The 56,919-nt window shown below is 50.8% G+C and carries 56 protein-coding genes and 2 pseudogenes (2 of these 58 running past the window's edge); 11 read left to right on the top strand and 47 right to left on the bottom strand.

Going from position 1 to position 56,919, the window contains the following annotated elements:
• Both ACI1P2_RS10595 and ACI1P2_RS10590 read right to left on the bottom strand, forming a co-directional pair.
• Positions 1–928, bottom strand: the 5' portion of a protein-coding gene (locus ACI1P2_RS10595) for a Gfo/Idh/MocA family protein (protein WP_355319476.1). Its footprint begins 5 nt before the window's first position; the window shows 928 of its 933 coding nt (coding positions 1–928); the start codon lies at positions 926–928; the stop codon falls past the left edge of the window.
• Positions 929–1,115: 187 nt separating this feature from the next.
• The gene (locus ACI1P2_RS10590; protein ID WP_355319475.1) at positions 1,116–1,817 is read right to left on the bottom strand and encodes a TerC family protein; all 702 of its coding nucleotides are present in this window, start codon (positions 1,815–1,817) and stop codon (positions 1,116–1,118) included.
• 376 nt (positions 1,818–2,193) lie between these two features.
• On the opposite strand from ACI1P2_RS10590, the gene ACI1P2_RS10585 reads away from it, so the two are divergent.
• Positions 2,194–2,802: a TVP38/TMEM64 family protein gene (locus ACI1P2_RS10585; protein ID WP_355319473.1), complete on the top strand. Its 609-nt coding sequence runs from the start codon at positions 2,194–2,196 to the stop codon at positions 2,800–2,802.
• Positions 2,803–2,936: 134 nt separating this feature from the next.
• Positions 2,937–3,926 (top strand): peptide-methionine (S)-S-oxide reductase MsrA, encoded by a 990-nt coding sequence (msrA, locus tag ACI1P2_RS10580; RefSeq protein WP_355319472.1) that lies wholly within the window; start codon positions 2,937–2,939, stop codon positions 3,924–3,926.
• Between the two features lie 106 nt (positions 3,927–4,032).
• Here the strand turns inward: msrA and ACI1P2_RS10575 are convergent, their stop codons facing one another.
• On the bottom strand, positions 4,033–4,821 hold the full coding sequence (locus tag ACI1P2_RS10575; protein WP_355319470.1) for a lipid II flippase Amj family protein: 789 nt from the start codon (positions 4,819–4,821) through the stop codon (positions 4,033–4,035).
• 222 nt (positions 4,822–5,043) lie between these two features.
• Between ACI1P2_RS10575 and ACI1P2_RS10570 the strand changes: the two genes are divergently transcribed.
• The gene (locus ACI1P2_RS10570) at positions 5,044–5,253 is read left to right on the top strand and encodes a DUF2188 domain-containing protein (RefSeq protein WP_355319468.1); all 210 of its coding nucleotides are present in this window, start codon (positions 5,044–5,046) and stop codon (positions 5,251–5,253) included.
• A gap of 58 nt (positions 5,254–5,311) precedes the next feature.
• Here ACI1P2_RS10570 and ACI1P2_RS10565 read toward each other — a convergent pair whose 3' ends face one another.
• Entirely contained in the window at positions 5,312–6,022 is a 711-nt protein-coding gene (locus ACI1P2_RS10565; protein ID WP_355319466.1) for a YitT family protein, read from the bottom strand.
• Between the two features lie 373 nt (positions 6,023–6,395).
• A complete protein-coding gene (locus ACI1P2_RS10560) occupies positions 6,396–7,310 on the bottom strand; it encodes a DMT family transporter (protein WP_355319464.1) in 915 nt (304 codons plus the stop codon).
• 266 nt (positions 7,311–7,576) lie between these two features.
• Between ACI1P2_RS10560 and ACI1P2_RS10555 the strand changes: the two genes are divergently transcribed.
• Positions 7,577–7,963: a hypothetical protein gene (locus tag ACI1P2_RS10555; protein WP_355319462.1), complete on the top strand. Its 387-nt coding sequence runs from the start codon at positions 7,577–7,579 to the stop codon at positions 7,961–7,963.
• Here the strand turns inward: ACI1P2_RS10555 and ACI1P2_RS10550 are convergent.
• The 7 genes from ACI1P2_RS10550 to ACI1P2_RS10520 form a co-directional block, all read right to left on the bottom strand.
• Positions 7,928–9,316, bottom strand: a complete 1,389-nt coding sequence (locus ACI1P2_RS10550) for an amidohydrolase (protein ID WP_355319460.1) — start codon at positions 9,314–9,316, stop codon at positions 7,928–7,930. The genes ACI1P2_RS10555 and ACI1P2_RS10550 overlap by 36 nt on opposite strands.
• A 60-nt stretch (positions 9,317–9,376) precedes the next feature.
• Entirely contained in the window at positions 9,377–10,477 is a 1,101-nt protein-coding gene (locus ACI1P2_RS10545) for a MerR family transcriptional regulator (RefSeq protein WP_355319458.1), read from the bottom strand.
• 213 nt (positions 10,478–10,690) lie between these two features.
• Positions 10,691–11,209 carry an NAD(P)H-dependent oxidoreductase gene (locus tag ACI1P2_RS10540; protein ID WP_355319456.1) on the bottom strand — a complete coding sequence of 173 codons (519 nt, stop codon included), beginning with the start codon at positions 11,207–11,209 and terminating at the stop codon, positions 10,691–10,693.
• Positions 11,210–11,323: 114 nt separating this feature from the next.
• A complete protein-coding gene (gene arsC / locus ACI1P2_RS10535) occupies positions 11,324–11,743 on the bottom strand; it encodes an arsenate reductase (thioredoxin) (RefSeq protein ID WP_355319455.1) in 420 nt (139 codons plus the stop codon).
• Between the two features lie 26 nt (positions 11,744–11,769).
• Positions 11,770–13,077 (bottom strand): arsenic transporter, encoded by a 1,308-nt coding sequence (locus ACI1P2_RS10530; protein ID WP_355319453.1) that lies wholly within the window; start codon positions 13,075–13,077, stop codon positions 11,770–11,772.
• A gap of 87 nt (positions 13,078–13,164) precedes the next feature.
• Positions 13,165–13,491 (bottom strand): ArsR/SmtB family transcription factor, encoded by a 327-nt coding sequence (locus ACI1P2_RS10525; protein ID WP_355319452.1) that lies wholly within the window; start codon positions 13,489–13,491, stop codon positions 13,165–13,167.
• Between the two features lie 292 nt (positions 13,492–13,783).
• Positions 13,784–14,188: a VOC family protein gene (locus ACI1P2_RS10520; RefSeq protein WP_355319450.1), complete on the bottom strand. Its 405-nt coding sequence runs from the start codon at positions 14,186–14,188 to the stop codon at positions 13,784–13,786.
• 376 nt (positions 14,189–14,564) lie between these two features.
• On the opposite strand from ACI1P2_RS10520, the gene ACI1P2_RS10515 reads away from it, so the two are divergent.
• Positions 14,565–15,836 (top strand): DNA polymerase IV, encoded by a 1,272-nt coding sequence (locus ACI1P2_RS10515; RefSeq protein ID WP_355319447.1) that lies wholly within the window; start codon positions 14,565–14,567, stop codon positions 15,834–15,836.
• 26 nt (positions 15,837–15,862) lie between these two features.
• On the opposite strand, the gene ACI1P2_RS10510 is transcribed toward ACI1P2_RS10515, so the two are convergent.
• The 5 genes from ACI1P2_RS10510 to ACI1P2_RS10490 all read right to left on the bottom strand — a co-directional run bounded on the left by ACI1P2_RS10510 (position 15,863) and on the right by ACI1P2_RS10490 (position 20,557).
• Positions 15,863–16,561: a YheC/YheD family protein gene (locus ACI1P2_RS10510; RefSeq protein WP_355319445.1), complete on the bottom strand. Its 699-nt coding sequence runs from the start codon at positions 16,559–16,561 to the stop codon at positions 15,863–15,865.
• A 68-nt stretch (positions 16,562–16,629) separates the two neighbouring features.
• Positions 16,630–17,730, bottom strand: a complete 1,101-nt coding sequence (locus tag ACI1P2_RS10505) for a 2-aminoethylphosphonate aminotransferase (protein ID WP_355319443.1) — start codon at positions 17,728–17,730, stop codon at positions 16,630–16,632.
• Positions 17,731–17,752: 22 nt separating this feature from the next.
• The gene (gene aepY / locus ACI1P2_RS10500; protein ID WP_355319441.1) at positions 17,753–18,889 is read right to left on the bottom strand and encodes a phosphonopyruvate decarboxylase; all 1,137 of its coding nucleotides are present in this window, start codon (positions 18,887–18,889) and stop codon (positions 17,753–17,755) included.
• Positions 18,889–19,791: a phosphoenolpyruvate mutase gene (aepX, locus tag ACI1P2_RS10495; protein WP_355319439.1), complete on the bottom strand. Its 903-nt coding sequence runs from the start codon at positions 19,789–19,791 to the stop codon at positions 18,889–18,891. The genes aepY and aepX overlap by 1 nt, the downstream gene beginning before the upstream one ends.
• Positions 19,792–19,819: 28 nt before the next feature.
• The gene (locus tag ACI1P2_RS10490) at positions 19,820–20,557 is read right to left on the bottom strand and encodes a YheC/YheD family protein (protein ID WP_355319437.1); all 738 of its coding nucleotides are present in this window, start codon (positions 20,555–20,557) and stop codon (positions 19,820–19,822) included.
• Between the two features lie 225 nt (positions 20,558–20,782).
• Here ACI1P2_RS10490 and ACI1P2_RS10485 point away from each other — a divergent pair, with 225 nt between their 5' ends.
• The 3 genes from ACI1P2_RS10485 to ACI1P2_RS10475 are packed head-to-tail and all read left to right on the top strand — an operon-like array spanning position 20,783 to position 23,186.
• The gene (locus ACI1P2_RS10485; RefSeq protein ID WP_355319435.1) at positions 20,783–21,355 is read left to right on the top strand and encodes a class I SAM-dependent methyltransferase; all 573 of its coding nucleotides are present in this window, start codon (positions 20,783–20,785) and stop codon (positions 21,353–21,355) included.
• Positions 21,356–21,379: 24 nt separating this feature from the next.
• Positions 21,380–22,060 carry a response regulator transcription factor gene (locus ACI1P2_RS10480; RefSeq protein ID WP_355319433.1) on the top strand — a complete coding sequence of 227 codons (681 nt, stop codon included), beginning with the start codon at positions 21,380–21,382 and terminating at the stop codon, positions 22,058–22,060.
• Positions 22,053–23,186, top strand: a complete 1,134-nt coding sequence (locus ACI1P2_RS10475; protein ID WP_355319431.1) for a sensor histidine kinase — start codon at positions 22,053–22,055, stop codon at positions 23,184–23,186. The genes ACI1P2_RS10480 and ACI1P2_RS10475 overlap by 8 nt, the downstream gene beginning before the upstream one ends.
• A gap of 101 nt (positions 23,187–23,287) precedes the next feature.
• On the opposite strand, the gene ACI1P2_RS10470 is transcribed toward ACI1P2_RS10475, so the two are convergent.
• The 5 genes from ACI1P2_RS10470 to azlC form a co-directional block, all read right to left on the bottom strand.
• Positions 23,288–24,421, bottom strand: a complete 1,134-nt coding sequence (locus ACI1P2_RS10470) for a glycerate kinase (RefSeq protein ID WP_355319429.1) — start codon at positions 24,419–24,421, stop codon at positions 23,288–23,290.
• Positions 24,422–24,541: 120 nt separating this feature from the next.
• Positions 24,542–25,663: a sugar diacid recognition domain-containing protein gene (locus ACI1P2_RS10465; protein WP_355319427.1), complete on the bottom strand. Its 1,122-nt coding sequence runs from the start codon at positions 25,661–25,663 to the stop codon at positions 24,542–24,544.
• A gap of 23 nt (positions 25,664–25,686) precedes the next feature.
• The gene (locus ACI1P2_RS10460) at positions 25,687–26,523 is read right to left on the bottom strand and encodes an SPL family radical SAM protein (protein ID WP_355319425.1); all 837 of its coding nucleotides are present in this window, start codon (positions 26,521–26,523) and stop codon (positions 25,687–25,689) included.
• A 99-nt stretch (positions 26,524–26,622) separates the two neighbouring features.
• The gene (locus tag ACI1P2_RS10455; protein ID WP_355319423.1) at positions 26,623–26,958 is read right to left on the bottom strand and encodes a branched-chain amino acid transporter permease; all 336 of its coding nucleotides are present in this window, start codon (positions 26,956–26,958) and stop codon (positions 26,623–26,625) included.
• Positions 26,949–27,668: an azaleucine resistance protein AzlC gene (azlC, locus tag ACI1P2_RS10450; protein WP_355319422.1), complete on the bottom strand. Its 720-nt coding sequence runs from the start codon at positions 27,666–27,668 to the stop codon at positions 26,949–26,951. Before azlC ends, ACI1P2_RS10455 begins: the two co-directional genes overlap by 10 nt.
• A gap of 84 nt (positions 27,669–27,752) precedes the next feature.
• Here azlC and ACI1P2_RS10445 point away from each other — a divergent pair.
• A pseudogene (locus ACI1P2_RS10445) lies at positions 27,753–28,301 on the top strand (aminotransferase class I/II-fold pyridoxal phosphate-dependent enzyme); the annotation flags it as partial.
• 83 nt (positions 28,302–28,384) lie between these two features.
• Here ACI1P2_RS10445 and ACI1P2_RS10440 read toward each other — a convergent pair.
• Positions 28,385–29,407, bottom strand: coding sequence for an NADH:flavin oxidoreductase/NADH oxidase (locus tag ACI1P2_RS10440; protein WP_355319420.1), 1,023 nt, complete (start codon positions 29,405–29,407; stop codon positions 28,385–28,387).
• A 179-nt stretch (positions 29,408–29,586) separates the two neighbouring features.
• Positions 29,587–30,033: a MarR family winged helix-turn-helix transcriptional regulator gene (locus tag ACI1P2_RS10435; RefSeq protein ID WP_355319418.1), complete on the bottom strand. Its 447-nt coding sequence runs from the start codon at positions 30,031–30,033 to the stop codon at positions 29,587–29,589.
• A gap of 308 nt (positions 30,034–30,341) precedes the next feature.
• On the opposite strand from ACI1P2_RS10435, the pseudogene ACI1P2_RS10430 reads away from it, so the two are divergent.
• Positions 30,342–31,045: pseudogene (locus ACI1P2_RS10430) on the top strand (class I SAM-dependent methyltransferase).
• A 108-nt stretch (positions 31,046–31,153) separates the two neighbouring features.
• Here ACI1P2_RS10430 and ACI1P2_RS10425 read toward each other — a convergent pair.
• The 8 genes from ACI1P2_RS10425 to ACI1P2_RS10390 all read right to left on the bottom strand — a co-directional run bounded on the left by ACI1P2_RS10425 (position 31,154) and on the right by ACI1P2_RS10390 (position 41,396).
• Positions 31,154–32,110: an SDR family NAD(P)-dependent oxidoreductase gene (locus ACI1P2_RS10425; RefSeq protein ID WP_355319416.1), complete on the bottom strand. Its 957-nt coding sequence runs from the start codon at positions 32,108–32,110 to the stop codon at positions 31,154–31,156.
• Positions 32,111–32,361: 251 nt separating this feature from the next.
• Entirely contained in the window at positions 32,362–33,777 is a 1,416-nt protein-coding gene (locus ACI1P2_RS10420) for a YfcC family protein (RefSeq protein WP_355319414.1), read from the bottom strand.
• Entirely contained in the window at positions 33,770–34,996 is a 1,227-nt protein-coding gene (locus ACI1P2_RS10415) for a M20 family metallopeptidase (RefSeq protein ID WP_355319412.1), read from the bottom strand. The genes ACI1P2_RS10420 and ACI1P2_RS10415 overlap by 8 nt, the downstream gene beginning before the upstream one ends.
• Positions 34,997–35,277: 281 nt before the next feature.
• A complete protein-coding gene (locus ACI1P2_RS10410; RefSeq protein WP_355319410.1) occupies positions 35,278–36,177 on the bottom strand; it encodes a LysR family transcriptional regulator in 900 nt (299 codons plus the stop codon).
• Between the two features lie 131 nt (positions 36,178–36,308).
• Positions 36,309–36,596 (bottom strand): stage VI sporulation protein F, encoded by a 288-nt coding sequence (locus ACI1P2_RS10405; RefSeq protein ID WP_355319408.1) that lies wholly within the window; start codon positions 36,594–36,596, stop codon positions 36,309–36,311.
• 63 nt (positions 36,597–36,659) lie between these two features.
• On the bottom strand, positions 36,660–38,711 hold the full coding sequence (recG, locus tag ACI1P2_RS10400) for an ATP-dependent DNA helicase RecG (protein WP_355319406.1): 2,052 nt from the start codon (positions 38,709–38,711) through the stop codon (positions 36,660–36,662).
• On the bottom strand, positions 38,708–39,574 hold the full coding sequence (locus tag ACI1P2_RS10395) for a DegV family protein (RefSeq protein WP_355319404.1): 867 nt from the start codon (positions 39,572–39,574) through the stop codon (positions 38,708–38,710). The genes recG and ACI1P2_RS10395 overlap by 4 nt, the downstream gene beginning before the upstream one ends.
• 37 nt (positions 39,575–39,611) lie before the next feature.
• Entirely contained in the window at positions 39,612–41,396 is a 1,785-nt protein-coding gene (locus tag ACI1P2_RS10390) for a DAK2 domain-containing protein (protein ID WP_355319402.1), read from the bottom strand.
• 446 nt (positions 41,397–41,842) lie between these two features.
• On the opposite strand from ACI1P2_RS10390, the gene rpmB reads away from it, so the two are divergent.
• Entirely contained in the window at positions 41,843–42,031 is a 189-nt protein-coding gene (gene rpmB / locus ACI1P2_RS10385) for a 50S ribosomal protein L28 (RefSeq protein ID WP_355319400.1), read from the top strand.
• 165 nt (positions 42,032–42,196) lie between these two features.
• Here the strand turns inward: rpmB and spoVM are convergent, their stop codons facing one another.
• The 15 genes from spoVM to ACI1P2_RS10310 all read right to left on the bottom strand — a co-directional run.
• Complete coding sequence (spoVM, locus tag ACI1P2_RS10380) at positions 42,197–42,277, bottom strand: stage V sporulation protein SpoVM (protein ID WP_040711006.1); 81 nt, start codon at positions 42,275–42,277, stop codon at positions 42,197–42,199.
• 244 nt (positions 42,278–42,521) lie between these two features.
• Positions 42,522–43,187: a ribulose-phosphate 3-epimerase gene (gene rpe, locus ACI1P2_RS10375; RefSeq protein ID WP_355319396.1), complete on the bottom strand. Its 666-nt coding sequence runs from the start codon at positions 43,185–43,187 to the stop codon at positions 42,522–42,524.
• Positions 43,188–43,189: 2 nt separating this feature from the next.
• Complete coding sequence (gene rsgA, locus ACI1P2_RS10370) at positions 43,190–44,104, bottom strand: ribosome small subunit-dependent GTPase A (protein ID WP_355319394.1); 915 nt, start codon at positions 44,102–44,104, stop codon at positions 43,190–43,192.
• A gap of 68 nt (positions 44,105–44,172) precedes the next feature.
• Positions 44,173–46,329, bottom strand: a complete 2,157-nt coding sequence (gene pknB / locus ACI1P2_RS10365; RefSeq protein WP_355319392.1) for a Stk1 family PASTA domain-containing Ser/Thr kinase — start codon at positions 46,327–46,329, stop codon at positions 44,173–44,175.
• Positions 46,326–47,102 (bottom strand): Stp1/IreP family PP2C-type Ser/Thr phosphatase, encoded by a 777-nt coding sequence (locus ACI1P2_RS10360; RefSeq protein WP_355319390.1) that lies wholly within the window; start codon positions 47,100–47,102, stop codon positions 46,326–46,328. The genes pknB and ACI1P2_RS10360 overlap by 4 nt, the downstream gene beginning before the upstream one ends.
• Positions 47,103–47,108: 6 nt before the next feature.
• Positions 47,109–48,149: a 23S rRNA (adenine(2503)-C(2))-methyltransferase RlmN gene (gene rlmN, locus ACI1P2_RS10355; protein ID WP_355319388.1), complete on the bottom strand. Its 1,041-nt coding sequence runs from the start codon at positions 48,147–48,149 to the stop codon at positions 47,109–47,111.
• Between the two features lie 209 nt (positions 48,150–48,358).
• Positions 48,359–49,741, bottom strand: coding sequence for a 16S rRNA (cytosine(967)-C(5))-methyltransferase RsmB (rsmB, locus tag ACI1P2_RS10350; RefSeq protein WP_355319386.1), 1,383 nt, complete (start codon positions 49,739–49,741; stop codon positions 48,359–48,361).
• A complete protein-coding gene (fmt, locus tag ACI1P2_RS10345; RefSeq protein WP_355319384.1) occupies positions 49,738–50,691 on the bottom strand; it encodes a methionyl-tRNA formyltransferase in 954 nt (317 codons plus the stop codon). Before fmt ends, rsmB begins: the two co-directional genes overlap by 4 nt.
• Positions 50,692–50,698: 7 nt before the next feature.
• Positions 50,699–51,190, bottom strand: coding sequence for a peptide deformylase (gene def, locus ACI1P2_RS10340; RefSeq protein WP_355319382.1), 492 nt, complete (start codon positions 51,188–51,190; stop codon positions 50,699–50,701).
• Positions 51,191–51,462: 272 nt separating this feature from the next.
• The gene (gene priA, locus ACI1P2_RS10335; RefSeq protein WP_355319516.1) at positions 51,463–54,000 is read right to left on the bottom strand and encodes a primosomal protein N'; all 2,538 of its coding nucleotides are present in this window, start codon (positions 53,998–54,000) and stop codon (positions 51,463–51,465) included.
• A 22-nt stretch (positions 54,001–54,022) separates the two neighbouring features.
• Positions 54,023–55,240: a bifunctional phosphopantothenoylcysteine decarboxylase/phosphopantothenate--cysteine ligase CoaBC gene (coaBC, locus tag ACI1P2_RS10330; protein ID WP_355319380.1), complete on the bottom strand. Its 1,218-nt coding sequence runs from the start codon at positions 55,238–55,240 to the stop codon at positions 54,023–54,025.
• 94 nt (positions 55,241–55,334) lie between these two features.
• Positions 55,335–55,535: a DNA-directed RNA polymerase subunit omega gene (gene rpoZ / locus ACI1P2_RS10325; protein ID WP_355319378.1), complete on the bottom strand. Its 201-nt coding sequence runs from the start codon at positions 55,533–55,535 to the stop codon at positions 55,335–55,337.
• Positions 55,536–55,576: 41 nt separating this feature from the next.
• Positions 55,577–56,146 carry a guanylate kinase gene (gmk, locus tag ACI1P2_RS10320; protein WP_355319376.1) on the bottom strand — a complete coding sequence of 190 codons (570 nt, stop codon included), beginning with the start codon at positions 56,144–56,146 and terminating at the stop codon, positions 55,577–55,579.
• Positions 56,147–56,160: 14 nt separating this feature from the next.
• On the bottom strand, positions 56,161–56,421 hold the full coding sequence (remA, locus tag ACI1P2_RS10315; protein ID WP_020615370.1) for an extracellular matrix/biofilm regulator RemA: 261 nt from the start codon (positions 56,419–56,421) through the stop codon (positions 56,161–56,163).
• Positions 56,422–56,474: 53 nt separating this feature from the next.
• On the bottom strand, positions 56,475–56,919 hold the 3' portion of the coding sequence (locus ACI1P2_RS10310; RefSeq protein ID WP_355319372.1) for a YicC/YloC family endoribonuclease. The gene runs 443 nt beyond the window's last position; 445 of the gene's 888 nt are visible here — the last part of the coding sequence; the start codon falls outside the window, past its right edge — the gene reads right to left on this strand; it ends in the stop codon at positions 56,475–56,477.

Genomic DNA, 56,919 nt, shown 5'->3' with positions numbered 1-56,919 from the left:
CGAGCAGCCGTTCGGCCAATTCATGCGATTCCAAAACCAGCCCGGCCCGGATGCCGCATTGCTCCGGTGTAGCGATGTTGTGCAGAAAATGGTCAACCGCGCCCGCGAAGCCGCGCCGCTGCAATATTGTATCCCAGCTTCCGAAGCCGCCAGTTTGCGGCAGCCGTCCTTTCTCGTACAGTACGGCTTGCTCCATCTGCGTGATCTCGGCCGACCGGCCGCTGCCGTGCAGCTCCACTCTTTCGAAATCAATACCCGCCTGTCTGTCCATATTGAACGTTCCTGCCGCTTCTCCGAATCTCAGCGTGCCGAACGCACGGGTCATTCGCCCTTCGCTGTCCTGATCCAAGCTTGCCTGCAGCAGCTCATAGCTGTCCCCGCCCAGCCAAAGCAGAAGATCCAGCATATGAATCAAGTCATCATACACCGTTTCCCGCGCCGGCCGCTGCTGCAGCCCCGTACGATGCTTTACTACAGAGCAGTGACTGAAGCCGCCGGCTTCCTCAAGCCACGACTTGGCCTGAACGTATTGCGGAGCAAAGCGGCGGTTAAAGCCCACGGCCAGCAGAACTCCCTGCGCTTCCGCAAAAGCGGCCATTTCCACAGACTCCCGCAAATGATAAGAGAGCGGCTTGTCCACATATACGGCTTTTCCTTGTTCAATGCATGCCATAACCATATCGTAGTGGGCTTCCGTCGCGCTGTGAATAAATACGGCGTCCGGTCCCCAGCTCAGCAGCTCCTTCAAATCCGTCGTTCCTTGCTGGAACCGGTATTTTTGGAGCATCTGCCGCACCGGCTCAGGAGACCGGTTGTGTATGCCCACGATTTCCACGTCATCATGGGCCGACAGCAAAGGCAGATACACCTTGCGGGCGATATCCCCCAATCCGGCGATCGCTATTTTAATTTTCTCCATCCCACTCATCCCTGCTTCCCCATTTCTTTTTCAGCGCTTCGGCTTTCTACGTTACAGTGTACCGTCTGCAGGGTCCGAGGGCAATGCCAGCCGGAATCTGCGTGTTATGCCAGGCTCATTTTCTGCAAAAAGACGGCTCCTGATATCGGAACCGTCTTAAGGCTGTGCATGATTCATTTTTGGAAATAGACCTGATTTATTCGTACATTTTGACTTGCTGCGGATGGGCAGCGGCCTGCTTCTCTTTCTTCTTTTTAACCTGCCAGCCGAGCAGGACTACAGCCGCTACTACGACCAGCTCAAATCCGTATTTCAATACAGGGTTAAGGAACCATGAGTGAATCATCGGCTCAGCCACAATCATTTTGGCTGCAGTGTATGCAAGCACTGCGGCTCCAATCGCAATGACCATCGGAAAACGGTCTGTCAGTTTCAGAATGATCGTGCTTCCCCATACCATGATCGGAACGGAGATGGCCAGACCCAGAATAACAAGGAACATGTCGCCATGCGCGGCGCCTGCAACCGCAAGCACGTTGTCCAGTCCCATCATCGCATCTGCAATGATAATGGTGCGGATCGCCGCCCACATCTGGTTGCCTGCCGAAATTTCGTGCTTCTTATCCTCCACCAGCAGCTTATAAGCGATCCAGACGAGCAGCAGCCCCCCGATTAAACGAAGCCCCGGGATCAAGAGCAAATACGTGACCAGCAGCGTTGCCACCACTCGGATGACGACAGCCCCGACAGTCCCCCAAAAGATGACCTTCTTCTGGTCCTCCTTCTTTACATTCCGTGCCGCCAGTCCGATGACAATGGCATTGTCCCCCGCAAGCACGAGATCGATAACAACGATTGACAGCAGCGCCATCCAAAATTCCACGCCGAAAAAATCCATCCCGTTTCCCCACTTTCTCTGTTTATTTTGGTATAATTGACATAGTTGCCCGCATTCATGCACAAAAAAGCGCCCATTCCTTTTCAATTCGGAACGGCGCTTTCCTGATTTAGGCACCAAAAAAGACCTTCACCCGAATTGAAAAAGAAATCAGGCAAAGGTCTCGCTACAACGCAGGCGTTGCCAATAAAGCCGGGGAAACAATCCCGTAATGACGACTTTACCGCTTAGAGCTACTCCCCTTTGGGAACTATTCTTATTAATGGCAAGTATAGCATACATTTTCAAAGAAGTGAACACAAAAATGTTCAGAATTGGACTTCCCTTTGTGAACGGGGGTTCCGGTACGCTGTAGTCCTGCCTGAAAGGTTACTCGATGAAAAAATGGATTGCCATTGCAGCCTATGTTTCGCTGTTCGGCTTCGCGTTTATGTACAGATATGATTTGCTGGAATGGACCCGGCAGCACGGCTCCTTTCCCGTGCTTTTAGGTCTTGCATTCGGATTCGCGCTCATCCCTTTTGTTCCGTACAAACTGGTCATTACGACCGCAGCCTACCTCATGGGGGCGTGGCAGGCTGCCGCCATATGCTGGGCAGGCACAACGCTCGCGGCGGCGGCCGTTTACTGGGCTGCTTCTCTTTTCCGCGAGCGTGGCAAAGCTTATCTGGAACGCTTCCCTGCCCTGCACTCTTTTACATCGGCGATGGAGCGCCGTCCGTTCGCTGCCGTGCTGGCTGCCCGCCTGATGCCTGTCATTCCGCAGGCGGCCGTCAATATCTATGCAGGCGTCGCCGGCTTCCCGTTCCGGGCTTTTATGCTCGCAACAGGCATCGGCAAGCTGCCCGGCATTTTCATTTATGCTTACGCAGGCAGCCTGCTGGCAGACAGACCCCTGGCCGGAGTGCTGCTGTTCACTGCCTATACGGCGCTTGCGGGGGTTGTATTGTGGATAAGCCGGTTCAAGACCGGTGCCAGCCGTTAACGAACTGGCCGTTACAATCGGTTGGCCTCCATTTTCTTTACCAGTTGGCCTCTGCAACAAAGTAGATTATAATTTAATTGTAAACGATTGAAATCACACTGATCAAAAACATCCCATTGGAATGGAGTGACGATATGGACAGCATCAAAAATCCAAAGCAGACAGAGCTCGCTACCTTTGCAGGAGGGTGTTTCTGGTGCATGGTTTCCCCCTTTGAGGAACTTCCCGGCATCAAGAAGGTGCGTTCAGGCTACACAGGCGGACATAAAGAAAATCCTACTTATGAAGAAGTGTGCTCCGATACAACGGGTCACGTGGAGGCTGTGCAGATTACGTTTGATCCGCAAATTTTCCCGTATGAGAAGCTGCTGGAGCTGTTCTGGCAGCAAATCGACCCGACCGACGCGGGCGGGCAGTTTCATGACCGCGGCGAATCCTACAAAACAGCGATCTTTTATCACAATGAGGAGCAGCGCGTAAAGGCCGAAGGCTCCAAAGAAGCGCTCGGCAAGAGCGGACGCTTTGACAAGCCGATCGTCACCCCTATTCTTCCAGCCTCGACGTTCTATGAAGCAGAGGAATATCATCAGGATTATCACAAGAAAAATCCGGGCCATTATAAACGGTACCGCAAAGGCTCCGGACGCGAAGATTTCATCGAACGCCATTGGTCTGGCAATTTCGATAAATCCGACCTGACATCACGGCTCACAGCCCTCCAGTACGAGGTAACGCAAAATAATGCGACCGAGCGACCGTTCCAGAACGAGTTCTGGGATCATAATGAGGATGGCATTTACGTTGACATCGTCTCCGGCGAGCCGCTGTTCAGCTCGCGCGACAAGTACGACGCAGGCTGCGGCTGGCCAAGCTTCACCCGCCCGCTTCGCAGCTACAGCATTAAGGAGAAGAGCGATCTGAGCCATTTCATGATCCGCACCGAGGTGCGCAGCCGTGAGGCCGATTCGCATCTGGGGCACGTGTTTGACGACGGGCCGGGACCTGACGGGCTGCGCTATTGCATCAATTCCGCCGCCTTGCGTTTCGTGCCGAAGGAGGATCTCGTCAATGAAGGGTACGGCGAGTACACCTACCTGTTTGAGGATGGTCAGGAATCCCTTTAAAGTAGTTTATCATCATGGGTTGCAAAAAAGGTCGAGAACGGGAGCAAGTTTCCCCAGTTCTCGACCTTTTGTTCTTTATGTCCGCACCCTTTTAAATCAAAAATAATTATGCGATAATCCAGCCGATCCAGTACGCGAACGGCACCAGCAGCAGCTGTGCCAGCAGCGTGCCTCCCAGCCGGGACAGCAGCATCCAGCCGTAAATCCGGCTCATGCCTTCCAGCCGCAGATCCCCTCTCACTGCACGTTCCGACAGGATCGCCAACCGCGGATCAATCAGCAGCGTCAGCAGAATGGTGGCAGCGCCGTTGATCAGTCCGGAAGACATCGACATGGAGGTCGCATGCTCCGGCCACAAATACGAGGCGTATACAGCCGCCAGAACCCCTACTGTATACACCGCAGTGACGAGCAGGTTTAACAGCACAAGCCGCTTCGGAAAGGAACCGCGAAGCAAGGTGCGGGCCATGGTACGGCTGGGCCGCTTGACATAATATCCAATATGTCTCCACCGCGCCTGCTGCACGAGCCGCCTGATCATGCCACCGACCGATCCGGCGGCTTCCAGATGCACAACGAGCCTTGCCGAAATCCGAACCACAGCTGGAAACAGCAGGACCGCAAGCAGCGTCCCGGCCGTCGCTGCCCCCAGGATGGCATGAAGCTTCCATTCCAGCGGGTCCTGCGCTGTCAGCCTGGCCTGATCCGCTATGCTGCCCAGCATCGGTCCCTGAACCATATTCGAGGTGCGCGATACAAGCAGCAGCATTCCTGCCACTGTTAATGCCAATCCAATGCGCCGCGCCCGCAGGCCTCCCAGCCGCAGTGCGTAAGACAGGCTGTCCGTTGTATGAATGATCATGGTGAACAAAAGCGTACACGCAAGCGCAAACATCTAATCCCACGTCTCCTCTTCCTATTTCAATCCTTCACATTCCACGATCCGTTGCTTTTACCCTATCGATTATATCCTTTTCTTTCCTTGATGTCTTCCTGTCCCTTCTGCAAGGGAAACTGGAGTCATTGACAGTATCCATGTGTCTGTTCTTCCGTTTAGGAACATCCGGCAGGGGTAATAGATATTAAATGACTCAGCATGACAAAGGAGGTATCTTGAATGCCCTGGAGCAAGCATGATTATCCCCCATCCATGAAAAATTTGGACGAGCGTGTCCGCGAGAAAGCTGTGGAAATTGCCAATGCGCTTCTGCGGGACGGCTACGAGGAAGGGCGGGCCATCGCCATTGCAACCTCGCAGGCGGAGGAATGGGCCGACAACCATCCTTCCAGTGATGGAAAGACGAAAACCTCAAAGCACCATGATTGACGAATCACGGCAAAAAAACCGTTCGGCATGAATTACCGGACGGTTTTTAGACATTTTATCATGATGATTGCCGTACGCTTTGTACTCCAGTCAATGCTGTGCCTGCGGCAGGCTGGCCCTTTCCCTTAGCTTTGATATTGGCCTTGGCAGCAGACTTGAGCCTGAACCCAACGGTCAGCGTAATCATTTGACCGGCAATCCACACCGCAAAAATGGTATACATCGTTTCTTTGAAAGGCAGATAAAAGAGAGACAGCAGCAGCACGATACAGTCACTAACAAAAAATACGCTGCCCAGCTTCCAGCCCTTCCGCTCACTGATCATAATGGACAGAATATCGTCTCCGCCTGTAGCTCCCCCGCTGCGCATAACGATCCCTGCACCCAGCCCGGTCAACACCCCGGACAGCACGGAAGCAACAGCCAGATTGTCCTGCAAATTCATTAACGGCGGTGAAAGCCATTCAAAGCCGCTGTAAAATATGGAGAACGCAGCCGCCCCCACCAGCGCGCGGGCCGCAAACCGCCAGCCTTTGATCAGCCAGGCGACGATCAGGACCGGTATATCAAGCAGCAGCACACTCCATGCCGGAGACAGTCCGAACGCGTATTTACCCAGCAGGGCCAGCCCTACAAATCCGCCTTCGGACAAATGATTTGCAAAGTTAATATGGTAATAGGCAAATGCCAGAATGCAGGTTCCAAGCAGCATGACAGCCGTTTGTCCCGCCGTTCTGTTAAAAAGCTTCTTCTTGTTCGTTATCCTCATACAGGCTCCCCCGGTTTCTCGCAAGTTGGTTTATCATCAACCGGTACTCACGGAAGTTCGGGCGCAACATTCGCCTGGAGGACTTGGTCCTTCGCATTATAATCCCCTCTTCCGCAGTAGTCGGTCACCGACGTACACTTACGGAAGAGCTAAGTATAGGATAGATCATAACGTTTCCAAATCGTCCTTTGGGGAATCATCCTTCGGGGACTCATGGTATCCTGATCCTTTCTATTTTGGTTTGAAGGAACGGTTCCCGCATGCCGATGAACGATTCCTCCTAATCTATTATACCACACAGCGCCATGTGCCAAACAGCTTGCTTGTGCGGATATTTCCGCACATCTTGATTAATATGCGGCCGCAGACGGCATTATGACCGAAGATCCGCCCTTTTGCTTGCTTTCTTCCCGGGATTTGTTCCTATTTTGCGGTTTGCCGCAAACACGCCGCCAAGAATCAGAACCAGCCCTGCAAGCAGGTTCCATCCGATATGCTCGCCCAGCAGTGTATATCCCCAAACCATAGCGCTCGCCGGAACGAGATAGGCTACCGAGGTCGAAAACTCCGGACTTCCCTTCATAATCATATAGTTGAACAAAATATAAGCCACCCCCGAGCCGAGCACACCAAGTCCGATAAAGGAGCCCATGACAGCAGGCTCCGTCAGGTCGGGCACTTGTTCCGTAAAGATAGCGACCAGCCCGCTCCCCACAGCGGCGCCTGCAAGTGTGGCAAAGGTCATTTGATACATGCTGAGCCCGCCAAGCAGGCGTCTGGACAGCTGCGTGCCAAACCCGTAACAAAGCGTGGCCGTCAGCATACAGACAAAGCCGACCGGATCCACCGAAATGATGGTAACAGGATTAATACCGAGCAGTACAATAATGCCTGCAAAAGCCACCAGCATCCCCGTCCACTGCATCCGGGTGAATGTGGCACCGAAAAACAGCAGCCCGACCAGCATGGTCCAGATCGGTGTCGTGGCGTTCAGCACCGAGGCCATACTGCTGGTCAGCCGTGTTTCGCTAAATGCGATCAGTCCCCAGGGGAGGGCCATGTTCACCAGTGATACAATGACAGCCCTGCCCCATGATATTTGCTTGAAGGAAAAAGGCTTGCGCAGAGCCAGCATAACGAGCAGGATGAATACCAGACCGAATAAGGAACGCAGGCTGGCAATCGTCCACGGGCCGATATCATGCTGCAGCAGCACCTTAATGAACAGGAAGGAGCCTCCCCAAATCAGGCTGAGCAGAATCAGAGCTGCATATAACGAACGAGACAACGGCATTCCTTCTTTCCCTGATTTTTAAATATGTATCTATTTGTACAGCATCCTCAAGACTAAAAGAATACTCTTTTTCCGCCGTTGTGAAAACCCCTGTCCATGAAAAAGGCTCATTCCCGCAAAGGAAAAAGCCTGTTCTTACTTCCAGATAATATCCGTTGCCTTATGGTATCAAAGGATTTATGATGGGGAATACTAAGAACGTGTGTTCTCTCGCTTGAAGCATCCAAAGTTCTACTGTCAAGAAGGAAGTGGAAGAACATATGAAACCAACGGTATCCCCACCTGTTCCCTCGGAAGAAGATTCGCGGCTCGTGAAGAGCTACGTGCTTCATACCCTCGCGCTCGATGTGCTGGAAAGGGATATTCGCCAGCTGCGGCAAGCCCCGCTGAAAATGCCTGATTTATATATTCTCAGCTTGTCCGGCGTTCAACGGCGTATCACTCAGCAGCTGGCTGATGTCAAAAGGCAAATGAGACGCAGCGGTATTAAAGTCTATGAGGAAAACCGCAGCAGAAAAGGGCTTGAGGCGCTCTATGTCTGCCGTGGTTATCACAGACGTCTCTTTATGCTCCCTTCCTTTGCCAGAAGCGAAGTGCGGCGGGAGCTGGGGTCATTCCTTGGCCTTGACCTGACCCTGACGGAGTGAACTGCTCTTCACCCGCGCCTCGCTTGCAAGCATCCCTCCCGCCGGGCGTGACTTGGCAGGTTTAATCCCTGCCGTAATCCGTTGGGCACGAACAGCCGTCTCGCGCAGAATTTCCTCTTCATCCATCGTCAGCAGACGCCGGCCCTGCATCAAAATACGCCCATTCACAATTGTGGTGTCCACATCGGCTCCGCCCACACTGTAGGCAAGCAGCGACTCTGCATGATGAACAGGCTGCAAATGCGGCTTGCGCAGGTCGATCAGAATGATATCCGCCTTTTTGCCTGCCTCCAGCGTGCCGAGCTCCTCGCGCAGCCCGAGCAGCTCGGCCCCGCCGGCCGTTGCCATGGCCAATGCTTCTCCTGCCGTAAACGAAGCGGGATTGCCGGACCGCAGCTTCTGCAGCCAGGCGGCGGCCTTGATTTCCTCGAACATATCAAGCGTTGTTGCGCTGCCCGCCCCGTCCGTGCCGAGTCCGACCGTTGTGCCCTGCTTCAGCAGCTCGGCCACAGGCGCAATGCCGCAGGACAGCTTCAGGTTGCTGACCGGGTTATGGGCCACGCCCCCCTTGATTCCGCGCAGCAGCTTGATGTCTTGCGGCGTTAAGTGCACACCATGGGCCAGAAGAACATGGCCGTGGGACAGCAGCCCCGTATCGGCTAAATACTCCGTTGGGGTGCGGTTATATTTCTCGCGTATTTTCGCGGTCTCCTCCACCGTTTCCGCAAGATGGGTATGCACGGGCACACCCTTGTCTGCGGCCAGCGCAAGCGCTTCTTTCATAAAATGCGGAGGACAGGTATAAGGGGCATGCGGCCCTACCATCGTTGTAATTCTGCCATCCGCCTGCCCGTGCCAGCGGTCGATCAGGTCGGCCGCTTCCGCCATTCTCCGTCCCCCGTCGTCTTCGAGCCCGATGACACCGCGGGTAAGGGAAGCGCGGATTCCCGTCTCCTTTACCGCTTCGGCGATCTCGTTCATATGAATATACATATCCGCAAAAGCGGTGGTGCCGGATTTGATCATTTCCGCGATGCCCAGCTTGGCTCCCCAATAAATATCCTCTGGGGTCATGCGGTTTTCCGCGGGCAGCATTTTTCGTTCCAGCCAGTCCATCAGCTTCAGATCATCGCTGAAGGCCCGCAGCAGACTCATCGGTGAATGCTGATGGGCATTAACGAGCCCGGGCATGGCGAGCATGCCGCGGCCGTCCAGAATCTCCTCCGCTTCTTCAGCAATGGACGGGCCTATGCTTGCGATGCGGCTGTCCCTGATGAGAATATCTCCCTCATACGGCGCCTCCCCCCGGACCATGGTAAAGATCGTCGCACCCTTGATTTTGATTGCTGACATAAAACAGCCTCCTGTCGTTTGGTTTACACCGACAGGCTACAGGATGCCCCTGCGTGAAGGTCAAGACTGAATCCCGCTTGGCTCTACAAGCAGCGGCCCACGCTGAACGGGAACCGCGTAAATCATGTACACAGCCCCGCTGATATGGTGGACTGCCGCCAAATAACCGTTCCGCCCGAACCATTCCTGCAGCTCCTGGCAATGTGCATAATATACGGGCATGTCCAAGGAATCGGTCACAGTGCTGGCCGCATCCATCTCCGGCAGCCCTTCACCTGGACTGCCCTCTTCCGCATACATCAAATCCGCGATGCAGATTCGGCCGTGAGGCTTCAGCACCCGCTTCATTTCGGACAGCGCCACCTGCTTCTGCTCCCGGGTGAGATGGCGCAGCGCATAGCTGCTCGCCACAAAGTCGAAGCTTCCATCCATATAAGGGATGGAAAGCAAATTGCCCAGTCTCGCCTCCACCTGCGGAAATTTGCGGCGGCACTGCTTCAGCATTTCCGTGGACTGGTCAATCCCGGCCATGGACGCGCCGGCCTCCGCAAACAAGCCTGCCAGGTTGCCCGTACCGGTGCCGGCATCCAGTCCCCGTTCTCCCGATGCGGGAAGCACGCGTTCCACCATCATCCGCAGCGTCGTCGTATAGGCCGGATGCCGTCCCCCTCTGGTGTCCGTACCGCTGACCAGCTCGTCATGCATGGCGGCGCGGCTGTCGAAATCCCATGCGTCCCGCCAGCCGTCGCGCAGCTGGCGGCGGCGCTTCAGGCCTCCAGCCAACTCGAACAGGTCCTCCCATTCGGGACCGCGTTCTCCCTGGAGCTGCTGGATCATAAAATCAGCCGCTTCCAGATTGCGCTTGCCTTCCATCCAGCGGTCGAACATAGCGGAGCGCTGCTGTTCCAGCGCATAGACCGCCTCCTCACGCAGCCCGCGATCCAACAGCTCCAGCAGCCGCTTTACCTCTCCCACCCCCATGCCGAATTCACGCAGCGTCACAATGATGCGCAGACGCAGCGCATCCCGCTGGCTGAACAGCCGATAGCCGTTCCCCGGGTCCTTGTCAGGGCGGATCATCCCTTTTTCCTCATAAAACCGAATCGCCCGCGCGGATATATTCAGCTGCCGGGCCAGCTCGTTAATTTTCATTTCTTGCATGCTCCGCTCCCCTTTCTGTGTCCATACATTATAAAACATTAACGCAGCGTTAAGGTAAGCACACAAAAAGAGTTTTCCGCACGGAAGTGCATAGCTGCTTTGGCAGGGAGGTAAAATAGCCGGGATCAAGCACGTGCCGCCAGTTTTGCATAGCAATGACAAAAAGAGCGAATATCGGAGGGCTGTTTCCCACCAATACCCGCTCTATTAAAATTACTCTGTTACAACCTTCGCATATTCCCTTGCTGAAGCTTCAAGCTCCTCGTCCGTTACCGTTCTGATGCCATTTAAAATAAAGTATGGCTTGAGCTTGGTGCCAATCAAGTTACTGGTGGCTTCCAAAGGTCTCAAGAGCTCCTCCATTGTATATTTGTTCAAGCCTTCAGGCTGATAGTTTTCCTTCGGGCTGGCTGTGGAAACAGCCAACTGCAGCTCTTTGCCGTGCAGTTTTGTTCCGCCCTCGCCAAAGGCCCAACCATAAGCCAGGACCATATCCTCCCATTTTTTCAAAAGTGGCGGTGTGCTGTACCAATAAAACGGGAATTGGAGAACAATACGGTCATGTTCTTCCAACAGCTGCTGCTCACGCGCCACATCAATCTGTTCGGACGGATATTCCTCATACAGATTATGTACGGTCACGTTTGGCTTGCCTTGAAGCTCTTCGACCCACCGTTTGTTGATACGGGATTGCGCCAAATGGGGATGCGCCACAATAACTAATGTTTTCATTAAAAATCTGCCCTCTTTCGTAGTGATTATTATTCGAATTACATGTAACCATATAAGTTACATGTTGCAATTGTAGTTACATATACGTGTTTAGTCAAGTGGTATAGTTGTTTTTTATTCACCTGTCTCAGCAAACTTCTTGATCCGCTCACCAATTTCATCACGAACTCGCTGGAATACAGCCCATTTCTCTTCTTCCGTTCCCTGGGCTTTGGCGGGATCATCAAATCCCCAATGTTCCCGTTTTACTTGAGGAGGTGTAAGCGGGCACTTATCCGCGGCGTCCCCGCACAAGGTCACTACAAGATCTGCGTTGTTCAGAATTTTCGGGTCAATAATGTCTGAAGTTTGCTGCGAAATATCAATATCTACTTCCTTCATGGCTTTTACCGCGTTTGGGTTGAGGCCATGAGCTTCAATCCCAGCGCTGTATACATTCCAGCTATCCCCCAAGTATTTTTTGGCCCAGCCTTCAGCCATTTGGCTGCGGCAGGAGTTTCCTGTGCATAAAAAGTAAATCGTCTTCTTTGCCATGTAAGATCGTCTCCTTTATTTTGAAATCAAATGATGGATAGCCAGATGTACAACCCTAACAGAGTGATAAACAGCGTTGGAATGGTCAGTACAATTCCCGTTTTAAAGTAGGTCCCCCAAGAAATTTTAACTCCTTTGGAAGAAAGAACATGCAGCCACAGCAAGGTAGCAAGCGATCCAATCGGCGTAATTTTCGGACCAAGATCGGAACCAATGACGTTGGCATATACCAGCCCTTCTTTGATCGTTCCGGCTGCCGTGGTGGCATCAATAGCAAGCGCGTCGATCATTACCGTCGGCATGTTATTCATAATGGACGAGAGAATAGCTGCAATAAAACCCATGCCTATGGTGGCCATAAACAGGCCTTGATCTGCAGCTTTCTGTATGATAACGGCAAGCAAGTCCGTCAGGCCGGCATTACGCAACCCATAGACCACCACATACATACCAATGGAAAAGAACACGATGGCCCACGGGGCCCCTTTGACTACCTCTGCTGTAGGAACAACGGCACTTTTATTAGCCATGAACAAAAAGAAGATAGCTATTACCCCGGCAACAATGGACACAGAAACTCCGAAAAATTCGCTGACAAAATATCCAACCAACAATACAGCCAACACGATCCAGGAAAGACGGAACATCTTCATGTCTTTAATAGCCTCTGCCGGTGCTTTTAAAGTAGTTGCATTGAACTTTTTCGGAATGCTTCGTCTGAAAAATAAATACAGCACCAGAATACTAGCCGCCAGGGAGAATAGATTAGGTATGAACATATGTCCGGCATATTCCATAAAGGTTATGTCAAAGAAATCGGCCGATACGATATTGACCAGATTGCTGACTACAAGTGGCAATGACGTGGTGTCCGCAATGAAACCACTTGCGATAATAAACGGAAATACTTTCTTCTCATCAAACTGCAGTGCCCGTACCATCGCAAGTACAATGGGAGTTAAGATCAGAGCTGCTCCATCATTCGCAAAAAAGGCTGCCACAATCGCCCCCAAAATCGAAACATAAATAAACATCCGGATGCCGTTTCCTCTTGCAGCCCTGGCCATATGTAGAGCAGCCCACTCAAAGAAGCCGATTTTATCCAGGATCAGCGAGATCAAGATAATCGCCACAAAAGCGAGTGTCGCATTCCATACCATCTGTGTGACATCCCAGACATCCTGGAAATCAACTGCACCGATCAGTAAAGCCAAAACAGCTCCGCCGCATGCGGACCAGCCAATAGACAAGTTTTTGGGCTGCCAGATAACAAGCGTTAAGGTGATCAAAAAAATGATACCTGCCAAAAACACCAAAACAACCGTTCCCTCCATTCTCGGTTTAAGATAAGTTCAATCATCCATGTATATGCGCACATGATTATATAACTATTCACTTATATATTCAACAGGAGAAATCCATTACTTGCAGTTGGATGTAACTCCTTCTTTTTGTAAAGCCGCGAGAATTTCTTGTGGCCCAGGCATATTCTGCAAAACCTCTTTAATGTAAGGCTTATCCTCCACGTTCAAAGAATAGTATACCCATTGTCCGCGTTTATCTTCTTTAACGATCCCGTGAGCTTTTAATTTACGAAGATGCTGGCTGACTCCAGGCTGGGAGATGTCCAAAATATCAACAAATTCGCATACACACCATTCCCGTTCCTTCATCAGAGATAACATCGTTAAACGTGTTTTATCAGCCAGCAGCTTTAGTTTTTCAGCAGCATCCAAAATTTGCTCCATATCTGTTCCCCCCATCGATATAAACTTATACTTATATAATAATGAACTGATTCAATATAATCAAAATCTTTTACATAAAATAACAGGCTGTTGTTTTTTTATTCACCTGTCTCGCAAACTTCTTGATCCGCTCACCAATTTCATCCCGGACACGCTGGAATACGGCCCATTTCTCTAAAATTAATGAAGTACCTAAATAAAATGAAGAGACCATAGCTCGTCGCTATGGTCTCTTTCGGCAGTCAGTAAAATTACTAATTACGAAATTCGCCTCACTCACTTCAACTGTCCGTCAACGCCTACCACTGAATCGTTTGATAGCTTCCTCGCTCACCGGCGCGAAGAGGTTAACAAGATTGCCGTCGGGATCGCGAAACAGCACGGCACGGTTCCCCCACGGCATTGTGGTAGGTTCCTTTACCCACTCATCGACAAACGGCTTCAAGCGCTCGTATTCGGCATCGACATCGTGGACGTGGAACTCGATGATGACAGTGTGATTATTGGCCGCCACTGCGGAACCAGCGCCGAACAGTTGCACCGTCTGGGAGTGGCCGATCGCCAGGGTGCACGATGGCATAACGAGTTCGGCAAAGACAGGCGCAGGGCGTTCCGCCGAAACACCCGTGATTTTCTCATAGAACTCGACGAGACGATCCACGTCATCAGTAATGATGCGTACAGAAGCAAAATTCACGAGATACCCTCCTTCCTATAATAAGTGATACAATACTGTATCATATCATTTTGGGCCAAAAATACTCTTCGCATTTACTCCTACTCCTTTACGATTACTTACTCCGACTATACAAAAACGCTACTGACAACAGTATGTCAGTAGCGTTTTATGAAGAAACCATAGGAAAAGAGTGATAGGACTGAACTAACGGGACACGTTAGTTCAATAAAACAGCAGCAGTCTAGGACTTTATTTTCTCGCCCATGACTGCTGCTGTTTTGATACTTAGGTCAGTATAATTTAACTCCAACAATTACCCTGTATACAGAACGAATGTTTGGTTTATAATAAGAATGTATGTTCGCATGAATTGGCTTATTGGAGGATCTACAGCATGACTAAAATAAATGAGCGGACCATCTTTTTGGCAGACTGCCAGAGTTTTTACGCAAGTGTGGAAAAGGCTTCGCACCTGGAGTATAAAAATAAACCGCTTGCTGTGGCGGGCGACCCCGCACGCAGATCAGGAATCATTTTAGCAGCATGTCCCATAGCAAAAAAACACGGCGTGACTACCGCAGAACGTCTTGGCGAGGCGCTCAAGAAGTGCCCTGATCTGGTTATTGTACGTCCCCGCATGAAATATTATATTGATGTTTCGCTGTCCATCACTGAGATATACAGGGAATATACCGATTTGGTGGAGGTTTTCAGCGTAGACGAGCAGTTCCTGGATGTGTCCAAAAGCATGCACATATTCGGCGGCGATCCCATGGCCATGGCCCGGGAGATCCAGCAAGAGGTTATGCTGCAGACCGGGGTATGGGTGCGGATCGGCATCAGCTCCAACAAAATTCTGGCCAAAATTGCAACAGATATCTGGGCCAAGAAGAACGAGAGCGGCCTCTTTACCCTGCCCATGAGCGGGATAAAACCTCTGCTGTGGCCGCAGCCAGTCAACAAAATGTTCGGCGTGGGCTCGCGCATGACGGCTCATTTTGCCCAGCTTGGCATGACCACCATCGGGGATATCGCCAGAACGCCCCTGCCGGAGCTGAAGCGCAAATTCCGCGCCCATTTTGGCAAGCAGTCGGATATTCAGGCCGAAGTCATGTGGAGAACAGCCAACGGCCTGGACGACAGCCCCGTTGCCCCGCATACGTTCAGCACACCGCAGAAGTCGATCGGCCATATGATGACCCTGCCCAAGGACTATCTGGAGCCGCATGAGGTCGAGACCATTCTGCTGGAGCTCACGGAGGAAGTATGCCGGGACACCCGCCGCAAGGGCTATATGGGATCTGTCGTGACCGTCGGCTGCATGTGCAGCCCCTATGAAGCGCCGACCGGATTTTCCCGGCAGATGAAGCTGCCCGATCCGACCAACAATACGAATAAAGTCTACAAAGCCGTCAAGGAGATTTTCTATAAGTTCTGGAACCATATGCCGGTAAGACGCCTGGGCGTCAGCCTGAGCGGTCTGACGGATGCAGAGACGTACCAGCTCTCCTTCTTTGAAGACGAGGAACGGGCCCGTTCCCTGGAAAAAGCCACGGACAGCATCAAGGAGCGTTATGGCAGCGCGGCCATCGTAAGAGCCTCTTCCCTCACCCACGCCGGGCAGGCTCTGGAAAGATCCTTGAAAATCGGGGGACATTATAAGTAGAGCATTTATAAAGTGGTCGCTTTTTATTAACCTCTTTTATAGGAGAGTATACGGCGATACGTCTTTTCATCCTTCAGCTTGCGGAAATGAGACATTGCCGGATAAAGATTGGCTTCAATAATGGAAACACGCCCTTGCCTGTCCGCTGCAACATCCAGGCCATAAATACGGTGTTCAGGGAACAACGCCTCTAATCTTCTGACAGAAAGCAGTGAAACTTTATCTATTTCCGCTTCCAATGCGGCAGCTGGCAAGTTGCTAATCGTTGAACTCTTTATACCCGGATTAAACTTAAGCAGTTTTCCGCTGCTGCGCGTATTGTTGGAAACAATATAGCCTTTGCCCGCAACTTTGATCACCTTTCCCGTCACTGTCCACCTGGATGAATTCTTTTTCCGCTGCACGATCACTCTCAGATCAAAGGGCTGTTTGTGTATCGTTGGCCTGTCAATTCTCTGTTGAACCATATATTGGGCAGATCCGGTTTTACTTTTAATATAACGATAGGTATTCTCTCTACCCTGTATCACTGTTTTCATGCTCTCATAATGTATGGCGTACCTGCCATGCCCCAGATTCGAAACTTGAATGACTCCCCTGCCGCGGCTCCCCCAAACCGGTTTAACCATGACATGCCGGTGTTTTTCCAGAAGGCCCCAAAGCGATTGCCAGCTCATCATCCTGGTTTCCGGCAAATAGGGCGACAAGGCGGTACTCTTTTTCATAAACACATACTTTACCCATTTATTTTTGGCTGCGGTTCCCATGGAACTCCACCTTTCTCAAGTTGAATTCAAAGCCGCCAAATATATTCCTCAAGCAATTCCAAGAAAAGCTCCATATCCTTTGCCGTAATGTCCCCGATGTTGGCAATCCGGAACGTCTTCAGTCCCTCTAATTTGCCGGGATAGATCATCATGCCTTTGCTGTAGAAATAATCGTGCATGGATTGGAAATCAAAAGCTGCGTATGGTTCATGAATGGAGGTAATGATCCTGGAATGGTGCTCTTCGGGTACAATATGGGTTAACCCCAGCCTTTTCAGACCGCTGATCAAAGTTTTCCAGGACGTCGTGTATCTGTCGTAACGTTTGATTATACTTTCCTGCTTTAATTCCTCTATGGCTTGCCGTAGCGCGTATAAAGTTTGTACGGGCGGTGTAAACCGCATTTGCGCATGTTCTGCAAAATATTGATATTGGGCGTACAGATTCAAATAATAATTTCTTGGTTTCCGGCCCTTCAACTTCTCCAGTTTGCTTTTCTCGGCGATGACGAACGAAACCCCGGGCATGCCCTGCAGGTTCTTATTGGAGCTGGAGGCCAGAAAGGAAATGTTCATTTCCTTCATGTCCATCGGAACCGCAGCAAATGAACTCATGGCATCCACCAGCATGTCGATGTGGTACCTTTTGCATAATTCCCCGATTTTCTTCACTTTGTTAAGCAGACCGGTTGTTGTCTCATGATGCACCACCGCAAGATGAGATATCTCTCGGTCGGAAGCTTGGATATATCTCTCCAATTCAGCGATATCAATCGCATCGTCAAAGGGACTTTTGAATTCCAAATAATCGATTCCATAAACCGCGGCGATTTCGCACATCCGTTTACCGTAGGCACCGTTATTGACAATAACCACGGCTTCGCTGCCAGGAACGGAGCTGATCATGGCTTCAACAGCTGCGGTCCCCGATCCGCCAAACAATATGGTCTGATAGTGCTTCGGATCGGCGACCAAATGAGTCAGCTCTGTGGAAATATGCTCCATGACCGCACCAAACTCGGCTTCGCGCGGGCATATATCCGGAACCACCTGTGCCCATTTTACACTGTCTGTAGTGGTTGTCGGCCCGGGAGTAAGCAAGATATTCCTCTTTACGGCAGGATACATAAGCTATTCACTTCCTTGATCTTCACGGATGATGATTTTGGATGAATCCTTGCAAGCGCTCTCTAACCTCGTAAGGTTTTATGGCGGGGCGGGCCAGCTTCTCCCTGGATTGCATGGATATTTTCATATAAAGAAAAGTAAGCCCTTTGGTCTCTTTCCATTCTTGCAAACAAGTCTTCAGCTCCTGAAGATCATGGACGTGAATCGACTTTGTATACCCACAGGAAGCGGCAATGCTTACGAAATCCGTATTATGGGACACTGTGCTCTGCCCGCCTGTAGATTCATGAGCGTTGTTATCGAGCAGAATATGAATCATATTGTCAGGGTTATAATACCCGTTCGTCGCAAGGCTGCCCATACGCATCAACAGGGACCCGTCTCCGTCAATCACAACAATGTTCTTGCGGGGTTGGCTTAATGCAAGCCCAAGTCCGAAAGAGCCCACACATCCCATCGATCCGACCATGTACAGGTTGTTATCTGCATCTTCAATTTCATACAATTCCCGGCCCGTTTTGCCTGTTGTTGCAAGCTGTATCGTATTCCTGTCCTTTAATGAATGAATTACAGACAATGCCTCATACCGGGCAGGCATCTGATTGTCTTTATGGGCATGCCGAATGATCTGGTTGGCATGAACGGAGTTTTGCCGCTTTTGCAAAGGCTCTGTGTCAAAGGTCCCTTTCTTGACAACAAAGAAGAACGGCCGATTCCGGGCAATTTGCTCATGGGCCTGGATCAGCTGCCTTTTGGCCTCCTCCAAATCTCGGGAAAGGTACTGCCACTCCACGTCCATTAACTCCAGAAGCTGTGTTGTGATTCTGCCCATAAGCTCATGTTGAGGCTCGTCGGGGACACCAGGCTCTCCACGCAGGCTGACAAACCCGAGCAGCGGAATACGAAAGGGGTAGATCAGGGAGGTTAACGGAGAGACAGCATTTGTTAGCCCTGAGTTTTGCATAAGGACAACAGACTTCTGTCCTCCGATAGAAGCAGCGGCAGCGATGGCAACGGCATCCCCTTCGTTAGCTGCGGCCACGTAATCGGTTTCGTTGATGGCATAATTGATTAAATTTTTGAGATATGAGCACGGCACACCGCTGAAAAAGGTAAATCCTGATTTGCGGAGCTCTTCTCCAAACAGCCTGGTATCCATTATATCTCCTCACTATTCGAATCGGATCCCGATGACGGGAGATATTGCCGTTCCGCAGCTTCCAGCTCTTCTGCCCCTTGCAGCCTGAACACCTCTTCCAATGCCGCCACTTCCTCTTCGACTTGCACAAGGCTCTCCGCCTGATAAATTGTGCGGGATACTTGTTTCATGGCTTCAATGGATGAGCGCAGATTTTGGTTTGCCCAAATCACAAGGCTGATCCCAAGCTCCCGAAACCTGGCGGTTGGGGTTAAATAATACTTCGTGGGTACGATGACTACGGGCAATCTTCCTGCCCATTCCTTCATAAATGCCTCAATCTCCATAATATCCGGCCGTTTGCTGTGAATGAGCACCGCATCGGCGCCTGCCTTCCGGTATGCTTCCGCCCGCCGCAGCGCCTCGCCAAGTCCTCTGCCGGTGATAAATGCCTCTACTCTGGCTACGACTACAAAATCTTTATCCGTTTGCGTATCCTTCATCGCCATGATTTTACCGCAAAATTCTTCGATATCAGCCAACGGCTGTAATTGGCCGTTTATGAAAGAGTTCATTTTGGGAAATTGCTTATCCTCAATACAGACCCCCGCAATCCCCCGCTGCTCCAGCTTTTTCACCAGACGTCTTGCATTATTGAAATTGCCGTACCCCGTGTCCCCATCCAGTAAAATCGGAATAGACGTCGCGTCACTCATGAACTCCAGAACTTCCAGCACCTGAGTCCAGGAGGCTTCGTTATTATCCCTTACCCCCATCGCTGCAGAGATGGATAACCCGCTTGCCCAAATTCCTTTAAAGCCTGCCTCTTCAACAATTTTGGCGGACAGTCCATTGTGGGCCTCCATAACAAACTCCAATTTGCCGGAGTCGATCAAGTTTCTAAGCTGCTTCGTTTTTTTCATTGGAGCCGTTCTCCTTCCCGTTAAAATATCATGGAGCTGTTTTCCCAAGGCTGCGCTTGTTCGCCAGAATGGTTCTGATCATGGTGCGGTCAGACAGCTGGGTGAACAGCATGTGGCCTGGACGTGAATTCGCTTCAATGATCCAAATGCGGCCGTTCACGTCTATAGCCAGATCAACGCCCAGCTCATGAATCGGATGCCATTTATTAATCGTTTTGGCAATGACGATGGATAGTTTTTCAATTTTGCGATAACAGTTATCCACTTTGGCTGAGTTATTGTGAAAAATGCTTAAGAGAACTTCCCGCAAAGGTGCCGCATGTCCCCCTTTATGATAATTGGTTACAAACTTAAGAGGTGCGGCAACACGGGCCGCCATGCCCGAAATCATCCACCTGCGCTTTGGCTTTTGCAGATATACACGGATGTCGAAGATCATCCCATGATACTTGGCTAATCGGAGATCTTTTTGCACCAAATACCGGTCATTTGATTTCCGGTATGAATGAATCGCTTTTAAGACGGAAGATGCTCCTACAAGCTTCATGCTTGGGCCGCAACGTACCTCATATCCATCTTTCAATCTCTTGACACGTATAATTCCGCTGCCACCACTCCCTTGATTGGGTTTTATGAAGATGGATGAATAAGTTTTCAGCATCCCCAAGGCCCTTGCATTCGTCATCCAGTGAGTTTCAGGCAAATGTGGACGCAAGTCAGGGATCTGCAGCATTTCCCGGTATTTCTTCATTTTCCCAATAGCCATTCATATCCTCTTCCCTTGTTAGTTTTGAGTATATTAAAGAGCATATGTATCAACCCTCATTACTGTATAGACTAACTTCCATTACTGGTTGCGCCTTTTTACAATTGATTTGATTTATTTGTTGGAAATTTTACACTTCAGAATTTCTTTAGATTTATCCCCGCAAATCCCTCAGATTTTTTCGTTACTATGTTTATACTGAAAACAAATGAGGGGGAAAGACAGTTGAACATCAATGAATATTTGCTTTTTTTGCGAGGCTTTCTCAATAATCCAAAACGAGTGGGAAGTGTTCTGCCCAGTTCACGATTTTTAGCGGCCAAAATGGTTCAATCCGTACCATGGAATGAGGTCAAGGCCGTCGCAGAGCTCGGGTCAGGTACAGGTGCCATTACACGTTTCATCAAGACACAGACAACCGGATCAACGAAAGTGTTATTGTTTGAAATGGATAAGAAAATGAGAAATAATTTGAGGGCAGAATATCCGGACTTTGCATGCCATTCAAACGCTTGCCACCTGGATAAAAAAATGAATCAGGAAGGCATCGATCAGCTTGACTGCATTATTAGCGGGTTGCCATTTTTTAATTTCACGAGTGAAATGCGGGAAACTTTACTTCATCAGATCATTAAGGCACTTAAGCCAGAAGGAATTTTTGTCGCCTATCAGTACTCTCTTCAAATGAAGAAACAATTTGCCGAAGAACTAATCATTGAAAAAATCGAGTTTGTGCCCTTCAATTTCCCTCCAGCTTTCGTTTATATCTGTCGCAAAAAGGGAAATGCTTCAAATTAAAAAACAGAAAAGGAGCAGCATGAAATGAATACAGTACTTGTCGTAGATGACGATCCGGAAATTCGCGATGTCATTCACGTATATTTGCGTAATGAAGGCTACCATGTCATCGAAGCTGCAGATGGTCTGGAAGCGCTGGATATCATAAAAACAACTTCTGTCCAGCTGGTCATCCTGGATGTCATGATGCCACAAATGGATGGTATTCAGGCATGCATTAAAATAAGGGAAATATCGAGTACACCCATAATCATGCTATCGGCCAAAGAAGAAGATATTGATAAAATCACAGGTCTTACGACCGGAGCGGACGATTACATGATAAAACCCTTTAATCCGTTAGAATTGCTCGCTCGAGTAAAAGCTCAACTGCGGCGGCAATCATTAATAGGAAAAGAAAAATTGAATTCTCTGCTCCTCATCAAAGATCTTGTTATCGATAAAGCTAAACATTCCGTTACATTGAGAGGAAATAACATTTCACTGACCCCTCTTGAGTTTTCAATTCTGGAGCTGCTTGCAAGCCATCCCGGGCAAGTATTCAGCTCCGAGAAAATTTACGAAAGCGTGTGGAAAGAGCCGTACGGATATTCAGATAATACAGTCATGGTCCATATTCGTAATTTGCGGGAAAAAATAGAGGAATCTCCAAGAGAGCCAAAATATATTAAAACCGTTTGGGGAGTTGGCTATAAAATTGAATGAACATGTGCAAGAGCCAAAAAGAAAAAAAAAGATCCAGGTCAACATTTTAATCAGAATGGTGCTAAGTTTAATTATTGCTATTGCTATAAATGATTGTCTCATTTTTCTTTTCTCAAAAGTTGGTAATACAATGGAATGGCAATGGTTTCTCAATTTCTTCCCTTATCTTCTTACTCCCTTGTTTATTGTTATTTTTATATTTACTTTTTTTGTTTTGACACGACGAATCGTTAAAGACTTAATCACATTGGAACATGGGCTGCAAATCATTTCTGAAGGGGATTTAAAATACCGGGTGAATGTGAAGCGAAAGGACGAACTCGGGAGGGTCGCGTATAATATCAATTTGATGGCGGAACGTTTACAGCAGCAGATTGAAAAGGAACGTGAACTGGAAAACTCCAAGATGGAAATGATCACAGGCATTTCGCACGACCTGCGTACGCCACTTACAAGTATTATCGGTTATCTGGAGCTTTTAAGAACAAATTCATTCCAAAATCAAGAGGAATATACGCGATTTGTACAAAACACCTATAACAAAGCTGTTCATTTAAAAAAATTGCTTGATGATCTGTTCGAATATACCCGCCTCACTTCGGTCGAAACCCGCTTGGACCTAAAGAAAATCGATGTATTTCAGCTTCTCGATCAATTGCTTTTTGAATTTGAACCGATCGCCCAAGAAAACGGTATTCATATTGTGAAAGAGATTGGGGACTCTCCAGTTATAGCCCTCATGGACAGTGGAAAAATTGCCAGAGCGATCGATAATCTGCTGATGAACGCCCTTAAGTACTCTGTAAAACCGGGAACCGTTCGTATTTTAATGAAATCGAGTCATGAGCAAATTCATATTGAGATCGAAAATAAAGGCAATCCTATAACACAAGAACAAGAACATAAACTCTTCGAGCGTTTTTATAAAGTTGACCATTCACGCAGCAGCGAAGGCATTCAAACAGGAGCCGGATTAGGCCTCTCTATCGCCAGAAACATTATTGAACTGCATGGGGGAACCTTAACCCTCAATCATAAAAAAAACATATTTGAATTCACTCTTACTTTGCCTTTCGAAAAATCTCTGGTGGATCATCGCGGGTCAGAAGGAGCGCCCCTTGAGTAAATGTATTAGTTGAGGAGCAGTTGCACATTTAACTGCTCCTTGGTTCGTGTAAATAGATTATACATGAGCGAGAATGTTGATAAGCTTGGCGTGTTCATTTTTTAATTTACCATTTTCCAAACAGCAGCTATATTTGAAGCAGTACTCTCTACATAATCCCCCGCATGCTTAAAGGCATCTTCCAACGTGGTCACCCCGGGGACAATACTGAATATGGCATCAATTCCATGTTGATAAACAACATGACTGTCCTTCGATACATTTCCGGCAATTGCTATAACAGGGACTCCATATTTTTTAGCAGTTTTAGCAACACCCACCGGAGTCTTGCCAAAGATGGTTTGTCCGTCAATCCTGCCTTCTCCAGTGATCACCAAATCTGCGTCCGCTACGATCTGAGACAGACCGGTTGCTTCTATCACAATCTCAACGCCGCGCTTTAATTCCGAAGGCAAAAAGGCCAGCAATCCTCCCCCAAGGCCGCCTGCAGCACCGGCGCCGGGTACATCATTTATTGTTTTTCCTAGATCCTGTTCAATAATCGCTGCGAAATGGCCAAGATTGTGATCCAAGTGTAATACCATTTCCGGCGTAGCTCCTTTTTGTGGTCCAAAGATCGCGGATGCACCCTTTTCCCCGGTAAGCGGATTATCCACATCACATGCTACCTCGATTTTAATATTTGCCAGACGCGGGTCTATTCCAGAGAGATTGATGGAGGCTAAATTGTGTAAAGCCCCGCCTCCTTCTCCGATTTCCTTTCCATGCTCATCCAGCAGAAGTGCTCCAAGAGCTTTAGCCATTCCTGCACCGCCGTCATTTGTTGCGCTCCCGCCTATACCGATAATGATATGGTTGACACCGTAGTCAAGCGCGGCAGCAATTAATTCACCAGTCCCTCTGGTCGTTGTCACGAGCGGATTTCGTTTCTCAGCTGGCACCAGATGTAGACCTGAGGCGGCAGCCATCTCAATGACGGCCGTTGTTTTGTTACCAAGTATTCCAAAGAAAGCAGCTACCGGCTCACCCAGCGGCCCCGTTACGGTCTTCGAAATCATTTCACCACCGGTTGCGTCCACTAGAGACTGGACCGTGCCTTCTCCTCCGTCGGCCATGGGCACTTTGACATATTCAGCACCGGGCATGACCCGTTTGAAGCCTTTTTCGATAGCCTCAGCCACCTCTAACGCCGATAAGCTTTCTTTAAATGAGTCTGGTGCAATGACAATCTTCATCTTTTCCCTCTCCTTGGTTGTTCTATATCCATTGTAAGCGTTCCCCTCACGTAATACATTGTTCAGTACACCAAAAAAAGACTTGGAGCGACCAAGCCTTTTTTGTGTATTTGCACAAAACTATTGAATTTGATGCTGCAAAATAGAAAGATAAAGCTCAAGTAGATCCTTAACTTTACGGGGGTCCTTGTTTGTCAATTTAGCAATCCGATCTAGCCGGTAGCGAAGCGTATTGCGGTGAATAAAGAGTCTTTCAGCCACTTTATTGACATCTCCATTCTCCTCCACGTATACCGCCAATGTGTCCAATAATTCCCCTTTTTTATCATGCTGTTTTAATTGTTGGAAGTATGGACCGATCTCCTCACCCATTCCAAGCTGATTGGCGCGGGCCAGGAAAACAGGCAGTTTATATTCCTCAAAACAAAACACAGTTTTATGAGGATCGAGCTTCTTCCCCACTTTCAAAGTATAGACTGCCTCCCTGTAAGACTTGGAGAGTCCTTCGACAGATGGATGATAGCTGCCGATGGCAATTTTACATGGCAACCGTTGATATTTTTCCAATTCAGCAGCCCATTTTTGCATTTGGTGTAAAGTTCTTGAACAATCCCATTCCGTTGCCGACAGAACCGCTTTTTTTAATACAACGATATGATCAGGATGCATCACATACAAATCGTCTTTTTCCATTTTATCGTGAATCCATTTATAGCCACCCGATTGGCTTTCAACCGTTAGGATGATAGCAACCCGTGGCACTTCTAAGTTAATTCCGAGCCGCTTCACCCTTTCAAAATACAATGAATTTAAATTATCCGCTCCGTGCAGCAGCTGGCTGGTCAATTCTTCTTTCAAACGTTCATCCCACTGCATTTCCTCCATGAGAACCGCTTGCTGAAGAATCATTTCTGCCGCCATTTTGACCAATTCTCCGTAATTCCGGATCTCCTCAGGCTCCCCTGTAATCCCAATAACCCCCACGACTTCATCATGGAAGTTAATCGGTAAATTAATTCCGGCTTTAACCCCCTGAAGCTTTGCCGCTTCGAATTCATTAATTTCAAAACCAGATCGGGTCTCAATTACTCTTACTGCTCCTTCATGATTAGAATGAATCCTTTTTTGATCCCCAGAACCGATAATGACCCCTTTCTCATTCATGACATTAATATTTCGGTTTATAATTTTCATGGTTCGGTTCACGATTTCCTGAGCCAGGGATTGATTTAGAAATCTCATATCATTCCTCTTTTCCAAAGAACTCAGTCCGCTAAAAAAGCCTCATCTTTAGAAATCCGCACCATCTCGTCTGCAAAGTATTTTTTGAAATATTTGGCGACCCTGATGTGGATATCCTCCCGGTACCAGTCTTGAAAATCCTGCTCCGCAAATAATTGCGGCATCCCTAATCTCTTCGAACGTTTCCCCATGGCTCCATCGCCAATATTCAGCGTGTCGATCCATATGTGATCGGCCGCACCCTTTAGTGCTTTCGGAAATTCCGGCGTAAATGGCAGTACAGGGGAAAGCGACGCCTGGGTAGTGATGCCTTGTTCATGGAGCTCTCGCAGGGCTTTGATCCGCAAGCGGATTCCAGGCGCATAAGGGGCGAAAATACGTTTTACATCTTCACGATCCGTTTCGACGGTCATAGATACGAGCAGCCTGCATTTGCTTTTCAGTTGGGTCAGCAGGTCCAGATCTCGTGTAATCAGCGGACTTCTTGTCTGAATTTGCAGCATATCCGGCGGGTAGTTCAGCATTTCTTGCAGGATGGCGCGTGTAATTTCCGTTTTCCGTTCAATTGGCTGATAGGGGTCTGTTGCCGAAGACATAAATATATGAACAGCCTTATTTTGTTTGCGCAGCTTCCCTATTTCCTTCCGATAATTATCGGCCGCGTTGACTTTGATATCCAACCATTCCCCCCAGGGAATCTCCTTGAACCGCTGAATGGGCATTTCCCGCACGTAACAATATTTGCAAGAAAATGCGCAGCCACTGTACGGATTAAGAGAGTGTGTAAATCCAACATCCAGGTAACCCTTTGCTTCTGTAAGAATTTTTTTGGCAAGAATCTCAGTTGCTTCGATTTGCATATACATCACCCTTCATATGAAGGTTCACCGTTTAACCTGCATTTGCAGAAATTTTATAGCATTCTCACTATGGAAGCAAATTGTTCTTTTCCTAATGGATCAACTAAATACATATTGAACTAAAAACATATAAGCGATAGTGCCGCTTGCAATGGATAAAAACATATTTTTCTTCCATATATGGAGAAACACAACTATGGCAATTGAAATGAATTCGGGTAAGCCGTGATTGCCGGATAAAAATTGGGCATCTTTGATACTATATACAACCAGCAAACCCAGCGCCGCTGAAGGCAGCACCTGACCGAGATACTGCACATAACGCGGAGTGGGCCGGCCCGGGGGAAAAATAAGAAATGGAAGAAATCTGGTCAGCATCGTTCCCAAAACGACCATTGCAATCGTGATCATTTGTTCGAATAACGTCATTGACATGCACTTTCACCTGTTTTCTTCTCAAGCTGCTTCCTCATCAAAGTAAGCGCGATAAGTATAATGATCATGGAAGGGATAATAAAGCTGCCGCTGCCAAACATAAAAAGACACACAACCGCTATTCCCAGCCCCATTAATGCGCTGTGATGTGCTGTCTCTTTCATCCACTGCTCAACAAAAATAACAACAAACAGAGCAGTCATCACAAACTCAAGCCCTTCCATATTGATCCGCACCAGCGACCCGAACAGCCCGCCAAGGGTCGCCCCGATCACCCAATAGATGTGGTTTAGCAGGGTCACGAAGAACATATACCAGCCCTTGTTCACCCCTTGCGGGATATTGGCTGTGTAATTGATGGAGAAGGATTCGTCGCACATGCCAAAAATCAGATATATCTTTTTAAGCCCAGTCCCTTTGTACTTTTCCAGCATGGATATTCCATAGAACAAATGACGCGCGTTTACCATTAAAGCAAGGAGCAATGCCCCTAACGGATTAAAAGCACCCAGCAGCAAATTGACCGCAACAAATTCCATGGAACCGGCAAAAATAAGCAGGCTCATAAAAAAGGCGTACCCGACACCAAAACCGGATACATTCATCAAAATACCGTAGGCAATGCCCAAAAATAAAAAGCCTGCCAAAATGGGGAGCGTAGCGGGAAAAGCTGTTCGAAATGCCAATTGAAGCTCGTGTTTGTTCATCATGAATGACTTGCATCTCCTTAAAACGTTAACTTGTCCACGTCATTTTAACAGTGCAAATCCATACAATCAATGCTAGAATTGTATGCGGCACGTTCCATCACCATTTCCAAAGATCGAATTTCGAAGGAATGTATTGATTTGGGCTTTGCCGAATCTTTTGAGCAAACCAACAGCATTGTCCCCGAGGCTGCTAAGAAAGTGATGGAGAAAAGCTATCTGGAGCAGCTCTTTAATTTCGATAAGTACACGTATGCAAATTTTATAGAGATTTCGAAATCGCTGCGCATTAAATTAGTCCCCATTCCCGGTGACGAGCATGGCATGTTGCCTCATGAGCTTGAACAGCAGTGCCTGCAATGGGGTGTGCATGGCGTATTTTTGATGCCTTCTTGCAGCAATCCTACTACAGTGATGATTCCGGATTACCGCAAAAAAGAATTGGCTGCTGTCATACGAAAGCATCATTTGATTTTGATTGAAGATGATGTTCATGCCTTTCTGTCAGCCGGCATTATAGATGATTATGGTCAGCCTATGTATCAGCTTCTCCCGGATCAAACCGTTTATATTTGCAGCACCTCCAAATCCATCTGCTCCGGCCTGCGGGTGGCCTATATGGTGTTTGCCGACGCATGGAGTTACAAAGGGGATTGGAGATTTTGAAGGAAAGCTTGTGAAAAAGGCAGCCATATCAGGCCGCCTTCTGACTCATTTGCTTAAAAACCAGTCTCATACTGTTTAGGGACAGCTATATCTTTTCTTAGCATAGCCGCTGCTTCCAGCGCCCAGTAAGGATTTCTCAGCATACCTCTTCCTATCGCTACAAGATCGGCTTCTTCATTGCCAATGACAGCATTAGCCAGTATTGGATCGTCGATCCTACCGACGGCAATTACCGGAACGTCTAATGCCATCTTAATTCCCTTTGCCAGCGGCACTTGGTATGCAGCGTGTGTGCCAGGTCTTCCCGATGATCCAATAGCCCCCTCTCCACCAGAGGATATATCAAAGATGTCTACTCCCGCCATCTTATATTCTTTTGCAAATACAGCACTTTCTTTCAGTCCATAACCGCCTTCGACATATTCCTTGGCTGATATCCGCATCATTAGTGGCATATTTTCAGGCATTTCAGCTTTGGCTGCCTGGATGATCTCCTTACCGAATCTAGTTAGATCTTGTCCATACTCATCGTCTCTCTTATTGGTAAGCGGAGAATGAAACTGGTGAATTAAATAACCATGAGCACCATGAATTTCAATGGTATCAAAACCCGCTTTGATCGCACGTCTTACCGCGTTCCGGAATTTCTCCACCATTTCTTTAACTTCAGATGTAGAGAGAGCTCTTGGCATTTTGGAATTCTCATCAAAAGGAATTGCAGATGGAGCAACAGGCACTTCAGCATCTTCAGCCTTACGCCCTGCGTGGGCAATTTGAATACCTACCTTTGCACCGTAGCTGTGGCAGGCGTCCACGATTCTTTTTAAAGCTGGAATCTGATCATCAGACCATAACCCCAGGTCATAATCCGTTATCCGACCGTCAGGTTCCACATCTGTCATTTCGACCATAATCAATCCGGCTCCGCCGATAGCCCGGCTTATATAATGCACGTAATGCCATTCCGTCGCAATTCCGTCTTTTTTATCAACCGAATACTGACACATCGGCGGCATCATAATTCTGTTTTTCAGTTCCAATCCTTTTATTTTGTAAGGGCTAAACAAATCCATCATAAAAAATAAACTCCTTTTATAATTTTATATGCATGCGCATGCATATAATTTAACATGACGATCTGTAGCTGTCAACTTAATGGTTCGCAGCTTTTGGGTATGAAAAAATAGCCCGGAGAAATTTTCCGGGCCTTGGTCAAAATTTTCAGCAAATTATCGTTTACTCACTTAGATAATTTCTAAGATTTCTCTAACTCAAATTTTTCGATCAATAATTTTAGCTCACGGCGAAGGCCATCGTTGAGAAAAGCCCCTTGCAAAATTTCATTATAGGTAGCCATAGCTTTTCTTAACTTCTCTTCACCATATTCCGTCATGCGAGTGTACACCCCTCTACGGTCGTCTTCACAAACATACCTTTCCAAGGCTCCGCAGTTTTTGGCCTCCATTCTAGCGACTAGCCTTGAAATGGCACTCTGGCTTAAACCGACCATTTCTTGCAGTTGCTGCAGCCGCAGCTTTTTTTCGCTTGTCTGAGAAAGGAAATAGAGCACGTAAAATTCTTTTAAGGATAAACTGCATTGTTCTTGCAAAGCGCTATCCAGTTTGTTGTTAATTCTCTCTTGTAAGTTGGTAAGAGTTAACCAGTTATCTAAAAGCATGTTGTTATTGGCGTTTGTTTGCATTTGCTCCACCTGTCTGTTTTATAGCGATCACATTAGATCCTTTGGGATCTTTTTTTTGAATATAATTATAACGCATTGCAGGACCAGTTGCATTCAAGTCCTTTCATTGGCAGCGCAGCGTTATATGCCTCTTCCCTCGCTAAGTTGGCCAAGCCAGATTAACCGTCTGCTTCACCGGCCACTGAGAGCAGCTTCATTGCCGCGTAAATGCGACTGTCAATCCATATAGGGAGGGACCTGCAAAAAGACAGCCAAACAGGATTGCCCGGGTATATGGTATAATTTTCAAAAAGGGAAAGAGGCGGTGTATGAGAGAATCGATCAGGAACTATGATGATATCTTAAACATGCTGGATGTCTTGTTGAAAGAAAAATCACGTTTCAATTGGGACAGCTTTTACTCCAACCGGGAGATGGGAGTTCCTTTCTTTGTAAACAAGCCGGATGAAAATGCAGTCGAGTATTTTGAGAAGGGTTATTTCAAACCTGGTAAAGTGCTGGACTTGGGCTGTGGCCAGGCCGCAATGCCATATATTTTGCCGAACAGGGCTGTATGGTGCATGCTGTGGATTTATCACAGGAGGCCATTACCTGGGCAAAGCAGCGTGCAGAGGAAAAGAACGTATCCGTTCATTTTATAAATCAGAACATTTTTGAGCTCGAATTGGAAGAAGGAGCTTATGACATTGTTTACGATTCAGGCTGCTTCCACTATATTGCCCCGCACCGGAGAATGACGTATTTAAATCTATTGAACAAAGCGCTCAAACCGGATGGTTTCTTTGCCATGACTTGTTTTAAAGCAGGCGGCAAGCTTGGGGGTGCGGATATGTCAGACTGGGAAGTTTACAGACTGATGAGCCTCAAAGGCGGTTTAGGATTCACGGAGGAAAAATTAAAAGAGATTTTCAGCGAATTTCAGATCATGGAGATTAGGGAGATGCGAGATATGGGGCCTTCAGCCGAGACGTTTGGCGATTCGGCATTGCTTACCGCTTTGTTTAAAAAATAATGATAATATAGGACGCCCCAAGCCATTTCGGCTCCAAGAGACGTCCTCTTTTTTCATATCTTCTTGATTTATAAATTGATTGATCAATTACTAACATTTACAAAATCCTTACTTTCTCTTCTGCAGTTCACGAATGGTGGCCGCAATCCCGTCCGCGTGGCTGGTAGCGGGAACTTTCCCAATATAACGTTTATATTTCTCTCCGCTCAAGCGCAAAGGCTCCTCCGTTAAGTAAAGCATTTCGACGATCTCCTTCATCACCGGAACAAACGATCCTAGCAGCGATAGTCCTGTTCTGCCGAGCGGGATCACAGGCTTCTTCGTTCCGCTTGCCTGCCGGGCAATGCGCACAATCTCATGTCCTGAAATAATATCCGAGCCGGGAATGTTCCAGTTCTGCCCGTATGCATGATCATGTCCTGCAAGCTCTACAACCATAATTGCCGCATCCGGCAGATACACATATTCACGGGGAACCGTCATGTTGCCGATGAAAAGGGCCATTTTGCCCGCAGCGATGGCTTCGAGTGTACCGCCCAGATAAGACGCCTGATTCGCTGTTGGGCCGTAGTAATCCGGCAAACGAACAATCATGGCTTTCACATTGTTCCAGCGTTTGTTGAAAATCATCTGTTCAAAGGCAAGACGAGTTTTGCCTTTCCTTGTGTGAGGCTGCTTGGGATGATCCTCGGTCACTTTATCCATCTGTCTTCTACCATAGGGATAAATGCCGTCAATTGCAACAACCTTAACACCCAGCCGGTTGGCGGCTTCCATGATGGACTCGCCCAGCGGAATCAGCTTGCTCTCCATTTCATGGTAAGGAACATTGGCGCAATGGAATAAAACATCCGCATCTTTTGCCGCGGCTGCAACATCGTCCGGCCGAAAGGCATTGCCCACAGCGAATGACAGGTTTGCCGGATTCCCCAACTGAGCTGCGAGTTCCTCCAGCTTTTGCCGGGAACGACCAAATGCGATGACAGGTATTCCCCTCTTTGCCAGCTCGGCTGTAATTACGGCTCCTGTTCCGCCTGTTGCACCTACAACGATTGCCTTTTTCATTATTTATCAACCTCTCTTTTTAATTTGTGATTAATCAATCACTAACTCGAATTCATCATACTGTAATGTATAGTGATCAGTCAATAACTAAAATCGAAATTTTTTTGCTTGGCATCTTGCTTTAGAAATCCAGGCAGTCCCAGCGCTATGAAAATGTTGCATTGCATCGCCGCAAGATTGCAAAGAGGCAGCCATAAACACTAAGGGACGCCCTCAGCCATTGGCTGCAAGAGGCGTCCCTTTTTTTCAGCTTAATGATATCCTATAGCCTGTGCAATGACGACAAACACCGCGCCCAATACAAACCAGATCGCCAACAGCGGCCAGAAGAAACGGACCCACTTCTGATAAGGAATCCCGGATACGGCCAGGCTGCCCATCAGCGCCGAGGAGGTCGGGAGAATCATATTGGAGAATCCGTCGCCAAGCTGGAAGGCCAGTACGGTCGTCTGTCGCGTAATACCGAGCAGATCGGATAGCGGCACCATAATCGGCATCGTGGTCGCAGCCATTCCCGAGCCGGAGGTGATAAAAACGTTCATAATGTTCTGGAATACATACATGCCCAGCACTTGAACGGAAGCCGGCAGCTCACCCACCAGCATGGATAGGCCGTATACAATCGAATCAATAACATTGCCATGATCCAGCACAACAACGATGGAACGGGCAAGCCCGATGATCAGCGCGCCATAGGTGATGGTGCTTGCACCTTTGACAAATTCGGAGGCGATCCGGCTTGGACCATAGCCTGCGCAGAATCCGGCCACAACACCCATGGACAGAAACAGGGCAGCCAGTTCCTCCATCCACCAGTCCTGTGTCGATACGCCCCAGATCAGCAGCGCAAAACCGGCAGCAATCGTCAGGATCGTCAAATAATGCTTCAGCTGCATCGGAGGCAGGTTGGAGAAATCAACCTCCTTTTCCTCAGCGCCTTTTTCCAGATCATAGATCAGGCTTTGTTCCGGGTTTTTCTTCACTTTCGCCGCATACCGCATGAGATACAGACTGGTCACCGCAATCAGAACAACGAGAATGATCGCCCGCAACCATAAGCCGGAGAAAACAGGAATTTGGGCAATGGCCTGTGCCAGCCCGACATTAAACGGATTCAGCAGGCCCGCCGTAAAACCGCAGGAAGCGCCGAGTGAGATCATCGCCGTTCCGGTCAAGGCATCGAACTTCAGCGCCCGCGCGATCGCAATGCCGATCGGTACGAATACCATCACCTCCGTCGACATGCCCATCGTAAATCCGCCCACCGAAAACAGCGTAATAAACACGGGAATGACCCACAGCCCTTTATCCGCGAATGCCCGCGCCACCCTTCCGGTAATCGCTTCAATGGTGCCCGTGGAGTTGATGATGTGGAAGGCTCCGCCAATAATCAGGATGAAAAAAACGATATCCGCTGAATCCACCAGCCCGCCGACAATGGATTTCGGAATATCCCACAATGTAACCGGATTAGGGTCGACAGCACTGTAAGAGCCGGGTACGAGCAGGGTACGCCCGCTGGCCTCGTCCTCCACCCGCTTAAATTCCCCGGCAGGCACAGCGTAGGTCAGGATGCCCGCAATCAAGGTAAGAATGATAAGAATGACAAACGTATGCGGCATCTTCAGCCATTTCTTTTTTCCGTTCTGTGCTGCAGTACTACTCATGCTGTAACCCCTCGTCTCTCTGTTTTTTCCACTGTTCAAACTCCGCCCGGACGGCCTGTAAAACCTCCGGATTCGTATACAGATCATAAGCTGTCAACGCGAGCGCTTTGGCGGCGGCGTTCATTTCGATCATGCCTTCCTCCGAGCCGGCAAGCGCGGCAAACTCCGGAGTATGTGTGGTCGCATCGCCAAGGCGGATATAGGGATGAATCGCTGCAGTCACCTGGCTGACATTGCCGATATCCGAGGAACCGATACCGCCCTGCACAGGCGGGTCATGTACTTCCAGCCCCATGTCCTCCAAATTTGTTCTGAACAGCTCAGCCAGCTGACGGTTCGTATTCCGTTCCGCGTAAACAAGCCCTTCCTTAATATCCACGGTTGCGCCGAGCCCTTCCGCAGCGGCTTGAACGGCCCGGTACACCTTCTTCTGCACGGCAGCCAGGCCGACCACCGTCTCCGCACGCAAAATAAATACCGCCTCGCACAGCTCAGGCACAACGTTGGGAGCATCGCCTCCCTTGGTAATGATGCCGTGAATCCGGACGTCGCTCGTCACGAACTGGCGAACGGAATTGATAGCGACAAAAGCGTTGATCATGGCATCCAGGGCGCTGATCCCTTTCTCCGGCGCTGAAGAAGCATGCGCCTGTTTTCCATGGAACGTAAAAGTGACATCCACACAGGCCAAGGCTCCGCGCAGCACCATCGTTTTGTTCTGCGGATGCACCATCATGACGGCATCAACATCATCAAAAACACCATGCTCGCACATGATAATTTTGCCGCCGCCTTCCTCCTCCGCCGGGGTGCCGAGCACAATAAGCCGCCCTGGCAGCTCAGGCAGCCCATCCTTCAGGGCCAGCGCCGCTCCCACAGCCGCCGTGCAAATCAGATTATGACCGCAAGCATGGCCGATCGCCGGCAGGGCATCATATTCAGCCAGCAGCGCCACCGTTGGCCCCTCCGCTGCGCCTTCCCATACGGCCCGAAAGGAGGTTTCCAATCCGGCAATCCCCTTTTCCACTGCAAAACCTCCGGCAGCGAGCCGTTCGGTAAGCCACTGCTGCGCTTGATGCTCATGGAAGCTGAGCTCCGGATGACTATGGATTTGCTTTGCAAGGATGCGCAGCTCAGGATCATGCTTGTCCACCGCCTGAATGAGTGCTTTCTTTCCGGCATCTTCCCCGCTGTAATTCAAAGTTGAAGTTTTGTTCAAAGCTGTTTCCACCTTCCAAAATGAATAAAAATGTATGCCCAAAGCTTAAAGCTTTATCAGTATGCACTGGGAACCATGACACACATATGTAAGTTAATTCGTTTGTTTGAATAAATATTCGATAGATGTATTGTAAAGAGAATGTTGCAATAAGTAAATTTAATGTTTTTTATCGATTTTCTTAAATTTTATTTAAGTAAGGAAATCACGGCGGGAAACAAAAAAGACGGTCTTTCCATGTTTGATGGAAAAACCGTCTTTTTTACCTAAGCTTTACTTTGTTAAATTCCGCCCGGGCGCGCCATCGCCTGCTTCATCCATTCCACAAAGCGGCTGACCACCGCGAGCTGTATCGACTTGTTTTTATACAGCATCCAGGTTGTGCGGATAATCGGCTCTCCGTTAGCCATCACTAAATCCATTGTATACAGCTGATCGGCAGGAGAAACAAATATGCGCGGCACGATTGAATATCCCAGCCCATGTCTGACCATTTCCTTGCAGGTTTCATAGCTGTCCACTTCCATCGAAATGAGGGGAGGTCTGTCCTGCTTCTCGCTCCACCAAGCCTGCACGGCCTCGCTGAATGACGAGGAATACAGAGTGCCTGCCGTCTTGGGTGCCTTATAACGGATCATGGGGAGCGACGGCAGCTTGTCCAGCTCTACCGGTACGGTGGAGATCACACAGATGCTTTCCTGCTGCAATATATCCTTGCCTTCAGTCCAGGGATACTCGTTGCGGAGCACACCTACATGAACCTCGTCATTCTGCAGCATGGTGTAAATTTCCGAGCTCAGCCCGCAGGTAACGGAAAATTGCACATCAGGATAGCTGTCCTTAAACGTCTTCAGAATCGGAGGCAGTTTGTACAGACCAAAATAGCTGGAAATCCCCAGACGCAGCGTCCCTCTCACTTCATTACGCAGATGAACCACAGCCTCCCTTAATGCAGCAAGCTCTGCAAGATGACGCTTCGCGTATTCCGCCAGCCGCTCTCCCTCGGGGGTCAGCCGCCCCCCTTTGGCCCCCCGGACGATCACGGGAACGCCGAACGATTTTTCAAGCTGGTTAAGACGGTATGTGAGGGCTGGCTGTGTAATATAAAGCCGTTCTGCCGCACGGGCCAGGCTGCTCTCTTCCTCAATATAACTCAACATCAGGCAATCTTTCTCATCCATTGCTGCGCTCCTACAAATTGTTTAGGTTTTATCATAACACGAACAGGTGAATGGACCCAACCACTCCTGAACCTGAAAAATACAAAATAGGGCGCTCCTCAGCCTGAAAGCCGGGAAACGCCCTGTTTTTCTTACCTGAACATGCCCCACAGCTTGATCAGGTGAAGCGTATTTTTCGGATCGATGCGCTGGCCGATAACAAACGCCACCAGCTGCTCCTCCTGCGCAGGCGACAGCTTTTCATGGAGAACGGCAGCCGATGATTTCACCAGCCGCTGCACGACCGCCTTGTTTTGCAGATCCGCCTTCGTAACGCCTTCGATCAGTTTCTTGACCCGCTCCTTGGCGGCAGGGTTCTTCATCTTAAGCTTTACCCGCTCCACCAGCTGCGGACTGATTCCGTACTGTTGATAGCCCACTTGTACCAGCCTCCCGTCAAAAGCATCCGTCTATAATATATGACGAGAGCCGGTCCAATGTGCCTAGTCGATCAAATCTCCCTGAAAAATTTGTTCCTGCTGCAAATAATCACGCAGCACTTCATACGCGGGAGAGGTCCAAAAGGACGAATCCTGAATGAGGCTGACCGCGTCCTCGCGCGCCTGCTCCAGCACCTCGAAATCCGCTACCATATCGGCCAGGCGGAACTCCGGCAGCCCGCTCTGCTTCGTGCCGAAGAAGTCGCCGGGACCGCGCAATTCCAAATCCCGGCGCGCGACTTCAAATCCGTCATCCGTTTCGGTCATGGCCTTCATCCGTTCCTGACCGACCTCCGACTTCGGATCGGCGATCAGCACGCAGTACGAAGCATGCTCCCCGCGTCCGACACGACCTCGCAACTGATGCAGCTGGGACAGCCCGAACCGGTCGGCGTCCATGATGACCATCAGCGTCGCGTTGGGCACATCGACCCCAACTTCCACAACCGTCGTCGAAACGAGCAGTTGTACCTCATTCGCGTAGAATGAACGCATGACCTCTTCCTTCTCCGCCGCGGTCATGCGGCCATGCAGCAGACCTACCTTGAAATCGGGAAATGCCTGCTGCATCTGAATGTGAAGATCGATGGCGTTCTGTACATCAAGCTTGTCCGATTCCTCGATCAACGGACAGATCAGATAGGCTTGTCTCCCATGGTTGACTTCACGTGAAATAAAGCCAAGCACCCTGTCCATCTTGTCATGCTTCACCCAGTATGTGGAGATCGGGATCCGCCCTTTGGGACGTTCCGAAATCGTCGATACGTCCATATCCCCAAAAGCCGTAATGGCCAGCGTCCGCGGAATGGGGGTCGCCGTCATGGTCAGCACGTCCGGATTATATCCTTTACGGCGCAGTACACTGCGCTGGTTGACGCCGAAGCGGTGCTGCTCGTCGGTTACGACCAGTCCGAGCTGCCGGAAATAGACGTCCTCCTGGATAAGCGCATGCGTGCCTACGATGATATCGATCAGTCCCATTTGCAGGGAGGCCAGCAGATCCTTCCGCTTCCGGCCGGTCACGCTCCCGGTCAGCAGCGCAACCGTAATTTCGAACGGCTCAAACAGCCTCTGCAGAGAGCGGGTATGCTGCTCTGCCAAAATTTCCGTCGGCACCATGAGCGCTCCCTGAAATCCGGAGCGGACCGTAGCGAACAGCGCAATGGCTGCAATGACGGTTTTGCCCGATCCGACGTCTCCCTGCAATAACCTGTTCATACAGTAGGGAGAGCGCATATCATGAAGAATTTCAAGCTCAACCTTCTTCTGGGCATCCGTCAGCTCAAACGGCAAGCTGCGCACAAGCTCGCGGATGGTGGCGTTGTCTGCCGTATGCACGACCCCATTCATTTTGCTCCGGTTCAGCGCGCGAAACGCCTGCATCTTGAGCTGGAACAGGAACAGCTCCTCAAACACCATCCTGCGCCGAGCCTCCAGCCCTTCCCGGTTATCCTGGGGCTGGTGAATGGCGGCGATTGCCTGCTTGCGGGCAATCAGACTGTATTTGCGGATCAGCTGCTGCGGAAGCAGCTCGGGAATCATCTCGCCAAACTGCTGCAGGGCCTGGTTGATCGTTTTGCGCATCCAGCTCTGTGTAATTTTACCCCCGACGGAATAGACTGGCTGCAAGGTTCCCGAACGCGTCGTCCCTTTATCCGGAAACTCGGTATCGGAGGCTGTTAGCTGCATGCGCTTGCCGTCCCATTTGCCTGATACGATAATTTCCCTGCCGGCGGTAAGCTGATCCCTCAGAAAATGCCGGTTAAACCAGGTAGCGGTGAACATCCAATCATCCGCCATAAGCTTGCAGGTCAGACGCGATTTTTTGCCGTAACGCTGCAGTACAGGAATGCCCATAATCTTCGCCTGAACGGTGATCTTGTCCCCATCCTTGACCTCCGTTAAGGAACGGAGCCTGTAATCCTCATAACGGAACGGGTAATATTCCAGCAGCTCTCTGACATTAGAGATGCCAAAGGCGTGAAGCTCCCCTTCCTTGAGGGCGCTCACGCCATTGATTTGTTTTAAAGCAATATGATCCAGCTTCATATTCATCCCTCATCCCCGGCAGGCCACACAAAGACAGCGATCGTACCGGGGCCAACATGGGTGCCGATCACGGACCCGATTTCCGTATACAGCACATCGGCGACATCGAAACGGCTGCGCAGCATCTCCGTTAAGCCCACCACCGTGGAAGGGTCGGCCGTATGCCCCAGCACCACATGGATCCTTTGGCCTTTAACCTTTTGCTCCAGCATTTCGACAATACGGTTCATCGCTTTTTTGTGGCCTCTTGCCTTTTCTACAGAATAGATAGTCCCATCCTGATCTATGGACAAAATCGGCTTGATATTCAGCAGCGTCCCGATGGCCGCCGCCGCTTTGCCGATTCGTCCCCCCTTTTGCAAATATTCCAGCGTGTCGACGAGAAAATACAGCTGACGCTGGGGGCCAAGCTGCTCCAGTGAGCGTATGATCTCCGCCGCTTCCCGACCTGCCGCCGCCATTCGAGCGGCATGCACTACCAAATAGCCGTATCCGTAAGAAGCGGACTTCGAGTCATATACCGTAACTGGCTGTTCATTATCCAGCATGGAGCGGCCGATGACAGCCGATTGATACGTTCCGCTTACACCGGAGGACAGGTGTATGGATACAATCTCGGCCTCAGGCTGTGCTTTGAGAATCGTCTCGTAGGCATGGGCAAATTCAGCCGGGGAGGGCTGCGATGTGGTCGGAAGCTCCTTCGACCTCACCAGCTCCGGATAAAAACGCTCGGCGGGCATTTCAATCCCGTCCAGATATGCCTCTTCACCAAACATCACCGTCAGAGGCACGATCCGGATGTGAAGCTCATCGGCGAGCTCTTTCGGTATATCCGCCGTACTGTCAGTCACTATAAATGCTCTGCGCATGTTTTACTCTCCTCTCCCGGCCTTGTAAATGATGACCTTAACTCTCAACGGAGAAGAGGTAAGAATAGATAGGCTGTCCGCCTTCATGCACTTCAACTTCCGTATCCGGGTATTCCTGCCCCAGCCAGGCGACGAGAGCCTCCGTCTCCGCCTCACTGCTGTCAGCCCCGGTCAAAATCATGACGACTTCGTCGCCGCTGACAATCATCTGGGAGAGCAGCTCGCGGCAGGTCGGCAGCAACTCCTCTTCGGAGGCCACAATCTTCGAATTGTGGATACCGATATAATGACCTTCTTTAATCTGGATATCATCGATGACCGAATCCCGTACGGCGTTGGTAATCTGGCCTGATTTGACACGGCTGACGGCGTCCAGCATGTTTTCACGGTTCATCTCGGCCGTTTCTTCCTCCTGGAAGGCAAAAGCGGCCGCGATTCCCTGCGGAATCGTCTTGCTCGGAATGACCGTGACCAGCCGTTCTCCCTCCAGCAGTTCGCGGGCCTGCTCGGCAGCCAGGACGATGTTCGAGTTGTTCGGAAGAATAAAAATATGCTGGGCTGCAATCACCTGGGCCGCATTGACAAAATCCTCCGTGCTCGGATTCATCGTCTGCCCCCCGGACAGCACAACGTCCACGCCCAGGCTTGAGAAGATATCCGTAATGCCCTGACCTGACGACACGGCGATAAACCCAAAAGGCGCCAGCTCATGCGCCGGTGGCTCGGAAGGCTCTTCCTCCCGCGCCGGCTCTGCCGGGATGTCCGCAAACCATTCCGGCTCCGGAGCGACGTCCCTGCCTGCCGACAGCAACTCGCGATGCTGCTCGCGCATATTCAAAATGCGGATTTGTGTAATCTCACCGTGCTGCAGAGCCAAATTCAGCACCTCGCCGGGTGCCTTGGAATGCACATGCACTTTGATGACATCGTCGTCCGCAATGACAATGACCGAATCCCCGTTAGCTGACAACGCTTTCCGGAATTCTTCCTCATGAAAGTCAGGATGGGCGGATTCGCCTAATTGGCGATTAATAAAAAACTCCATATCGTATAAAAACTCGATGTTTTCGGTCTCCAGCTTCGCCTGAGCCGACATCGGCCCGTCAGGAGCAACCATAACGGCTGCAGGAACCACTGTTCCGCCGGGAGTATACGCGGCAGGCTTCTGTTCTGGCGGCTTCGTCTGCACTGCAGGATAAGATATTCCGCTGCGCAGATACTGCACAAAGCCTTCATAAATATAAACAAGTCCCTGACCGCCGGAGTCAACAACACCGACCTGCTTTAACACAGGCAGCATCTCCTGGGTCATGGCAAGTGCTTCCTTCGCTTTGCCCAGCACTTCTTCCATAAGCTCAGTCATATCATTGGCGCGGCGGGCATAATAAACGGCATGTTTGGCCGCTTCCTTGGCCACTGTCAGTATCGTGCCCTCAACCGGCTTAACGACCGCCTTATATGCTGCATCCACGCCGCTCTGCAGAGCCGACGCAAACTGAAGGGTATTTAATTCCTCGTATGGGGCAGCGTAACGGCTAAAGCCGCGAAACAACTGCGACAGGATGACCCCGGAATTGCCCCGGGCTCCCATTAACAGCCCTTTGGAAAGAATGCCGGACATAACGCCAATGGAAGCGAAGTCCCCCTTCTTGATCTCGGCTACGCCAGCACTCATCGTCAAATTCATATTCGTTCCCGTATCGCCGTCCGGCACCGGGAATACATTCAGGGAATTGACGTGTTCCGCATGCTGCTGCAATTGTTCCGCTCCGGCCAACACCATTGCGGTAAAATCTGTTCCATTCAAAGAACGTTTACTCAATGAGAATTCCCCTTCCTCGCTTTATAAGCATGTCCATAAGCCGCAGTAATCTTAAACTCCGCAAAAGACGGCGCAAGATGATAAAGTCAGCATCGAAAGCCCGGGTCATGCCTGGCCCAGGCCGGTATACTCAATTTTACACGATTAGAGCACAACCTGCTGCTTCTAAATGAATACGTATGCTTATCAGTTAATGTTCCAATGATTAATATAAAATATAAACGTTTATCGGCGTATTTTCAAAGGAGCCGGACCGCATTCAGCGGAAAAACGCATAATGAACTAATGATATTGTACTATAATGAACAATAGAAATAAATAAAGTTTTTGGATCAGTTGACGCCGCTTTTTGGGCTGTGATATGATATTTAAGTATTGTTTTGTTCAGATGATTGTTTTGACCTTAGCCTGTTGGCAAGGTGATTTCCAGATAGGAGGTGGAATCTATGTCTCGCAAATGTTATGTAACAGGTAAAGCGCCTGGCAGCGGTAACCACGTATCTCACGCTAACAACCGTAACCGCCGTTCTTGGGGTGTCAATGTACAAAAAGTTCGCATCCTCGTTAACGGTAAACCAAAACGTGTTTATGTCAGCACTCGTGCCCTGAAATCCGGCAAAGTGACCCGCGTATAATCGTACAATAAACAAAAGGCACCTCGTTTAAACAACGGGTGCTTTTTTTGTTGAGTTTTCTTCAGTTCAGCCCCCGGCATGCTCCCGCGTTTTCCGTTCCCGGTTACCCCCTCAGCAATCGGCACGGGAAACATGCCGGTCAGCCTACACCTGACCGGATGCTTCCTAGCTTTTCTGAAATGTATTCAAAATCGCTTTTACGAAGCCTCCCAGAAATTTCGGCAGCTTGATTGTGTAAAACTTCATGCTTCACCCTCCCCATAATCCTCATGCGTCCGTTCTCTATAGACTATGCACCTGTTTTAACGTTGTGCCCGACAAAAAAAAGGGTTACATGAGAATACTGCTCATGTAACCATGTTTATGCATAGCGCGCCGTGCCTATTCCAGCAGATCAACACGCACGCGGTAAAGCCGTTCAACAGGAAGGGATCTGCGATGCACAGCCTGTTCCCAGGCTGCGAGCGCCATCCACAGCGATTCCTTCACTTCATGCCCGCTGATCCGCGCTCTTGCGGATGGCGGCAATCGCGGCTGCGCGGTCAGGACGGCTATATACGGCGCTGCCGGCAACCAGCACATCCGCGCCCGCTTCCACGACCGCTGCGGCTGTCTCTTCGGCTATGCCGCCGTCCACTTCAATATGTACTTCCGGACGGCCCAATTCATTCAGCCACGAGCGGATTTGTCTGATTTTGGACAGGGTCCCTGGAATAAAGGATTGTCCCCCAAAGCCGGGGTTTACCGTCATAACAAGCGCCATGTCGATGTCGGAGAGCACTTCCTTGACTGCATAAGCAGGCGTGCCGGGATTCAGAGCAACACCAGCCATGATGCCCTGCTCTTTAATCATGTGAACGACGCGATGAAGATGCACACACGCTTCGGCGTGAACTGTAATGACATTCGCTCCTGCCTTGGCAAAATTCGCAATATACCGTTCAGGCTGTTCAATCATCAAATGAACATCCAGCGGAAGCTTTGTATGCGGACGAATGGCAGACACAATGGGCGGACCGAGGGTAATGTTGGGGACAAAATGCCCGTCCATGACATCCACATGAATCCAGTCCCCGCCCCCGGCTTCCGCCTCGGCCACTTCGCTGCCCAGCTTGGCGAAATCCGCGGACAGAATGGATGGTGCTATTTTGATCATCGTTAGTACCTCCGCTTCTTTTCTTTCATTTCCTCAAAAAATTGCACATAGTTCTCATACCTGCTGCGGGCGATTTCCCCCGCCTCCACAGCTTCTGTCACTTTACATCCGGGCTCGTGAATATGGGTGCAGCCGCGGAATTTGCATCCAGCCGCGTACGAGACAAATTCCCGGAAGCAAGAAGACAACTCCTCCACACCCAGCTCCAGAAAATCAAGCTGGCTGAAGCCTGGCGTATCGGCAACCAGGCCGCCGTTATCAAGCGGGATCAGTTCGACATGCCTCGTCGTATGCCGGCCGCGCCCGAGCTTGGAACTGATGGCGCTTGTCTCCAGTGCAAGGCCCGGTTTCAGGGCATTCAGCATGGAGGACTTGCCGACCCCCGACTGTCCGGAGAATACACTGATGCGGCCGGTCAGCAGTTCCTTTACCCGCTCTGTTCCCAAACCCGTCTTTGAGCTTGTGATCAGCACTTCGTAGCCCGCTTTCTCATACAGGCGGCGAACCTGTTCAAGAGAAGCATCCGGTTCTTCCCCCGCCAGCAGGTCCCTTTTGGTCAGGCATATGACCGTGTCCAGCCCGGCATGTTCAATATGAACCAGAAATTTATCCATCAGCGTGAGGTTCAGATCCGGCTCTTTGACCGAGAACAGCAGCACAGCCAGTGAAACATTCGCTACCGGCGGACGCACAAGCTCGGATTCCCTTTTCATAATTTCATCCACGGTGCCCTCACCGTTCTCGGTGAGGGCGAACTTCACACGGTCGCCTACGAGCGGCGATTCGCCTCTTTTCTTGAAAATACCGCGTGCCCTGCACTGCACAGCCTGCTCGCCGGATAGGGGCTTGCCCTCTTCATCCAGCCGGGCGACATAATAGTAGCCGCTGAGCGCTTTGACAATCAGTCCTTCGGGCATAAATAAGCTGTCCTCCTTCATCATTCAGGGAATCAATCATGACCATTCCCGCGTCCGTTTCCGTTATTTTATCCATTTCCTTCATTATCCGGTTGACCCTGTCCTTCACCTTCACCGCTCTGGCCGCTGTCGTTCTGTGCAGGATCCTCCACGCCATTGTTTCCGTCCCCCTCGGAAGTACTGCCTTCCGTACCGTCCCCCTCAGAGGAATCCATTTCGGCAGAGGCCGGCGGAGCAACCTGAGGCTGCTGTACTGTGCCGTTTTTGGCATCAATATAAGGGATAAGGTACGTATCGAAGAATTGTCCGTCCCTGTAGACGGAAACAACACCATTCTTGTTCGGGGCAAGCACCAGATCAATGGACAGAACCTGAGTTGTGTTGATCGTCCGCTTTCCCCACTCCATTTCATCCCCGCGCGCATCGCTATAGGTAATGCGGATTTCGCTGTTTTTGCCTTCCTCCGCCGGTACGACAGGCAGCTGATAGGAGTAGCTGATCGCTTCAGGCGGTTGGCCGGTGCTTACGGTAATCTTTACTTTAGATCCCGGATCCACTGGAGTTCCCTCCTCACCAGGCCACTGGCTGATAACCTTGCCTTTCTCGACGGTAAAGCTGCTCTCTTCAATGACCTCTTCCAGCTTGAGCCCCGCATCAGAGATCATTTTTTCCGCCTCGGCCTGGGTATGGCCCTTCAGGTTAGGCATCTCAACGTTTTCCGGCCCTTTGCTCACGGTAAGCTTAACCTGAACCTCATCCGGATTATAATCCGTATTTGCCGCCGGCGATTGATCGATGACCGTACCGACTGGCTTATCGCTGTACTGATCATCGGCCTTGGTGATCCGGTCCTCGGTCACACCCGCTGCCACCAGGGCCGCCACCGCTTGATCATATGTCTTGCCGTCCGTAAGATCCGGCATTTTGACCAAAGGTTTCTCCGCTCCAACCGTGAGTTCTATCTGTGCGCCCTTTTTCAATACCGTGCCTTCCGGCTGGTCCTGATTGAATACAATCCCCGGATTTACTCCATCCTTGTACTGTTCATGCACCGGCTCTTTCACCGTCAGGCCAGCGTTTGCCAGCTCCGCCCGCGCCTGCTCCACCGTCATACTGATCACACTCGGTACGGTAACCTCGGGGACCTCCATAAGCTTGTTCACGTACATCACCAGTAACCACATGGCAACGAGCAGCGCTACTACAGCACCTGCCCAGATGTACAGTTTTTTGTTGTTTCTCCTGGCAGGACGGGCCTGAGCTTCCTCCTTCATCTCAGGTGTATCCTGCCAGTCCGCAGACGCCCTGGAAATTCCGTTATTGGGGAGAGGCTTGATAGCGGGGATAATCCGCGTCTGAGCTTCGTCCTCTTCATCCTCGAACACGATCTTCTGCTCATTCCGCCGATCGGGCAGCAGGCAGGTCTCCAGATCCTCCATCATCTCTTCTGCTGACTGATAGCGCTCCTGCGGATTTTTGCGCATGGATTTAAGAATGATATTCTCCACACTTTGCGGAATAAGAGGGTTCACTTTTCGCGGCTCCTCAAACTCCTCCTGCAGATGCTTCAAGGCGACGCTGATCGGGCTTTCTCCCAGAAAAGGAAGCTGTGCCGTCAGCATTTGATAGAGTACAATGCCTAATGAATATAAGTCCGATTTTTCACCTGTCGTAACACCCTTCGCATGCTCTGGCGAAAAATAATGAACCGAGCCTACTACCGAGCCTGTTTGCGTAATCGTGGTGGAAGTAACGGCCCGCGCAATCCCGAAGTCCGTTACCTTTACCCGGCCGTTGCGACCGATCAATATATTGTGTGGCTTGATGTCTCTGTGAATGATCTGATTATGATGGGCGTGTTCAAGCGCGTCACAGATCTGAGAAGCGATGCGTACCGCCTCTTCCACCTGCAAGGGTGCCCGTTCTTTAATAATTTCATTTAAATTTTTGCCTTCAACATACTCCATGACAATATAATGGATGTCCTCTTCCTGCCCCACATCATAAATGCTGACGACATTCGGATGGGACAATGAAGCTGCAGACTGCGCCTCCCGCCGGAAACGGCGGATAAATTCCTCATCATGGACAAACTGCTGACGAAGCACCTTGACAGCGACATTGCGGTTCAGCAAAATATCCTGCGCCCTGTAGACGAGGGCCATGCCGCCCCCGCCTATGCGCTCGATAATGTCATACCTTCCGCCCAACAGATGTCCAATCATGCTTCATACCCCTTTTCCTCCGCAGTAGCAGCCTCCTGCGTTAACTCAAACAGGGCGACAGTAATGTTGTCATCCCCTCCTGCCAGCAGTGCAAGATGAAGCAGCCTGTCCGCGCGCTCCTCAAGCGGCAGGTCGGATGCGCCCACCACCGTGTTGATCTGCTCCTCGCTGACCAGATTGCTGAGCCCGTCGCTGCAGAGCAGCAGGACATCGCCTTTTTTCAGTTCAACCGCGTCCAAATCCACAGCTACTTCCTGATCGGTGCCGAGCGCGCGCGTGAGCACATTTCTGCGCGGATGCGTCCCGACCTCTTCCCTGCTGATCTGGCCGTTTTTGTACAGCTCGTTCACCAGCGTATGATCTTCCGTAATCTGTGTGGTTGTGCCCCCTGATATGACATATGCCCGGCTGTCGCCAATATGACCGATGACGCCTTTCGTATCGTTCAGCAGCACAGCGACAACCGTAGTACCCATATTGTGGTACTGGTCGTTGCGGTCCGCCGTCTGATAAATGACTTCGTTGGCATGCAAAATAGCGTCGCTGAGCGCCGCAGACAAGGAGTGCACTGACAATCCGGTCTCCAGCGTGGCCAGATCGGCGGCAAGCGTCTCGACTGCCAGACGGCTTGCCGTATCTCCCGCCAGGTGGCCGCCCATACCGTCAGCGACAATCCCCAGAATATATCCCTGCTCCAGATGACGAATCCAGGCTGAATCTTCATTGACCGAACGCACGCGTCCGACGTGGCTGACATGAACTGTTTTAATCAAATGATCTCACCTCAACTCCATATGCTTTGCACGCAGCTGTCCGCAGGCGGCAGCGATATCATGCCCCTGCTCGCGGCGGATGGTCACGTTAATCCCCTTCTCAGCCAGCTTGCGCTGAAACTTGAAAATATCGTTCCGGGAAGTGCGCACATATTTGCGTTCAGGCACATGATTGACCGGAATAAGATTGACGTGACACAGCATATCCTTCAAGACTTCGCCCAGCTCTTCGGCATGCTCCTCCTGATCATTTACACCACCGATCAGCGCGTATTCAAACGTGATGCGGCGGCCGGTTTTCGCCAAATAATAGCGGAGAGACTCCATAACATCCTGAAAAGGATATCTCCGGTTCACAGGCATCAGCTTGGACCGCAGCGCATCATTCGGCGCATGGATGGAAATCGCCAAATTGATCTGTGTATCCTCATCGGCAAATTTATAGATGTTCGGCACAATGCCGCTGGTGGATACTGTAATATGACGCTGTCCGATATTGAGACCTTTTTCATGAATCATAGTGCGCAGGAACTTCATCGTCGCTTCATAGTTCTCAAACGGCTCGCCCGAGCCCATGATCACAATGCTGCTGACCCGCTCGCCTTTGCGGTCAAGAATCTTCTGCGCCTGTACAACCTGAGCCACAATCTCCCCAGCCGTAAGATTCCGCTTGAGCCCTCCCAGGGTGGACGCGCAGAACGTGCAGCCGATGCGGCAGCCGACCTGGGTGGTCACACAGATGCTGTTGCCGTAATTATGCTTCATTATAACCGTCTCAATGGCATGATCATCATGGAGACCGAACAGAAACTTGACGGTTCCGTCCTTGGATTCGAGCTTTGTAATCTCCTGCAGCGTTACGAAGCTGAACTGCTCCTCAAGCTTCTCGCGCAAAGCCTTGGACAGATTGGTCATCTCACTGAATTCATTGACCCGCTTCACATAGAGCCAGTCGAAAATCTGAGCGCCGCGAAAAGCGGATTCTCCGTTCTCGGTGGCCCAAGCCTGCAGCTCCTCCAGCGTATAGTCATATATAAAAGGTTTCATTGTAGTTTCGCACCTGTACTTTCTTCATTTTTATGTTCTTGGCCATGAGTATATTGTTTTTCATTCCTCCTATTTTAGCACAAATGAAAGAAGGGGTAAAAAATTTTCATGACCAACCCGGGTTTATAGCCGAAAAAAAGAGAAAACCGCCGAACATTCAGCCCGGCGGCAAGGTATTCAGTGTAGATCGTTGCAATCCAGGATCACCGTTAGTTATCGCATCTCTGCAGCCGTGCAATATAAAAGCCGTCACTGTGAAAATGCTGGGGCAGAATCTGCAGGGCTCCGCGCTCACTCAGCTCTGCGGCCGCGCCTCCCCATTCAGCATCCTGCTCCTCCATACGCCTGAAATCAGGATGCTCCTTCAGAAAAAGCTCGATCTGCCCTTCGTTTTCGTTCGGTTCAATCGTGCAGGTGCTGTAAACAAGCAGGCCGCCAGGCTTCAATAGCGCCGATACACGGTCAAGCAGCTCTGCCTGCAGGGAGGCTATCGCTTCAACATCCTCCAGTGATTTGCTCCAGCGCAAGTCAGGCTTGCGGCGGATTACCCCGAAGCCCGAGCAGGGGGCGTCCAGCAAAATACGGTCAAACGATGCCGTAGGATAACAGTCCGGCAGGGCGGAAGCATCGCCGGTGACCGTTTCAATGCATTCCAGGCCAAGCCTGTCCGCCTGCTCCCGGATCAGATTCTTTTTGTGAGGATGGAGATCGTTAGCGATAATGCGGCCGCGGTCTTTCATAATCTCCCCGATATGCGCCGTTTTGCCGCCAGGAGCTGCGCAGCAGTCCAGTACAAGCATGTCCGGCGCCGGAGCAACCGCCTCAGCAACCAGCATGGAACTCTCGTCCTGAACAGAGAGCAATCCGTCCCTGTACCAGGAGGTCAGGGCCATGTTACCGCCACTGCGCACGATAATCCCGTAAGGGCTGACTCTTGATGGAACCACGTCGAGCCCGGCGGCCTTCATTTCCTCCAGCAGCCGTTCCCGACTGATCATCGTGGTGTTCACCCGCACACTGACTGCAGGCGGCTCGTTGTTGGCACGGCAGATCGCTTCCGCCGTCTCCTCCCCGTACTGCGCGATCCAGCGCTTGACGAGCCACTCCGGATGGGAATGCTCCAGCGCAATCCGCTCGGCCGCCGGCAGGTTGTCCGGCAGCCGCAGCTTCTCCGGCTCTCGCAGCATGCTGCGCAGCACACCGTTCACCATGCCGGAAATTCCTTGATGCCCCCGCCGCTTGGCCAAGTTCACCGCTTCGCTGACGACGGCGTGATCCGGGATCCGGTCCAGATATACGATCTGGTACACGCTCATGCGCAGCAGGCTGCGCACCCATGGCTGCAGCTTGGCCGTTCCTTTTTGCACGAAACGGTTCAAATAATAATCCAGTGTATTGCGGCGTGCGGTTGTCCCGTATACCAGCTCCGTAACAAGCCCCGCATCCGCCGCCGACAGCCGGGCCTGCTGCAGGCTTTTATTCAGCTCCAGATTGCTGTAAGCTCCCTCCTGGTCGATCCCCGTCAGGATATTCAGCGCCACTTCACGGGCTGTCAATTTGCGCGCGCCGCCTGTGTTCGCTCCGTTCTTCATGCAAGCACCGTACCAGGCTTCATTTGGCCACCGCGTGCGAACTGCCCGGCCGCCATCACCTTCTTGCCGGCAGGCTGAACCTCGGTCAGCCAGATGGAACCGTCGCCGGTACGCACTTCAATCCCTTCATCCGTCAGGTTCAGCACGGTTCCCGGCGCTTCGCCGCCTGCTGATCGCTGCCCGGCTTCAGGACGCTTGGCCGCCCAGATTTTGAACACATTTCCGTCCCACAGCGTAAACGCGCCGGAGAATGGAACGAGCCCGCGAATCCGGTTGTAGATGGCCTGGGAGGAATGCTGCCAGTCAATTTTCTCATCCTCGCGTGTCAGGTTGGACGCATATGTAGCCTCATTGTCGTTCTGCGGTGTTCTGCCTGCCTTGCCTGCCAGCAGAAGCGGAAGCTGCTCGCGCAGCAGCTGTGCTCCGGCCGTGCTAAGCCTGGCAAATACCGTACCGGACGTATCCTCAGGCTCGATGGGAACCTCCACCTTGGCGATCATATCCCCCGTATCAAGGCCTTCCGCCATGTACATCAGCGTCACGCCCGTCATGGTCTCGCCGTTGATGATGGCGCGTTGGATAGGCGCTCCCCCGCGGTAGCGCGGGAGCAGGGAGCCGTGCACGTTCAGACAGCCGAATTGAGGCATGTCCAGCACAGCCTTGGGCAGAATCTGCCCGTAAGCCGCCGTGACGATGACATCCGGCTTCCATTGCGCCAACTCGGCTACAGCCTCCGGCAAGCGCAGCCGCTGGGGCTGCATCACCGGGAGGCCATGCTTAACAGCCGCCTCCTTGACAGGCGGCGGTGTTAATATTTTTTTACGTCCCTGCGGCTTATCCGGCTGGGTTACCACGCCCACAACGTTGTAACCATCTTCCAGCAGAGCCTCAAGGGAGGGCACAGCGAAGTCGGGTGTGCCCATAAAGACGATCCGAATTTCATCCTTCATTGGATGCTCACTCCTTACCGTTAGATCCCGCCTCATCTGCCGTGGCGTCATACACCTTTTCCGCAATATCCGTAAACAGAACGCCATTCAGATGATCGATCTCATGCTGGAAAGCGCGGGACAGAAGACCGGTAGCCGTGACAGTCAGCGGCTTTCCTTCGCGGTCAAGTCCTTTGACCGTCACCTTCTCGGCACGGCGCACATCCCCGTTTAATCCCGGAATGCTCAGGCAGCCCTCCGGTCCGAACTGTTCGCCGTCCTTTTCCACAATTTCCGGATTGATCATCTTGATCAGCCCGTGCTCGTCGCCGGCGTCCACCACGATCAGCCGCTTCAGAATCCCAACCTGAGGGGCGGCCAGACCAACACCCTCCGCGTCATACATCGTGTCCGCCATATCGTCCAGCAGCTTCTGCACGTTGGGCGTAATTTTTGTAACTTCCTTTGCTACTTTATGAAGCACTTCATCAGGTTCTTTAACGATAAAACGAATTGCCATTCATATCACTCCTGCCTTAGGAAACTGTACTATGCTGATAGAGGTAGTTCAAAAAGTCATATTTTGATCACGAAGTAAATCAGGAAGCGGACTCGACATCGAATCTTGAATTCAGCCGGGCCTTCCGGTGCTCACGTACCCCACGTACGCTCCGCTCCTCAGTCCCTAGCTTCATCCAACCTTCTTGGTGCTGAAAACCTGACTTTTTGAACACGTACTAATATTATATTCATAACGCCGTCCCTCGGATATATATGCCTTTTCCACAAGTCCTACATCAACATTTGCGGATCGACATCGAGGCTGATCTGCAGATTCTGGCGCTGAACGGCATCCGCCAGCTCATCCGCCACATTCCTGACCAGTCCGACAGCATCGATTTGTCCACGCCATTTTATCATACATTGAAACCTGTATCTATTTTTGATTCTCGGCACCGGTGAAGCCACAGGCCCAAGGATATCCAGCACGTCTGTCGTAAAACGGTCCATATCCCCGAACCAGCCCAGCTTTCTTGCCTTTCCCTCCAGGGTCGTCCTGAAATTCTCCGCCAGCCTCACCAAGACAGGCAGCTGCTCATGTGAAAGAGTCACCAAAATCAGACGGCAGTACGGCGGATAGTGCAAACTGCGACGGTGCTTCAGCTCATCCCGGATAAAAGAAGTGTAATCATGGCGGCTCGCATGAATGATGGAATAATGATCCGGGGTATAGGACTGGATAAATACCTCACCTGGGAGCTGATGCCTACCGGCCCTTCCAGCCACCTGTGTCAGCAGCTGAAACGTTTTCTCCGCCGCCCGGAAGTCCGGCAGATTGAGCGAAGAATCCGCCGTAATGACCCCGACCAGCGTCACATCGGGAAAATCAAGCCCCTTGGCCACCATTTGCGTGCCGAGCAGGACATCGGCTTTTTTCTCCCTGAACCGTGCCAGCAGCTTCTCATGCGAGCCTTTTTCCGTTGTCGTGTCCACATCCATACGGATGACGCGTATGCCGGGGAACAGCTTGGCCAGTTCCTCCTCCACACGCTGGGTCCCTGTTCCGAAATAGCGGATATGCTCGCTCCCGCAATCCGGACAAACCTCCGGAGCGGGCGCCGCATAACCGCAATAGTGGCAGCGCAGGTTATTGGAACGCTGATGATAGGTCAGCGAAATGTCGCACTCCGGGCAGCCTGCCACGTAACCGCAGCTGCGGCACATGACGAAGGTGGAATAACCTCGTCGGTTCAAAAGCAGCACCGTCTGTTCCCCACGTTCCAGCCTGCTGGCGATTCCCTCATGCAGCGCCCGGCTGAACATGGAACGGTTGCCCTCCCGCAGCTCCTCGCGCATATCAACAATGCGTACCTCGGGCAGCGTGTTGCCGAGGGCGCGGGTATGCATTTCAAGCAGCAGCGGGGCAAACTCGTCATTGCTCTGCGAGCGCGCCGCATGGTAGGTTTCCAGCGCCGGGGTTGCAGAGCCGAGTATGACAACCGCACCGTGCTGATGCGAACGTCGGATTGCAACATCACGTGCATGGTATTTCGGCGTTTCTTCCTGCTTATAGGACGATTCATGCTCTTCATCCATAATAATCAGTCCGAGATTGGCAAAAGGAGCAAACACGGCGGACCGGGCTCCAATGGCAACCTTGACACGTCCTTCCCGTATTTTACGCCATTCATCATACCGCTCCCCGCCCGACAGCCGGCTGTGCATGACCGCCACCTGGTCGCCGAACCGGCCTTTGAAGCGTTCCACCATCTGCGGGGTTAGCGAAATTTCCGGAACGAGCACGATCGCCTCTCTCCCCTGCTCAATACAGCGGCTGATGCATTGCAGATAGATTTCGGTTTTACCGCTGCCGGTGACGCCATGAAGCAGGAATGCCCCCTGCTCACGCGTATCCAGTTGCCGGTTGACCCGGTCAAAAACATGCTGCTGTTCGGCGGTAAGCTTGAGCGGCTGTGTCGGCTTAAAGTGCCTGCCGCGGTAAGGGTCGCGGAACACCTCCACATCCTCCAGCCGGAGGAAACCCTTGTTTTCAAGCGCCTTGACGGCAGCCGCCGACACGTGCAGGGAAGCAAGCACCTCCTTCAACGGGAGGGGCAGAAATTCCTTGCGTTCAAGCATGAAGGCCAGTACTTCTTTCTGGCGCTGCGCTTTTTTGGGAAAATCGCCGAGCGCGGCTTCAGCTTCCCCTGCCGGGACCGCCAGATCCACCGCTTTTAACATTTTCTTCTGCAGCTTGTCCTTGATCATCTGGCTTTCCTGCAGCACCCCCCGCCGCAGCAGCGATTTGATGGCCGCCGCCTCCTGCGGAAACTGCCGGCTCAACGCCTGCAGCGCGACCTGCTGTTTGCTGCGGATATAGGTCACGATCCTCCGCTCCGCCGGATCGCTCATGCCGTCATCCGCCAGAAGCGCGCCGGTCCTAACCGGCACTTCGTCATCCAGCAGACGGTCAGCCAGGGAGATATAGCGTTCCGCTTTGCCCTTGAGCGCTGTCGGAATCATGGCCTGCAGCGCCAGAATCCGGTTGCACGCATAACGCTCGCTCATCCATTCGCCCAGCTTCACCAGGTCGGGAGACAGCGGTGGAACGAGATCCAGCAGCTCCTGGATCGGCCGCAGCTTGAAGCGGGACGGCTCCTCCTGCGGCTGCACCGAAGTGACAAACCCTTGCACCGTACGTTTGCCGAAAGGGACGGCAACCCGGCTGCCCGGTTCAATCCATGATCGCATTGAGCCGGGAATCAGATAATCAAAGGTACGGTCCGTATCCTTGGCCGGCACATCCACGATCACTTTGGCAATATCCATACCGTCCGATGCCCCCATCCTCTCACGCCTCACCCATCCGGGCAGCGGCGGCGGTCAGCAGACGGCGGGCTACCTCGTTCTTGGACATGACGGGCAGCTGTTCAACAAGACCATTGCGGTCGTAGATGTGTACCGCATTGGTGTCCGTGCCAAAACCGGCTCCTTCCACGGTAACATCATTGGCCACCAGCAGGTCGCAGTTTTTACGTGCCAGCTTCTCCCGCGCGTAGCTGTCCAACTGCTCCGTTTCCGCGGCAAATCCGACCAGGAACTGCTGTGTTTTATGCTGTCCGAGCGATTCAAGAATATCCACTGTCTTCACTAGCTCCAGCTGCAGCGTATCGCCCTGTTTCTTAAGCTTCGTCGGGGCTTCCTCCTTCGGCCGGTAATCGGCTACTGCCGCCGCCATAACCAGCATGCTGCAATCTTCCCAATGTCTCGTGACAGCCTCATACATATCTTGCGCCGAACCTACCCGTTCTACCGCCATTCCTTCCGGAGGCGCAACGGTTGTATTTCCGGCAATAATTCGCACATCCGCTCCCATTTGTCTGGCGGCCCTTGCGATAGCAAAGCCCATTTTGCCCGACGAATCATTCGTAATATAGCGGACAGGGTCCAGGCGCTCCACCGTCCCGCCAGCCGTAACGATCACCTTGCGCCCCTGCAGCAGCTGCGGTAATGCCGGCTTATCCTTCTCCGTGAAATAACGCTCGACGATCTCCACAATCGTCTCCGGCTCTTCCAGCCGGCCTTTGCCAACATATCCGCAGGCAAGCTGTCCATTTCCTGGCTCAATCATCATGACACCACGGGATACCAGCGTCCGCATATTGTCTATCACCGCGGGATGGTCGTACATATGCACATTCATTGCGGGAGCCACCATAATAGGTGCCGTGGTTGCAAGCAGTGTGGTGGATAGCATGTCATCCGCCAGCCCATGCGCTATTTTGGCAATCATGTTTGCCGTAGCCGGTGCAATGAGAACCAAATCCGCGGAATCGGCCAAATGGATATGGGACACGACCTCAGGCTGCCTCTCATCAAAGGTATCGGTGTAAACCGGGTTGCGCGAGAGTGTCTGCAGCGTAAGATCAGTAATAAATTTCTGGGCGGAGGCGGTCATGATGACATGTACGTCCGCTCCCTTTTGGGTTAACTTACTGGTCAATGCGGCTGCTTTATAAGCGGCAATGCCACCAGTAACCCCCAGCAAGATTTTTTTTCCATCCAACATGCTCCACTCCTCCTTAGAGAAAAAAATAACAACCTTGCGGTTGTCAAAAAAAGAACGGCTGAAACGCCTTTTTTTATTTGTCGCCAGGCAGAAATCAGTCTTCCAGGCGCTCCACTTTCAACAAATCGTTGTAAATCTCCTCCAGCGCCACACCAACCTGCTTATGCGATCTGGCCTGCTTCAATTCACTCTTCTCACCCTCGCGCAGCAGTCTGGCGCGGCGGGAAGCGGCAACGACGAGTGAATATTTACTGTCAACTTTATTCATCATTTCGTCTATGGAAGGATACAGCATGAACAGACACCTCTTCTACAAAATATTAGGTATTCCATAAATCAGCGGATTTTACAATGTTCGGCGATAATAATTGATTCTATTCTTTTACACGCCAAATCAATCTCGTCATTGACTACAGCATAATCGTAATGCTGCATCAAATTCATCTCATCAACCGCAACAGACATCCGGTGATCAATGGTGGCCTGGGTCTCCGTCCCGCGCCCGCGGATCCGATCCTTCAGTTCGTCAAGCGAAGGAGGCAGCAGGAAAATAAAAATTCCTTCAGGGAATTTCTCCTTTACCTTGAGTGCTCCCTGAACTTCAATCTCCAGAAAAATATCTTTCCCCTGCTCGAGCGTCTGCTCCACAAAATCCCGCGGAGTCCCGTAATAATTGCCTACGTATTCCGCGTATTCAAGCAGCTCGTCTTTCTCGATCATTTCGAGAAACTGCTCTCTTGTCCTGAAAAAATAGTTCACTCCGTTCTCCTCGCCCTGCCGAGGCTGGCGGGTCGTTGCCGACACCGAGTAAGTCAGTTCCGGCAGACGCTTGCGGAGCGCATTTCCTACTGTTCCTTTGCCGACACCCGAAGGTCCGGATAAAACGATTAATAATCCCTTAGCCATATTACTCTCCATTTTTATTCGTCATGATCATCATCTTTGGTGGATAGACGGTGTGCCACCGTTTCCGGCTGCACCGCCGACAGGATCACATGATCGCTGTCCGTAATAATAACCGCCCTGGTCCGGCGGCCATATGTCGCATCAATCAGCATATGCCGGTCACGCGCTTCCTGAATGATCCGTTTGATCGGAGCGGATTCCGGGCTGACGATGGAGATAATTCTATTGGCCGACACAATATTGCCGAAGCCGATATTAATCAATTTGATTGCCATATTCAGGTATTTCCTCCTATATAAATGACTGTTGCCGCCAAGCCAGCGGGAAGCTATTCCATATTCGCGGCTTGTTCGCGAATCTTCTCCAGTTCCGCTTTCATATCAACCACGCGGTTCACCAATTCAAGATGATTGGCTTTGGAGCCGATCGTATTGACTTCCCTGTTCAGTTCCTGGATCAAAAAATCAAGTTTACGGCCGGCGGGCTCGTCCGAAAGCAGGAGATTCCTGCATTGGCCTAAATGACTTCGCAGCCGGGTCAGTTCTTCATCGATATTGGACCGATCTGCGAAAAGCGCTATCTCCATCCCCAGCCTTTGCTCATCCGGCAGAAGAGCGCCATCCTGCAACTCTGCAAGCCTCTGCTTCAGCCGGTTGCGGTAATCGGCTACAACTGTAGGCGCGAGAGCGGCAAGCTCGCTGTGCAGCACTTCCAGCCGCTCGATCCGGCTGTTCAGGTCTGCGGCCAGCACCCGGCCTTCCCGGCGTCGCATC

Origin of the sequence: Paenibacillus jiangxiensis, from assembly GCF_046098255.1 — a bacterium.
GTDB lineage: Bacteria > Bacillota > Bacilli > Paenibacillales > Paenibacillaceae > Paenibacillus > Paenibacillus jiagnxiensis.
This window is presented reverse-complemented; position numbering and strand designations above follow the sequence as displayed.

Coding starts and splice junctions, on each gene's coding strand:
- ACI1P2_RS10590 (WP_355319475.1), bottom strand. CDS start 1,817: ATGGATTTTTTCGGCGTGGAATTTTGGATGGCGCTGCTGTCAATCGTT.
- ACI1P2_RS10585 (WP_355319473.1), top strand. CDS start 2,194: ATGAAAAAATGGATTGCCATTGCAGCCTATGTTTCGCTGTTCGGCTTC.
- msrA (WP_355319472.1), top strand. CDS start 2,937: ATGGACAGCATCAAAAATCCAAAGCAGACAGAGCTCGCTACCTTTGCA.
- ACI1P2_RS10575 (WP_355319470.1), bottom strand. CDS start 4,821: ATGTTTGCGCTTGCGTGTACGCTTTTGTTCACCATGATCATTCATACA.
- ACI1P2_RS10570 (WP_355319468.1), top strand. CDS start 5,044: ATGCCCTGGAGCAAGCATGATTATCCCCCATCCATGAAAAATTTGGAC.
- ACI1P2_RS10565 (WP_355319466.1), bottom strand. CDS start 6,022: ATGAGGATAACGAACAAGAAGAAGCTTTTTAACAGAACGGCGGGACAA.
- ACI1P2_RS10555 (WP_355319462.1), top strand. CDS start 7,577: ATGAAACCAACGGTATCCCCACCTGTTCCCTCGGAAGAAGATTCGCGG.
- ACI1P2_RS10550 (WP_355319460.1), bottom strand. CDS start 9,316: ATGTCAGCAATCAAAATCAAGGGTGCGACGATCTTTACCATGGTCCGG.
- ACI1P2_RS10545 (WP_355319458.1), bottom strand. CDS start 10,477: ATGCAAGAAATGAAAATTAACGAGCTGGCCCGGCAGCTGAATATATCC.
- ACI1P2_RS10540 (WP_355319456.1), bottom strand. CDS start 11,209: ATGAAAACATTAGTTATTGTGGCGCATCCCCATTTGGCGCAATCCCGT.
- arsC (WP_355319455.1), bottom strand. CDS start 11,743: ATGGCAAAGAAGACGATTTACTTTTTATGCACAGGAAACTCCTGCCGC.
- ACI1P2_RS10530 (WP_355319453.1), bottom strand. CDS start 13,077: ATGGAGGGAACGGTTGTTTTGGTGTTTTTGGCAGGTATCATTTTTTTG.
- ACI1P2_RS10525 (WP_355319452.1), bottom strand. CDS start 13,491: ATGGAGCAAATTTTGGATGCTGCTGAAAAACTAAAGCTGCTGGCTGAT.
- ACI1P2_RS10515 (WP_355319447.1), top strand. CDS start 14,565: ATGACTAAAATAAATGAGCGGACCATCTTTTTGGCAGACTGCCAGAGT.
- ACI1P2_RS10510 (WP_355319445.1), bottom strand. CDS start 16,561: ATGAAAAAGAGTACCGCCTTGTCGCCCTATTTGCCGGAAACCAGGATG.
- ACI1P2_RS10505 (WP_355319443.1), bottom strand. CDS start 17,730: ATGTATCCTGCCGTAAAGAGGAATATCTTGCTTACTCCCGGGCCGACA.
- aepY (WP_355319441.1), bottom strand. CDS start 18,889: ATGGATACCAGGCTGTTTGGAGAAGAGCTCCGCAAATCAGGATTTACC.
- aepX (WP_355319439.1), bottom strand. CDS start 19,791: ATGAAAAAAACGAAGCAGCTTAGAAACTTGATCGACTCCGGCAAATTG.
- ACI1P2_RS10490 (WP_355319437.1), bottom strand. CDS start 20,557: ATGGCTATTGGGAAAATGAAGAAATACCGGGAAATGCTGCAGATCCCT.
- ACI1P2_RS10480 (WP_355319433.1), top strand. CDS start 21,380: ATGAATACAGTACTTGTCGTAGATGACGATCCGGAAATTCGCGATGTC.
- ACI1P2_RS10470 (WP_355319429.1), bottom strand. CDS start 24,421: ATGAAGATTGTCATTGCACCAGACTCATTTAAAGAAAGCTTATCGGCG.
- ACI1P2_RS10465 (WP_355319427.1), bottom strand. CDS start 25,663: ATGAGATTTCTAAATCAATCCCTGGCTCAGGAAATCGTGAACCGAACC.
- ACI1P2_RS10460 (WP_355319425.1), bottom strand. CDS start 26,523: ATGCAAATCGAAGCAACTGAGATTCTTGCCAAAAAAATTCTTACAGAA.
- ACI1P2_RS10455 (WP_355319423.1), bottom strand. CDS start 26,958: ATGTCAATGACGTTATTCGAACAAATGATCACGATTGCAATGGTCGTT.
- azlC (WP_355319422.1), bottom strand. CDS start 27,668: ATGATGAACAAACACGAGCTTCAATTGGCATTTCGAACAGCTTTTCCC.
- ACI1P2_RS10440 (WP_355319420.1), bottom strand. CDS start 29,407: ATGATGGATTTGTTTAGCCCTTACAAAATAAAAGGATTGGAACTGAAA.
- ACI1P2_RS10435 (WP_355319418.1), bottom strand. CDS start 30,033: ATGCAAACAAACGCCAATAACAACATGCTTTTAGATAACTGGTTAACT.
- ACI1P2_RS10425 (WP_355319416.1), bottom strand. CDS start 32,110: ATGAAAAAGGCAATCGTTGTAGGTGCAACAGGCGGAACAGGAGCCGTA.
- ACI1P2_RS10420 (WP_355319414.1), bottom strand. CDS start 33,777: ATGAGTAGTACTGCAGCACAGAACGGAAAAAAGAAATGGCTGAAGATG.
- ACI1P2_RS10410 (WP_355319410.1), bottom strand. CDS start 36,177: ATGGATGAGAAAGATTGCCTGATGTTGAGTTATATTGAGGAAGAGAGC.
- recG (WP_355319406.1), bottom strand. CDS start 38,711: ATGAATATGAAGCTGGATCATATTGCTTTAAAACAAATCAATGGCGTG.
- ACI1P2_RS10395 (WP_355319404.1), bottom strand. CDS start 39,574: ATGCGCAGAGCATTTATAGTGACTGACAGTACGGCGGATATACCGAAA.
- rpmB (WP_355319400.1), top strand. CDS start 41,843: ATGTCTCGCAAATGTTATGTAACAGGTAAAGCGCCTGGCAGCGGTAAC.
- spoVM (WP_040711006.1), bottom strand. CDS start 42,277: ATGAAGTTTTACACAATCAAGCTGCCGAAATTTCTGGGAGGCTTCGTA.
- rpe (WP_355319396.1), bottom strand. CDS start 43,187: ATGATCAAAATAGCACCATCCATTCTGTCCGCGGATTTCGCCAAGCTG.
- rsgA (WP_355319394.1), bottom strand. CDS start 44,104: ATGCCCGAAGGACTGATTGTCAAAGCGCTCAGCGGCTACTATTATGTC.
- pknB (WP_355319392.1), bottom strand. CDS start 46,329: ATGATTGGACATCTGTTGGGCGGAAGGTATGACATTATCGAGCGCATA.
- rlmN (WP_355319388.1), bottom strand. CDS start 48,149: ATGAAACCTTTTATATATGACTATACGCTGGAGGAGCTGCAGGCTTGG.
- rsmB (WP_355319386.1), bottom strand. CDS start 49,741: ATGAAGAACGGAGCGAACACAGGCGGCGCGCGCAAATTGACAGCCCGT.
- fmt (WP_355319384.1), bottom strand. CDS start 50,691: ATGAAGGATGAAATTCGGATCGTCTTTATGGGCACACCCGACTTCGCT.
- def (WP_355319382.1), bottom strand. CDS start 51,190: ATGGCAATTCGTTTTATCGTTAAAGAACCTGATGAAGTGCTTCATAAA.
- priA (WP_355319516.1), bottom strand. CDS start 54,000: ATGGATATTGCCAAAGTGATCGTGGATGTGCCGGCCAAGGATACGGAC.
- coaBC (WP_355319380.1), bottom strand. CDS start 55,240: ATGTTGGATGGAAAAAAAATCTTGCTGGGGGTTACTGGTGGCATTGCC.
- rpoZ (WP_355319378.1), bottom strand. CDS start 55,535: ATGCTGTATCCTTCCATAGACGAAATGATGAATAAAGTTGACAGTAAA.
- gmk (WP_355319376.1), bottom strand. CDS start 56,146: ATGGCTAAGGGATTATTAATCGTTTTATCCGGACCTTCGGGTGTCGGC.
- remA (WP_020615370.1), bottom strand. CDS start 56,421: ATGGCAATCAAATTGATTAATATCGGCTTCGGCAATATTGTGTCGGCC.